Source organism: Alishewanella tabrizica (genome assembly GCF_014652375.1).
Taxonomy (GTDB): Bacteria; Pseudomonadota; Gammaproteobacteria; order Enterobacterales; family Alteromonadaceae; genus Alishewanella; species Alishewanella tabrizica.
This window is the reverse complement of sequence record NZ_BMYR01000005.1, coordinates 230687-274758: the sequence shown is the minus strand read 5'-3', so window position 1 is coordinate 274758 and position 44072 is coordinate 230687. Positions and strand designations below refer to the sequence as shown.

The 44072-nt window shown below is 46.3% G+C and carries 40 protein-coding genes (1 of these 40 cut by a window edge); 12 read left to right on the top strand and 28 right to left on the bottom strand.

Translation table 11 applies throughout. From position 1 onward, the window contains the following. Positions 1-269: 269 nt before the first annotated feature. The 3 genes from IE070_RS07930 to IE070_RS07920 all read left to right on the top strand — a co-directional run bounded on the left by IE070_RS07930 (position 270) and on the right by IE070_RS07920 (position 1912). Positions 270-1241: an integron integrase gene (locus IE070_RS07930; protein WP_189482199.1), complete on the top strand. Its 972-nt coding sequence runs from the start codon at positions 270-272 to the stop codon at positions 1239-1241. 160 nt (positions 1242-1401) lie between these two features. After that, positions 1402-1656 carry a type II toxin-antitoxin system Phd/YefM family antitoxin gene (locus tag IE070_RS07925; protein WP_189482197.1) on the top strand — a complete coding sequence of 85 codons (255 nt, stop codon included), beginning with the start codon at positions 1402-1404 and terminating at the stop codon, positions 1654-1656. Next, the gene (locus IE070_RS07920; RefSeq protein WP_189482195.1) at positions 1649-1912 is read left to right on the top strand and encodes a Txe/YoeB family addiction module toxin; all 264 of its coding nucleotides are present in this window, start codon (positions 1649-1651) and stop codon (positions 1910-1912) included. The genes IE070_RS07925 and IE070_RS07920 overlap by 8 nt, the downstream gene beginning before the upstream one ends. 139 nt (positions 1913-2051) lie before the next feature. Here the strand turns inward: IE070_RS07920 and prpF are convergent, their stop codons facing one another. The 19 genes from prpF to yceD form a co-directional block, all read right to left on the bottom strand. After that, the gene (gene prpF / locus IE070_RS07915; RefSeq protein ID WP_189482193.1) at positions 2052-3239 is read right to left on the bottom strand and encodes a 2-methylaconitate cis-trans isomerase PrpF; all 1188 of its coding nucleotides are present in this window, start codon (positions 3237-3239) and stop codon (positions 2052-2054) included. Then, positions 3239-5824: a Fe/S-dependent 2-methylisocitrate dehydratase AcnD gene (gene acnD, locus IE070_RS07910; RefSeq protein ID WP_189482191.1), complete on the bottom strand. Its 2586-nt coding sequence runs from the start codon at positions 5822-5824 to the stop codon at positions 3239-3241. The genes prpF and acnD overlap by 1 nt, the downstream gene beginning before the upstream one ends. A gap of 258 nt (positions 5825-6082) precedes the next feature. Continuing rightward, positions 6083-7210: a bifunctional 2-methylcitrate synthase/citrate synthase gene (gene prpC, locus IE070_RS07905; protein ID WP_189482189.1), complete on the bottom strand. Its 1128-nt coding sequence runs from the start codon at positions 7208-7210 to the stop codon at positions 6083-6085. A 110-nt stretch (positions 7211-7320) separates the two neighbouring features. Further along, positions 7321-8205, bottom strand: a complete 885-nt coding sequence (gene prpB, locus IE070_RS07900) for a methylisocitrate lyase (RefSeq protein WP_189431843.1) — start codon at positions 8203-8205, stop codon at positions 7321-7323. Positions 8206-8273: 68 nt separating this feature from the next. Beyond that, positions 8274-8948 (bottom strand): GntR family transcriptional regulator, encoded by a 675-nt coding sequence (locus IE070_RS07895; RefSeq protein WP_189482187.1) that lies wholly within the window; start codon positions 8946-8948, stop codon positions 8274-8276. Between the two features lie 619 nt (positions 8949-9567). Then, positions 9568-10359, bottom strand: coding sequence for a TatD family hydrolase (locus IE070_RS07890; protein ID WP_189482185.1), 792 nt, complete (start codon positions 10357-10359; stop codon positions 9568-9570). A 96-nt stretch (positions 10360-10455) separates the two neighbouring features. Beyond that, a complete protein-coding gene (locus IE070_RS07885; protein ID WP_189482183.1) occupies positions 10456-10782 on the bottom strand; it encodes a PilZ domain-containing protein in 327 nt (108 codons plus the stop codon). A 23-nt stretch (positions 10783-10805) separates the two neighbouring features. Further along, a complete protein-coding gene (gene holB, locus IE070_RS07880; RefSeq protein WP_189482181.1) occupies positions 10806-11729 on the bottom strand; it encodes a DNA polymerase III subunit delta' in 924 nt (307 codons plus the stop codon). After that, the gene (tmk, locus tag IE070_RS07875) at positions 11717-12367 is read right to left on the bottom strand and encodes a dTMP kinase (protein WP_229796980.1); all 651 of its coding nucleotides are present in this window, start codon (positions 12365-12367) and stop codon (positions 11717-11719) included. Before tmk ends, holB begins: the two co-directional genes overlap by 13 nt. After that, the gene (gene mltG, locus IE070_RS07870; RefSeq protein WP_189482179.1) at positions 12360-13406 is read right to left on the bottom strand and encodes an endolytic transglycosylase MltG; all 1047 of its coding nucleotides are present in this window, start codon (positions 13404-13406) and stop codon (positions 12360-12362) included. Before mltG ends, tmk begins: the two co-directional genes overlap by 8 nt. Then, positions 13400-14200: an aminodeoxychorismate lyase gene (gene pabC / locus IE070_RS07865; protein ID WP_189482177.1), complete on the bottom strand. Its 801-nt coding sequence runs from the start codon at positions 14198-14200 to the stop codon at positions 13400-13402. The genes mltG and pabC overlap by 7 nt, the downstream gene beginning before the upstream one ends. Before the next feature lie 1034 nt (positions 14201-15234). Beyond that, complete coding sequence (fabF, locus tag IE070_RS07860; protein ID WP_189482175.1) at positions 15235-16473, bottom strand: beta-ketoacyl-ACP synthase II; 1239 nt, start codon at positions 16471-16473, stop codon at positions 15235-15237. Between the two features lie 81 nt (positions 16474-16554). Beyond that, the gene (gene acpP, locus IE070_RS07855) at positions 16555-16791 is read right to left on the bottom strand and encodes an acyl carrier protein (protein WP_008223041.1); all 237 of its coding nucleotides are present in this window, start codon (positions 16789-16791) and stop codon (positions 16555-16557) included. Between the two features lie 127 nt (positions 16792-16918). Continuing rightward, complete coding sequence (gene fabG / locus IE070_RS07850; protein WP_229796979.1) at positions 16919-17665, bottom strand: 3-oxoacyl-ACP reductase FabG; 747 nt, start codon at positions 17663-17665, stop codon at positions 16919-16921. A gap of 9 nt (positions 17666-17674) precedes the next feature. Beyond that, positions 17675-18610 carry an ACP S-malonyltransferase gene (fabD, locus tag IE070_RS07845; protein ID WP_189482173.1) on the bottom strand — a complete coding sequence of 312 codons (936 nt, stop codon included), beginning with the start codon at positions 18608-18610 and terminating at the stop codon, positions 17675-17677. A 15-nt stretch (positions 18611-18625) separates the two neighbouring features. After that, a complete protein-coding gene (locus IE070_RS07840) occupies positions 18626-19585 on the bottom strand; it encodes a beta-ketoacyl-ACP synthase III (RefSeq protein WP_189482171.1) in 960 nt (319 codons plus the stop codon). A 6-nt stretch (positions 19586-19591) separates the two neighbouring features. Continuing rightward, positions 19592-20623, bottom strand: a complete 1032-nt coding sequence (gene plsX, locus IE070_RS07835; protein ID WP_189482169.1) for a phosphate acyltransferase PlsX — start codon at positions 20621-20623, stop codon at positions 19592-19594. Positions 20624-20655: 32 nt separating this feature from the next. Further along, positions 20656-20820 carry a 50S ribosomal protein L32 gene (gene rpmF, locus IE070_RS07830; protein WP_019675618.1) on the bottom strand — a complete coding sequence of 55 codons (165 nt, stop codon included), beginning with the start codon at positions 20818-20820 and terminating at the stop codon, positions 20656-20658. Between the two features lie 15 nt (positions 20821-20835). Next, positions 20836-21363, bottom strand: coding sequence for a 23S rRNA accumulation protein YceD (gene yceD / locus IE070_RS07825; protein WP_189482167.1), 528 nt, complete (start codon positions 21361-21363; stop codon positions 20836-20838). A 152-nt stretch (positions 21364-21515) separates the two neighbouring features. Here yceD and IE070_RS07820 point away from each other — a divergent pair, with 152 nt between their 5' ends. Further along, entirely contained in the window at positions 21516-22106 is a 591-nt protein-coding gene (locus IE070_RS07820) for a Maf family protein (protein WP_189482237.1), read from the top strand. Here the strand turns inward: IE070_RS07820 and IE070_RS07815 are convergent. Both IE070_RS07815 and rluC read right to left on the bottom strand, forming a co-directional pair. Further along, positions 22096-22761, bottom strand: coding sequence for an HAD-IA family hydrolase (locus IE070_RS07815; protein WP_189482165.1), 666 nt, complete (start codon positions 22759-22761; stop codon positions 22096-22098). The two genes, IE070_RS07820 and IE070_RS07815, sit on opposite strands and share 11 nt — an antisense overlap. 1 nt (position 22762) lies before the next feature. Continuing rightward, positions 22763-23716, bottom strand: a complete 954-nt coding sequence (gene rluC, locus IE070_RS07810; protein WP_189482163.1) for a 23S rRNA pseudouridine(955/2504/2580) synthase RluC — start codon at positions 23714-23716, stop codon at positions 22763-22765. 514 nt (positions 23717-24230) lie between these two features. Here rluC and rne point away from each other — a divergent pair. Further along, positions 24231-27737: a ribonuclease E gene (gene rne, locus IE070_RS07805; protein WP_229796978.1), complete on the top strand. Its 3507-nt coding sequence runs from the start codon at positions 24231-24233 to the stop codon at positions 27735-27737. Positions 27738-27882: 145 nt separating this feature from the next. On the opposite strand, the gene IE070_RS07800 is transcribed toward rne, so the two are convergent. After that, positions 27883-29064 (bottom strand): DcaP family trimeric outer membrane transporter, encoded by a 1182-nt coding sequence (locus IE070_RS07800; protein WP_189482161.1) that lies wholly within the window; start codon positions 29062-29064, stop codon positions 27883-27885. A gap of 251 nt (positions 29065-29315) precedes the next feature. On the opposite strand from IE070_RS07800, the gene acs reads away from it, so the two are divergent. Together acs and IE070_RS07790 are read left to right on the top strand one after the other, a co-directional pair. Further along, on the top strand, positions 29316-31271 hold the full coding sequence (gene acs, locus IE070_RS07795) for an acetate--CoA ligase (protein WP_189482159.1): 1956 nt from the start codon (positions 29316-29318) through the stop codon (positions 31269-31271). Between the two features lie 113 nt (positions 31272-31384). Continuing rightward, positions 31385-32065 carry a response regulator transcription factor gene (locus IE070_RS07790; RefSeq protein ID WP_189482157.1) on the top strand — a complete coding sequence of 227 codons (681 nt, stop codon included), beginning with the start codon at positions 31385-31387 and terminating at the stop codon, positions 32063-32065. 50 nt (positions 32066-32115) lie between these two features. Here IE070_RS07790 and IE070_RS07785 read toward each other — a convergent pair whose 3' ends face one another. Next, complete coding sequence (locus IE070_RS07785; protein ID WP_189482155.1) at positions 32116-35664, bottom strand: PAS domain-containing hybrid sensor histidine kinase/response regulator; 3549 nt, start codon at positions 35662-35664, stop codon at positions 32116-32118. A 159-nt stretch (positions 35665-35823) separates the two neighbouring features. Here IE070_RS07785 and IE070_RS07780 point away from each other — a divergent pair, with 159 nt between their 5' ends. The 5 genes from IE070_RS07780 to IE070_RS07760 all read left to right on the top strand — a co-directional run bounded on the left by IE070_RS07780 (position 35824) and on the right by IE070_RS07760 (position 40997). After that, a complete protein-coding gene (locus tag IE070_RS07780; RefSeq protein WP_189482153.1) occupies positions 35824-36084 on the top strand; it encodes a DUF4212 domain-containing protein in 261 nt (86 codons plus the stop codon). A gap of 5 nt (positions 36085-36089) precedes the next feature. Then, positions 36090-37871, top strand: coding sequence for a sodium:solute symporter family protein (locus tag IE070_RS07775; protein ID WP_189482151.1), 1782 nt, complete (start codon positions 36090-36092; stop codon positions 37869-37871). A 91-nt stretch (positions 37872-37962) separates the two neighbouring features. After that, positions 37963-38496 carry a hypothetical protein gene (locus IE070_RS07770; protein ID WP_189482149.1) on the top strand — a complete coding sequence of 178 codons (534 nt, stop codon included), beginning with the start codon at positions 37963-37965 and terminating at the stop codon, positions 38494-38496. Positions 38497-38505: 9 nt separating this feature from the next. Continuing rightward, the gene (locus IE070_RS07765) at positions 38506-40326 is read left to right on the top strand and encodes a DUF294 nucleotidyltransferase-like domain-containing protein (protein WP_189482147.1); all 1821 of its coding nucleotides are present in this window, start codon (positions 38506-38508) and stop codon (positions 40324-40326) included. Positions 40327-40337: 11 nt separating this feature from the next. Beyond that, positions 40338-40997, top strand: coding sequence for a 3'-5' exonuclease (locus IE070_RS07760; RefSeq protein ID WP_189482145.1), 660 nt, complete (start codon positions 40338-40340; stop codon positions 40995-40997). Positions 40998-41036: 39 nt separating this feature from the next. Here IE070_RS07760 and IE070_RS07755 read toward each other — a convergent pair whose 3' ends face one another. The 5 genes from IE070_RS07755 to IE070_RS07735 form a co-directional block, all read right to left on the bottom strand. Next, positions 41037-41498 (bottom strand): YehS family protein, encoded by a 462-nt coding sequence (locus tag IE070_RS07755; protein WP_189482143.1) that lies wholly within the window; start codon positions 41496-41498, stop codon positions 41037-41039. 71 nt (positions 41499-41569) lie between these two features. Then, the gene (gene efp / locus IE070_RS07750; RefSeq protein ID WP_189482233.1) at positions 41570-42127 is read right to left on the bottom strand and encodes an elongation factor P; all 558 of its coding nucleotides are present in this window, start codon (positions 42125-42127) and stop codon (positions 41570-41572) included. Between the two features lie 35 nt (positions 42128-42162). Next, positions 42163-43317: an elongation factor P maturation arginine rhamnosyltransferase EarP gene (earP, locus tag IE070_RS07745; protein WP_189482141.1), complete on the bottom strand. Its 1155-nt coding sequence runs from the start codon at positions 43315-43317 to the stop codon at positions 42163-42165. A gap of 18 nt (positions 43318-43335) precedes the next feature. Further along, entirely contained in the window at positions 43336-43689 is a 354-nt protein-coding gene (locus tag IE070_RS07740) for a hypothetical protein (RefSeq protein ID WP_189482139.1), read from the bottom strand. Next, positions 43683-44072, bottom strand: partial view of a hypothetical protein gene (locus IE070_RS07735; RefSeq protein WP_189482137.1) — the 3' portion only. 144 nt of this gene lie beyond the right edge of the window; 390 of the gene's 534 nt are visible here — the last part of the coding sequence; its start codon lies beyond the right edge, outside the window — the gene reads right to left on this strand; it ends in the stop codon at positions 43683-43685. Before IE070_RS07735 ends, IE070_RS07740 begins: the two co-directional genes overlap by 7 nt.

Genomic DNA, 44072 nt, shown 5'->3' with positions numbered 1-44072 from the left:
GGTTCGAAGTTAACGCAAATGCTAAGGCTCCGCGTAGCGGCTTAGTTCAACGCTTATTCGACGGAAAAGTCCGTATTTAAAAACGGACTTTTCCGTAATTGTAAATTTACTTGGTCATACATTAACCACAAAACTTACTACAGACAATACCTTATAAAATTAATTTTGTAACACTAGGTAACAAATACGGAAACATCCGTCTAACAAGAGCAACTTGACATTTTTCAAATAACTGTATACTTAAACAGTGTTTATTTATGAGGTGTAACATGCCAACACAATCACCCTTTTTAGACTTCGTAACTGAAGAGATGTACAAACGCCGTTATGCTAAGCGCACGGTTGAAACCTATTTACATTGGATCCGCTTTTATATTTTATTTCATAAAAAGCAGCATCCTAAGGACTTGTCTGAGCTGCATGTCGAGCAATTTTTGACTTACCTTGCCGTAAATCGGCATGTTGCGGTACAAACGCAGGCATTGGCCCTAAATGCGCTCAGTTTTTTATATAAAGAGATTTTGCAGCGGCCGTTGTCACTTAACCTTAATTTTAATCAATCCAGTAAGCCCAGAAAACTACCTGTTGTATTAACTAAAGACGAAATGAAGCGTCTGTTAGGTGAAATCGATCCTAGCTATTTGCTTCTAGCACAATTGTTATATGGCAGCGGTTTGCGGTTAATGGAGGCGGTGCGGTTACGGGTTGCGGCCATTGATTTTGATTACCTATCTATCATGGTATGGCATGGTAAAGGCGGTAAACACCGGCGAGTAACGCTAGCGCCAGAGCTGGTGCCGGCATTAAAACGCCAAATTTCCTTGGTCGAGGCTTATTATCAGCAAGATCTGGAAACTGCAGATTATGCCGGGGTTTGGTTACCTTTTGCCTTAGCACGAAAGTACCCCAGTGCGCCGAAAGAGCTCGGCTGGCACTATTTATTTCCATCCGGCAAACTCAGTATTGATCCTGATTCTAAATTGCTGCGTCGCCATCATATTGATGAGTCAGGTTTGCAAAAGGCGGTGAAAAGCGCATCCCGCAAAGCGGCTATCGACAAGCACGTTAGCTGCCACACCTTACGCCACTCGTTCGCCACGCACCTTTTGCAAGCTGGAATGGATATTCGCACCGTGCAAGAGCAGCTCGGCCATTCCGATGTAAAAACCACGCAAATTTATACCCATGTATTAAAACAAGGAGGTAACGCTGTGCAAAGCCCACTATCGCAACTCCTATAAAACAACTGAAAGCATGAAACGGGCTCGCTAGATGGAAACTAAGTAAGGTATTTTAGCAATCCATCGTAATTCAGCAACGCAAACAATATGTCCGTTAAGTTGTACAGGTTGGGGTTTGGCGCTATACTTGTTCAACAAGTTGTACAGATGGAGCCATGTTATGCGAATAGTGTCATTTACTGAGGCGCGCAATAATTTAAAATCGGTATTGGATTCCGTAGTGAATGATGCTGATACGGCGGTTATTACCCGCCGCGATGCCGAGGATGCGGTAGTAATGTCGCTGGATTATTACAATAGTTTAATGGAAACGGTCTATTTATTGCGCTCGCCAGCTAACGCTGAACATTTACAACGCTCAATTGCGCAGTTTAAAGCCGCAAATACCAGCCAGCGGGATTTGCTGGATGAGTAGTACTGTTCTGGCATGGACCGACGAAGCCTGGCAAGACTATCTGTACTGGCAAACCCAGGACAGAAAAACGTTAAAACGCATAAACCTGCTGATCAACGATACCAAACGCTCACCTTTTGCTGGTATCGGTAAGCCGGAGCCGTTAAAAGAAAACTTGTCTGGTTTTTGGTCATGCCGTATCGATGACACTAATCGTTTAGTTTATGCCGTGGCTGATCAGGCATTAACCATTATTTCCTGCCGCTATCATTACTAATGTTTTTTCCAGTTCATTCCCACTGAATCCTTTATAATTCATTGGAAAGCGCACTAATTTCTCACTGGATTACCGTTTTGTGAAAAAAAACAGAGCGCCAATAGCGCCCTGTTAAATCACTTAACGTCAAAGGTATCTTTTAGAAACAATCGCCCGGCACCCTGACAAAGCCTTCCATCAGTACCCGCGCGCTGCGGCTCATAATGGCTTTGGTTACCGTCCATTGGCCAGCCACTTCAGCGGCGGCGGCGCCAACGCGTAAGGTGCCAGACGGATGGCCAAAACGTACTGCTTCTCTTGGCTCACCACCTGCAGCTAGATTTACCAGTGTACCCGGTATTGCAGCAGCCGTACCAATGGCCACTGCTGCCGTGCCCATCATCGCATGGTGCAATTTACCCATTGATAACGCCCGTACCAGCAAATCAATCTCGCTAGCAGCAACGGTTTTACCGCTGGACGCTACATAACTTTGTGGTGGTGCGACAAAAGCAATTTTTGGCGTATGAGCACGAGCGGCCGCTTCGTTGATATCTTGTATCAAACCCATCTTTACTGCACCATAAGCGCGAATGGTTTCAAAGCGCGCTAACGCCACCGCATCGCTATTTATCGCGTCCTGCAGTTCAGTGCCGGTATAGCCAATATCTGCGGCATTAACAAAGATGGTCGGAATACCGGCATTAATCAGCGTGGCTTTAAAGGTACCAATACCAGGCACGTCTAAATCATCCACTAAATTGCCGGTCGGGAACATGGCACCGCCACCCTCGCCTTCATCGGCGGCTGGGTTTAGAAACTCAATTTGCACTTCAGCGGCCGCAAAAGTTACCCCATCGAGCTCAAAGTCACCGGTTTCTTGTACTTCGCCGCCCGTCATCGGCACATGGGCAATAATGGTTTTGCCAATATTGGCTTGCCAAATCCGCACCGTGCACAGACCATTTTGCGGGATCCGCGCAGCATCCACCAAACCATTGCTAATCGCAAAAGCGCCTACCGCCGCAGTCAGGTTACCGCAATTGCCACTCCAATCGATAAAAGGCTTATCAATCGCGACTTGGCCAAACAGATAATCAACATCATGCTCGGGCTTGCTGCTTTTAATTAAGATCACCGTTTTACTGGTGCTCGAGGTCGCGCCGCCCATGCCATCGGTATGTTTACCGTAAGGATCCGGGCTGCCAATTACTCGCAGCAGCAGGTTATCCCGCGCCTTACCCGGCTGCTGCGCAGCCGCGGGTAAGTCGGTCAGCTTAAAGAACACGCCTTTCGACGTGCCTCCTCTCATATAAGTCGCAGGGACTTTAATTTGTGGTGCAGTCATTACACCGCTCCTTGCAAAAAGTCCTGCGCAAAGCGCTGCAGCACACCACCGGCTTCATAAATCGACACTTCTTCCGCCGTATCTAAGCGGCAGGTTACCGGCACTTCTACCACTTCACCGTTAGCGCGGTTAATTACCAGTGTTAAATCGGTGCGTGGTGTACGGGCGCCTTTCACATCATAAGTTTCAGTGCCATCTAACTGCAGGGTTTTGCGGTTAGTACCCGGCTTAAACTCCAGCGGTAATACGCCCATCCCAATTAAGTTGGTACGGTGGATCCGCTCAAAGCCTTCGGCCGCAATGGCTTCTACACCCGCTAGGCGCACACCTTTGGCGGCCCAATCGCGTGATGAGCCCTGACCATAGTCAGCTCCAGCCACAATAATCAGCGGCTGTTTGCGTTCCATATAGGTTTCAATCGCTTCCCACATCCGCATCACTTTACCTTCCGGCTCTACCCGTGCCAGCGAGCCTTGTTTGACGTTGCCGTTTTCCAGCACCATTTCGTTAAACAGTTTTGGATTAGCAAAGGTGGCGCGCTGCGCAGTTAAGTGATCGCCGCGGTGCGTGGCATAAGAGTTAAAATCTTCTTCTGGCAAGCCCATTTTATGCAAGTATTCACCGGCGGCGCTGTCCAGCATAATGGCATTCGACGGTGATAAATGGTCGGTAGTAATATTATCCGGCAAAATCGCCAGAGGTCGCATGCCGCTTAAGCTGCGCTCGCCCGCCAGCGCGCCTTCCCAATACGGTGGTCGGCGAATATAGGTACTTTGTGGCCGCCAATCGTACAGTGGTGTTACTTTGTCACCATAATCCACTTCCAGCGCAAACATCGGCTCGTACACTTTACGGAACTGCTCCGGTTTTACGCTTTGCGCCACTACCGCATCAATTTCCGCATCGCTTGGCCAAATATCTTTTAAGGTAATGGCTTTACCCTCATGGTAACCCAGCACATCTTTTTCGATATCAAACCGGATGGTACCGGCAATGGCATAGGCGACAACTAGCGCCGGTGAGGCTAAAAACGCTTGTTTGGCATAAGGGTGAATACGACCATCAAAGTTACGGTTACCCGATAACACCGCTGTGGCATACAGATCGCGATCAATAATTTCTTGCTGAATTACCGGATCCAGCGCACCGCTCATACCATTACAGGTGGTACAAGCAAAGGCGACAATACCAAAGCCAAGCTGTTCGAGTTCAGACAGTAATTGGCCTTCTTCCAAATACAATTGCACGGCTTTTGAGCCAGGCGCCAGCGAGGTTTTTACCCAGGGTTTGCGGCTTAAACCGAGTTTATTGGCATTACGCGCCAGCAAACCTGCGGCAATCACGTTGCGCGGGTTCGAGGTATTGGTACAGCTGGTAATGGCGGCGATAATTACCGCGCCATCTGGCATTTTACCCTCTTCAATTTCGTACTTACCGGCAATGCCTTTAGCGGTTAAATCGCTGGTCGACAAGCGAGCATGCGGGTTAGATGGGCCAGCCATAGTGCGGCCAACACTGGATAAATCAAAGTGTAGTACCCGCTCGTATTCGGCGGTTTTTAAGCTCTCGCTCCACAGGCCAGCGGCTTTGGCATAGGTTTCTACCAATTTAACCTGCACACTCTCGCGCCCTGTCAGCGTTAAGTAATCTAGCGTTTGCTGATCAATCGAGAACATGGCCGCAGTTGCACCGTATTCTGGGGTCATGTTGGATATCGTTGCCCGATCACCTAAACTCAGGCTATCGGCACCTTCACCAAAGAATTCCAAGTAGCTTGATACCACTTTTTCTTTACGCAAAAATTCGGTTAACGCCAGCACAATATCGGTGGCCATAATACCAGGCTGCGCTTTACCGGTTAGCTCTACGCCAATAATATCCGGCAGGCGCATCCAACTGGCACGGCCAAGCATTACGCTTTCCGCTTCTAAGCCACCCACGCCAATGGCGATTACGCCTAATGCATCAACATGCGGCGTATGGCTGTCGGTACCCACTAAGGTATCCGGAAACGCCACGCCGTCTTTAGCATGGATCACCGGCGACATCCGCTCTAAGTTAATCTGGTGCATAATGCCGTTACCCGGCGGGATCACATCCACATTTTTAAAGGCTTTTTTGGTCCAGTTAATAAAGTGGAAACGATCGTCATTACGGCGGTCTTCAATAGCGCGGTTCTTGGCAAAAGCATCTTTTTCAAAACCGGCATGCTCTACTGCCAATGAGTGGTCGACAATCAACTGGGTTGGCACCACTGGGTTCACTTTGGCCGGATCACCGCCCTTTTCGGCGATAGCATCACGCAGTCCGGCTAAATCAACCAGCGCGGTTTGGCCTAAAATATCGTGGCACACTACGCGGGCCGGAAACCACGGGAAATCGATATCGCGCTTGCGGTAAATCAGCTGTTTTAGCGCATCTGGCAACAACGCCGGATCGCAGCGGCGTACTAAGTTTTCCGCATGCACGCGTGAGGTGTAAGGTAATTTGGCATAAGCGCCCGGCTCAATGGCGTCTACCGCTTCGCGGGCGTCAAAGTAGTCGAGCTGGGTACCAGGTAAATTTTTGCGGTATTGGCTATTCATGGTTGGTCTCTGTCTGCATAGCAAAGGCTGAATTAAATGTGGTCTGGCAAGGACGAGAACCGGATGATGCTAAACCAAGTCTCGAAGGCATGGATGCCTGACAAATGCGTCTGGAACGCATTTGCGCTGCAAAGCTGCCCGCAAGGGTGGACGTCATGGAAGACGTCCACAATGAAGCCTACATGGATGTATTCACGGCGGCTTGGTGTGCATCATCCGGTTCGATGTTGTTACACCGAACCTTGCTTACAACGCTTACTATCTTTGCGCAATCGGTTTTACGCTACGTGGCTCAACACCCACATAATCCGCACTTGGCCGGATAATCCGGTTATCAGCACGCTGCTCCATCACATGCGCAGCCCAGCCCGTTAAGCGGCTGCACACGAAAATCGGTGTAAACAACTTAGTTGGAATGCCCATATAGTTATAAGCCGAGGCATGGAAGAAGTCCGCGTTACAGAACAGTTTCTTCTCACGCCACATTACGGCTTCACAGCGCACAGATACATCGTACAGCTTGGTATCGCCATTGGCGTGCGCCAGCTTTTCTGACCACTCTTTGATCACAGCGTTACGCGGATCTGACTCAGAATAAATGGCATGGCCAAAGCCCATAATCTTTTCTTTGCGCTCTAACATACCCAGCAATTTTTGCTCGGCATCGTCAGCGTTATCCATTTTCTCAATCAGTTCCATCGCCGCTTCGTTCGCACCGCCGTGCAATGGGCCACGCAGTGAGCCAATAGCGCCGGTGATGCACGAGTGCATATCACTTAAGGTTGACGCGCAAACGCGAGCGGTAAAGGTTGAGGCGTTAAACTCATGCTCTGCGTATAAAATTAGCGAGGCTTGCATTACATCAATATGCAGCGCTTCAGGCTTTTTGTCGTGCAAAGTCCAAAGGAATTGCTCGGCCAGCGTATCTGCGTCAGTTTCTACGTTTACCCGCTTGCCATGGTGGCTATAGTTGTACCAGTAATTTACCAAGCCTGGGAAAATCGCCAGCATGCGATCGGTTACATCTTGCTGCTGGGCAAAGCTGTCTTCCATTTCCAAGTTACCCAGCATTGAGCAGCCGGTACGCATCACATCCATCGGATGGGCATTGGCCGGAATACGCTCTAATACGTCTTTTAGTGCCTGAGGCAGTGCCCGCAGGCTTTTGAGTTTGGCTTTATAAGCCGCCAGTTCAGCGCTATTTGGCAGCTCGCCTTTTAAAATTAAATACGCCACTTCTTCAAAGGTGCAGTTAGCGGCTAAATCTTTAACATCATAACCCCGATAGGTTAAGCCTGAACCGGTTTTACCCACGGTGGATAAGGCGGTTTTACCAGCGACTTGGCCACGTAAACCTGCGCCTGAGAGTACTTTACCTGTTGACATGGTTGTTGCTCCTGTTCTATTTAGCCTTCATCCTTACCACTGCAGCGGTGTTAGCTACAACGGCAATGATTTTGGCTAAAAGTAATAATTAAAAATGTAAAATAGTTATATTAAGATTTTTTGCTGGTAAACAGCTGATCCAGTTTTTGCTCAAAGCTGTGATAATTTAAAAAGTCATACAGCTCAGCACGGGTTTGCATGCTATCGACCACGGCTTTTTGATCGCCGTTTTCTAAAATCGACTGATAGACATTAAGTGCCGCTTTATTCATGGCGCGAAACGCACTTAACGGATACAGCACCATGGCCACACCCACACTGGCCAGCTCAGCTTTGTTATACAATGGCGTTTGCCCAAATTCAGTGATATTCGCCAGTACTGGCACCTTTAAGGCGGAGGTAAAGGCTTTGTATTGCTCTAGCGTATGCACGGCTTCAGCGAAAATGGCATCGGCACCGGCGTCCTGACAGGCAATGGCTCGCTCAATGGCGGCGTCTAAGCCTTGCTGCGCTAAGGCATCAGTACGCGCCATAATAAAGAAACTCTCGTCAGTACGGGCGTCAACACTGGCTTTTACCCGATCAACCATTTCATCGAGGCTAACAATTTCTTTATTGGGGCGATGGCCGCAACGCTTCTGCGCCACCTGATCTTCAATATGAAAGCCGGCCGCGCCAGCACGGGTCATTTCTTTTACCGTACGGGCGATATTAAAAGCCCCACCCCAACCAGTATCCGCATCCACTAATAGCGGTACTGAGGTCGCGGCAGTAATACGGCGGATATCTTCACACACATCGTTTAATGAGGTCATACCTAAGTCGGGTAAACCAAAAGAAGCATTGGCGACGCCCGCGCCAGACAGGTACAACGCCTGATGTCCGGTACGCTCGGCCATCATCGCGGTGTAAGCATTGATGGTACCCACAATTTGTAGTGGTTGATTGGCGGTAATGGCGGCGCGGAATTTCTGGCCAGCGGTTAAATTGCTCATCGTTGTTCCCCTGTTGCTCTAGTTCAGTCAGTTTGTGTGCTTAGCTTTTTGTGCCTAGCTTTGTGTGCTTAGATTTGCGTTCTTAGCTTGGTTTCAATATTGCGCCTGGAGGCAGCGATATGCCGGCGCATCAGTAAGTCGGCCAGTTCGCCATCGCGATTGGCAATGGCATTAATAATAGCCTTATGTTCGTCAAATGCTCGTGATACGCGCGGGCCGTTCATCCCCAGCTGCACCCGATACATCCGCATCAGGTGATACAGCTCGTCGGTTAGGATATTGATAAGGTACGGGTTTTTGCTGCCAAGGATAATGCGGTAATGAAAATCCAGATCGCCAGCTTCCTGATAATAACTTTCGCCTTCACGCACCCGTTGCGAACTAAGGTGCTGATCCAGTAACTCCTGCATCTCGCGAATTTCGGCATCGTTCATTTGCGTGGCGGCTAAGCGGCAAGCCAAACCTTCCAGTTCTTCACGCAGCTGATACAGCGATAATAAGTTTTCTGTCGACAATTTCACCACCCGTGAACCAGCATTGGGGGTGCGCTCTAATAAGTGACAACGCTCCAGCCTAGCTAATGCCTCACGCAGTGGCGCCCGGCTTAAATCAAAGCGTTTGGCCAGTTCTGGCTCGCTGATCTTGCTACCCGGAGCAATAACGCCATTGACGATATCCTGCAATAGCTCTTGCAGCACTCTATCGGCAGCGGTAACAACGGGTTTTAATAACGGCAAGGACATAGCAGATTGTCGACATAAAAAAACAATGTCTAAGTTTTAAGCTTAAATTATCAATTAGTCAAGTTAAAAAAGGCAGGATTGTCGACAATCAGACTAAAGTTTAGCCTACCTTAACGTAACCACAACCTAAAAACGTCGAGCGCTGATAGGTTTATTCAACTTAAACGATGCCAAATATTACTGAGGTTAAAACGTCACACAACACTTTCCAATCAGCGACTCAGTTGACTACGATAGAATTGCGGTTTTTTTAGACTGTTTTTTACTAAAAATGGTATCTGTTAGTTCTGATAGCGCTAAAGAATTTGCCCCTATTACAGGTCAAATTCAGTATTTGTGTACAATTGCTGGCATAAGCTGGGGATAACTTGGGTATAAACTTTACCCTGATGTCAATCATAGGTGATGAATTTTGCGAAATTAGGAACATGAAATATTCAAAAGCTTAGCTAAACTAACAATGTCTAATGTAACCTCTTCTCGATAGCGCACGGCTCATTCCCTATGAGCCATTCCCCTAAGCCCGGAACAATTCGGATTGGTTCCGGGCTTCTTTTATTATTTAAACCATCGTTTTTACTGACTGTATAAGCGGCATCCGATCAGTATGCATTTGCAACTACGCCGCAGCGTTTTTATGCGCAGCACCTTTAAACAATTGGTAGAAGTTGTTCGTGGTATGCCTCGCCACTTCAGCGATAGACACGCCTTTTAGCTCGGCCATTGCTGCGGCAACATCGGTAACATAAGCAGGTTGATTGGTTTTACCACGATGCGGCACAGGCGCTAAATAGGGTGCATCGGTTTCAATTAGCAAGCGATCAAGGGGTAACTTACGCACCACATCACGCAATTCTGTAGCATTTCGAAACGTCATAATGCCTGAAATCGAAATGTAAAACCCCAAGTCCAATGCCGCTTTTGCCATCTCATAGTTTTCAGTAAAGCAATGCAATACGCCACTGGCCTGCTCAGCGTTGTGCGCTTTCATCAAGGCGAGTGTATCTGCACGTGCATCGCGAGTATGAATAATCAACGGTTTGGCTAATTGACGGGCAACGCTAATATGTTTAACAAACCCATCTTGCTGGCTGAGTTTTGTATCAGGATTATAAAAGTAATCAAGTCCCGTTTCACCCACTGCGACCACATCTTGCTGTGCTGCTAATGTGGCGAGTAGCTCTGCATCCACACTATCACTTTGATGTAATGGATGCTCACCACAAGAAACTGAGACCTCGGCAAAAGGTTTCACTTTCGCAAGCATTGCTGGGAACTCGGCTAACGATACACAAACGCACAGCATATGCTCTATCTGTCTTTTTTTAGCGGCTGCCAGCACCTCGGGTAAATCCATCCCCAGCTCGTCTAGGGCTAACATATCTAAATGGCAATGCGAATCTACAAACAAAACAACCTCTTAATCAATAATTCTAAAAATTTTCTACGCATCATGGGATCACCCCGCCTCGACAGCTTGCAGCTAATCGTTAACTTAAAACGGGTATCACATGGTATAAGTAGGTTCATTACTGTTAAGCATGCCACCTAATAACTTCTCAATACGATTACATAAGCCATGTTTGTCATCAATGAAGGCGATCCCGATCCCTGCAGGATTAGAACTCTGCGCACCTAACGGGGAGATCCACGCCACTTTGCCTGATACAACAACCGATTCTAGCGTATCAGGTAAGGTAACACTCAGTGCCAACGACTGTCCCATACGATAATGCCGAGCTGAACGGATAAATAAGCCACCATTTTTAAAAAAAGGCATGTAGCAACGATACAGCTCTTTGCTATCACTAAACCCTAGTGCAAGCTCTTCCATCAATCCTCCATCGATTAACACCCTTACCGTGTGGCGGTAATTCGCTGAATCTCTAATAATAACGTACTTAACGCTAAGTTTTTATTCTGCCCTAAAATCTGTTGCTCGTCACGACACCAACGATAATAGCGCTGATAAATACGCTGCAACCGCTCCGCCGAGAGGCTTTGCGCAGACTGTAATGCATCATGAATAAAAAAACCTAAAATAGCACGATTATCATCGCGATTTTCCAGTTCCTTCACCAGTGCAGCAAGCGCCACCTGTTCTTGCATAAATGCCTGCAACATGTGCAAGAGTGTTGCAATGTGTTGGGCTTCAGAGCCTTCTAATAACGCCAACGCCTGTAATGGCGCCCCACCCGTGTAGCGGTAAAGAAACGCAGGAATAGGTTTATCGCATTGTTCAGCCAACCATGATAACAATGCTGTCTCGTTCAGAGGGGCAACACGCCACTGCTGACAGCGGCTTAACAACGTTGCTTTTAAACGCTGTGGTTGTTCACTTAACAACAGTAAGTAACAGCCTTGTGGTGGCTCTTCTAGGGTTTTGAGCAAGGCATTGGCGGCGGCTTCGCTCATGCGTTGCGCCTGTGGCAAAATAATGACGCGATTACCCTGCTGCTGTGCAGCACCATGCGTAAATTCAATTAATCTGCGGATGTCATCCACCCCAATCGTATTACTATCGGGGTTGAGTAAAAGAATATCAGGGTGATTGCCCGCCGCCAACAGCAAACAACTTTTACATTGACCACAGGCTTGCTGATTAATCGGTTGTTTACAGAGTAAAAAAGCACTGAGCGCATTGGCTAAAGGGAGTTTTCCCAAGCCCGCCATACCACTGATTAACAAGGCATGGGCCATGCGCTGTTGTGTAGCTAACAGGGTGAGCTGCGCCAGTATTGGCTGCAACCATGGATACTGTGTAGCAGCTAAATAGGACATAAATTAGCGTGCTCTAACGCCTGTTGCAACGCCATTTGTACCTGCTCAATGCTTTGCCCTGCATCAATAACCACGATATTGGGTTCGGTGGCAGCGATCGCTAAATACGTTGCCCGCGTGCGCTCAAAAAAGGCTAATTGCTCTTGCTCAATACGATCCAACTCGCCACGGCGCGCGGCACGCGCTAGGCCCAAAGCTGGGTCAATATCTAAATATAACGTAAAATCTGGCCGAGTTGTTCCAAGCACAGCGTGCCGTAACGTATTAATTAAACTGTCGCCCAATTGCCTGCCGCCGCCCTGATAGGCGCGAGATGACATATCATGTCGATCAGCAAGCACCCAGGTACCCGCCTCAAGCGCTGGTTCAATAACATTACGAAGTAATTGTACACGCGACGCGTACATCAGCAATAATTCGGTTTCAGGTGCAATATGTTCACTAGGATCAGCCTGTTTTACTAAGGAACGCAATTGCTCTGCTAACGGCGTGCCGCCAGGTTCTCGCGTACAAACTACAGGTAAACCTTTTTTAACTAGCCAGGCGTTAACAGTAGCGATAGCCGTACTTTTCCCAGCGCCTTCTAGCCCTTCAATGACGATAAATTTACCTTTTTTTGGCGTATTACTGCTAATCATTACCTTGTCCAAGAATATATTTACGAACCGCGGCATTATGCTGCTCTAACGATTGAGAAAACACATGCGAACCATCGCCACGACTCACAAAATAAAAATAATCACTTTGTGCGGGTTGCGCTGCCGCAATTAATGCCGTTCTGCTTACCAACGAAATGGGACCTGGCGGTAATCCATGATGCCGGTAAGTATTGTAACGATGGGGATCCCGCAAGTTAGCCCGCGTAATGCGTCCGGTGTAATCTGTTAATCCATAAATAACGGTTGGATCCGTTTGCAGCCGCATGTTTGTATTGATCCGATTCATAAAAACTGAGCTTACTAATCCCCTTTCGCTGTTTAAACCACTTTCTTTCTCAATAATCGAGGCCATAATCAGTAACTCATAGGGGTTTTGTAACGGCAGATCAACATGTCGTTGTTGCCAATAACGCGTCAACTCTGTTTTTAACACCTCGTGCGCACGCTGCCAAATGGCACTGGCTTTACTGTTAGCCGTGTAAAAATAAGTATCTGGATAAAACAATCCCTCTAACTCTTGCACAACCTGTCCGGTTTGCGCCAGTGCCCCCCAATCAGTTGGCCACTGAATAACGGAGGCAAGATCCTCTACCGAGCCCACATCGTGTTCTAGGTAAGGCAATGCGGCTATACGCTGCCAGCTTTGTGCTAAAGTTTCACCTTCAATTAAGGTCACACTAAATTGCGCAACTTTGCCGCTTCTAAACAGGGCTAAAGCGTCAGTTAACGTTAATGTACTAGGAACCCTATACACGCCTTGTTGTAAATTGGCTTCATGTGGGAATTGTTTTAAATGCAGTTTCAATACTAGACAATCACGTTCAGTTACCTGGTGTTGTTGCTGCCATAACCGACACAAACCGCGCACAGACGTGCCAGGTTTAAGCTCATATAATTCACTGCTAAATTGCAGCGGTTTGGCTAATGTCTGCTGGCTTAATTGTTTCCAGCCAGACCACAGCATTACAATAATCATCACCACGATAAGCGGTAGCCAGGCCAATAAACGCTTTAGCATAAAATCTCTTGTTGTATCTGTCGCACTGCTGCAATTGGTAACGCATAACCTTCTATGCTGTTAATGGGTGCAATCCCCAGTAACGCATTGGTTAAAAACATAGCCTGTACGTGTTTAATATCAGACACCTGTAGTACGCGTTCCTGACAGCCAGCGAGGTTTGCCATAACATGTTGTCGCATCACCCCTGCTACGCCGGCCAAATGCAAAGGTGGCGTAAACCATTGTCCTTGCCATTGGTAAAACACATTCGCTGCAGTCGCTTCGGTTAAGTGTTGCTGCTGATCTACCACCAGTAAATCATCAAAAGACGTTTGTGCCAATTCTTGTTTTAACAGCACCTGTTCCAAACGGTTTGTGTGTTTCAGCCCCGCTAACGCCGGCTGTATTGCTAGGCGTAATTTCGCCACACCAACTCGTAACCCATGTTGCTGCCAGTGCTGGTAATCAGGCATTGCAGCAGTATACAAGTAAACGATGGGATGATGACACTGATGTGGTGCATAACCGCGCCCCCCGATCCCCCTCGATAACAACAGTTTGATCACAGTAGGCGCCGTAAACTGAGCGGCATGTTGCGCAACAGTTTCAGTTAAAACGTGCCAGTCGGGTGCGGGCAATGCCAGTCGAGTAACCGCCAATTGCAAACGAGCAAGATGCAAAGACCACAGCTGAGGTTGTCCATTTTTTACAGCTAAGGTAGTAAACACACCATCACCGTATTGTAATGCCCTACAGCCCGCGGCAACTTGCGGTTGTGCAGAGTCATTGATCACAATAATTTCAGTGGACATAAATTTCAGCGAACATACTTAGCCTGCAATAAAAATATGGGCAAGTATGCCTTAATCTACTATTAAAACAAAGCGCTGTTAAATATGTTCAGGCGTAATCGCTTATGTACTGGACATCACAAACAAGCAAACAACACAGATGCAAGCAGACTAGCGATTCGGTGCTAACTAACTCCTAGAAGCGAACTCACCGAGCCAACTTAAGTCATGGCATCCGGCGGCGAAACGCGGCGTATCGCTTTTTAGGGGACCGCTGTAAATACGTCCCTGTACGCTTAGGTTTTTCATCCCTGAAAAACACGTCCCCTAAAAAGGATACTCTGCGTTTACCACCTCGTTATATTCTGGTGTTCATTTCCGGCTTACTGTTATTCTGCGAACTCATAAAGTATAAATCTGCAGCTAGGCAGCGAGTCGATAATGCTAAACAAAGCCTGTCCAGCATGGATGCTGGAGAAGAGCTTACATGGATGTATTCACAGCGACTTTGTGTGCATTATCGGCTGCAAGCAGACTAGCGATTCGGCTCAAACACACCAACAGAAGCAAATTACGAAATCATAAAGTACACATTTGCAGCTAGGCAGCGAGTCGATAATGCTAAACAAAGCCTGTCCAGCATGGATGCTGGACAGGAGCTTACATGGATGTATTTACAGCGTCTTTGTGTGCGTTATCGGCTGCAAGCAGCCTAGCGGTTCGATGCAAACACACCAACAGAAGCAAATTACGACCCCATAAAGTACACATTTGCAGCTAGGCAGCGAGTCGATAATGCTAAACCAGGCGTCTTTCGCAGGGATGCGAAAGTTTAAGCCTCCATGGATGGATTTACGGCGGCCTGGTGTGCGTTATCGGCTGCAAGCAGCCTAGCGGTTCGATGCAAACACACCCACAGAAGCATACTCACCGAACCAACCTACATCATATTAAATACGTCGGCACAATCCAACTTATCGCTTTATAGGAGACAGCTATAAATACCCATAAAAAAACCGCGCTCTAAGGCGCGGCTTTTCAAATCAACGGTGCTATTACACTTTTTTAAATAAAATAGAACCGTTAGTACCACCAAACCCAAACGAATTACATAACGCATACTCAAGCTTAGCCTGACGAGCCTCATGCGGTACATAATCTAAATCACAACCATCGCTTGGATTTTCTAAATTAATCGTCGGCGTAACAAGCTGATCTTGCAATGACAACACCGTAATGATCGACTCCACCGATCCCGCAGCACCTAAAAGGTGACCGATCATCGATTTGGAAGAACTAACCATTAACGAGTCTAATGAGCCAGCAAACACAGTTTTAATCGCCATCGTTTCTGCAATATCACCGGCGGGTGTTGAAGTACCGTGGGCATTAATATACTGCACTTGATCTGCCGTAATCGCAGCATCATTTAAGGCATTTTGCATAGCCCGAGCAGCGCCAGCACCGTTCTCTGGTGGTGATGTCATATGATACGCATCACCACTCATACCAAAACCCACTAATTCAGCATAAATCTTAGCGCCGCGAGCTTTCGCATGTTCGTATTCTTCCAACACCATAACGCCCGCGCCATCACCCAGCACAAAACCATCACGATCTTTATCCCATGGCCGGCTGGCTTGTTGCGGTGCATCATTGCGGGTAGACAAGGCACGTGCCGCACCAAAACCGCCCATGCCTAATTCAGTAGAGGCCTTTTCCGCGCCGCCGGCAACCATAACATCGGCATCACCGTAAACAATCATTCGCGCGGCTTGCCCTATATTATGCACGCCCGTAGTACAGGCGGTAACAATACTGATGTTTGGACCTTGTAAGCCCAACATAATAGATAACTGCCCAGCAATCATATTGATGATGGTTGAGGGTACAAAAAAAGGTGAAAGGCGTTTTGGGCCGCTGTTCAGTAATTTTGCATGATTTTCTTCAATCAGACCAAGACCACCAATGCCCGAGCCAATGGCTGCCCCAATACGATGAGCATTTTCTTCGGTTACTTCCAGGCCGGAGTCACGAAATGCCTGAATAGCCGCGGCAACACCATACTGGATAAATAAATCCATTTTCTTGGCGTCTTTCGCCGCAAAATAAGGCTCAACATCAAAATTTTTGACTAAGCCGGCAAATTTAGTTGTATAAGCGCTGGTATCAAAATGCTCAATTAAGCTAATGCCGCTCTTTGCTTGCTGCAAACCCTGCCAGCTGCTTGCGACATCATTGCCTAATGGCGTCAGCATACCTAAACCTGTTACCACTACACGACGTTTTGCCACCGTGCCCTCCGTTAATACCTGTTTTTCTGATTCTTAAAACGAAAACGGGTAGCTGCGCTACCCGTTTTGCAAGCTTTCAGCTTATTCAGCGTGGGCTTTGATGTAATCGATTGCTGATTGTACAGTGGTGATTTTCTCAGCTTCTTCGTCAGGAATTTCAGTGTCGAATTCTTCTTCTAACGCCATTACTAACTCAACAGTGTCCAGCGAGTCTGCACCTAAGTCGTCAACGAAAGACGCTTCGTTTTTCACTTCGTCTTCTTTAACGCCCAGCTGTTCAATGATAATTTTTTTAACGCGTTCTTCGATGTTGCTCATCTTTTCTTCCTTTTTCTCATATAAATCGCAACAATTCGTGCAATTTGGTGTGGCGCTAGTTTATGCGTAAGCACAGGTCGTTGCAAGCAATGCGCTAAGCATTTTTTGCTGGTCTAACCTGATTTGCTTACACCATATACATCCCGCCGTTAACGTGAACTGTTTCGCCGGTAATATAGGCAGCGTGCGTCGAAGCTAAAAACGCTACGGTTGCCGCAATTTCTTCTGGCTGCCCTAAACGATTGGCAGGCACTTGCGAAAAAATAGCGGTTTTTTGCTCGTCAGACAACTCTTTCGTCATATCGGTATCAATAAATCCTGGTGCAACCGCGTTAACCGTTATACCGCGCGACGCCACTTCTTTTGCCAACGATTTAGTGAAACCAAGCACGCCCGCTTTCGCAGCAGCATAATTCGTTTGACCCGCATTGCCCATTGAACCCACTACAGAACCAATGGTAATGATGCGACCAAAGCGCTTTTTCATCATGCTACGCAGTACCGCTTTACTTAACCGGAATACCGACGTTAAATTGGTTTGCATGATATCAAACCATTCCTCATCTTTCATCCGCATTAGTAAATTATCGCGAGTAATGCCGGCATTATTAACCAGAATGTCGATATCACCAAACTGATTTTTAATTTGCTCTAAACATTGTTCAACTGAGCTGGTATCCGTTACGTTCAGAACCATCCCCGCACCCTGCTCGCCCAAATAATCACTAATGGCTTGCGCACCTTTTTCGGTAGTGGCTGTACCCACTACTTTTGCACCTAACGCGGCCAATTGCTCAGCGATAGCCCGACCGATCCCCCGGCTTGCACCGGTTACCAAGGCTACTTTACCTTCTAAACTCATAAAATTATTCATGTTAAAACCTTATTCTGTTGCCAAGGCAGCGCTTAGCGATGCAGCATCATTAATAGAAGCAGTAGCAAGCTCTTTGTTAATTCGTTTTATTAAGCCGCTTAATACCTTACCAGCGCCAAGTTCCAAGACGTCAGTAACACCTTGGGCAGCAAAAAACTCTATAGTTTCAGTCCAGCGAACAGGACTGTATAATTGCCGTACTAATGCCTCTTTTACTGCAGTTGCATCAGCAGCACGTTGCACATCAACGTTGTTAATCACTGGAATAGCGGGATCATTAAACTGAAGCGCAGCTAAATCAATCGCAAGCTGTTCGGCGGCAGGAAGCATCAACGCGCAATGCGAAGGTACACTTACCGGTAATGGCAGCGCACGCTTAGCACCCGCAGCTTTACAAGCTTCACCGGCACGCTCAACCGCAGCTTTATGGCCAGCAATAACCACCTGACCTGGAGAATTGTAATTCACCGGTGCAACGACTTCACCTTGGGCGGCCTCTTCACAGGCTTTTGCAATCGCCGCGTCATCTAAACCGATAATAGCCGACATAGCGCCAACGCCCGCAGGCACCGCTTGCTGCATATACTGGCCACGTTTTTCTACCAGTTTTACCGCATCAGCCAGCGATAACACCCCAGCACAAACTAAGGCAGAATACTCACCCAAAGAGTGCCCCGCTAAATACGCAGGTACAGCACCATTTTGTTGCTGCCATAAGCGCCACACCGCTACCGATGCTGTCAATAATGCCGGCTGCGTGCGATGTGTTTCATTTAAATCTGACTCTGGGCCATTTGCAACTAGGGCCCATAAATCATAGCCCAGCGCCGCAGAGGCTTCGCTAAAGGTGGCTTGTACAATTGGAAACTGTTGATAAAGCTCAGCGAGCATACCAACGCTTTGTGAACCCTGACCGGGAAAGACGATTGCAAGTTTGTTAGTCATAATTGTCCTGCAAGATTAGTAACGAATTAACGCTGATGCCCAGGCAAAACCGCCGCCAAAAGCTTCTAATAATAAGGTTTGGCCGCGCTTAATACGGCCATCACGGATGGCTTCGTCTAACGCGGTGGGAACGGTTGCCGCCGACGTATTGCCGTAACGATCCAAGTTAATCACCACCTGATCCATCGACATATCCAGCTTTCGGGCTACCGCAGAAATAATGCGTAAGTTTGCCTGATGAGGAACCAGCCAATCAATTTGTGATTTATCCATGTTATTCGCGGCTAAGGTCTGCTCAACCACTTCAGATAACTTGGTTACAGCAACTTTAAACACATCATTGCCTTTCATACTGCCCCAAGAATTATGCACTGAGGCTTCATCGCCGCGAATGGGATTATCCACGTACAATAATTCTGAATACTTGCCCTCGGCGTGAATATGGGTAGATAAAATACCTGGCTCAGTGGAGGCTTCCAATAATACCGCCCCTGCGGCATCGCCAAATAAAATCACCATGGAGCGATCTTCTGGGCTAATCAATTGCGATAAACAATCCGATCCAATAACCAGAATACGTTTTGCCATACCGCTTTTGATATATTGATCTGCCACACTTAAACCATAACAGAAGCCTGCACACGCGGCAGCAAGATCAAAGGCGGGAATGGCTGGGATGTCTAATTCGCGCTGGATCTCACAGGCGGCGCTGGGCAGGGCTCGCGCCGCACTGGTGGTGGCACAGATAATTAAATCAATCGTATTTTTATCAATACCTGCTGCTTCGATTGCCTTGCGGGCAGCAGCAGCACCCATCGTTGCTACCGATTCATCCTTGCCAATAATACGCCGCTCTTTGATGCCGGTACGTTCAATGATCCATTCGTCTGTGGTTTCTACCATAGACTCTAGGTCCGCATTGGTGCGAACCGTTGCCGGGAAATAACTCCCAGTACCAATAATTTTTGAGTACATGCTACCCTATGCTTTATCAATAAGAACCTGTTCCAACCGATCTTTTATTTTGGCAGGCACTTGGCGTTCAACCTCACGCACCGCTTGTCGGATGGCACTCAGAAACGCGTCTTTTGTCGCATTTCCATGACTTTTCACCACAATACCGCGCAATCCTATCAGACTTGCCCCGTTATAGTGGTCGGGGTTCATTCCTTGATAAAGACTTTTTATCACAGGTTTGCATAACCAGCTTAATAATGCAGCAATAGGACGCTGCTGAATATTTTGTTTAGCCCGCTTTAACATTAGCTTGGCTACACCTTCACAGGTTTTTAATGCAACATTACCGACAAAACCGTCGCAGACAATCACATCGGCCTTTCCCGAGAAAATATCATTGCCTTCGATATAGCCAATGTAATTAAGTTCATGACAGTCAGAAAGTAACTGTGAAGCGCGCTTAATCTGATCCGATCCTTTAATTTCCTCTTCGCCCATGTTAAGTAAGGCTACACGAGGGGCAGAGATCCCCATGACTTCTTCCGCCATCACCGCGCCCATCATGGCAAATTGAAATAAAGTGTCGGCATCACAATTAACCGTCGCGCCTAAATCTAACATATAGACGGGCCGGCCATCACAACTGGGTAAGGCACTAACTAATGCAGGCCGTTCTACGCCATTTAACATTTTTAACACGTAATGTGCTATGGCAATTAGAGCACCGGTATTGCCTGCAGACACGCATGCTTGCACTTCGCCTGTTTCTACCAACTCTAGAGCATGACGCATAGAGGAATCACGCTTGCTGCGCAAAGCCACTGCAGGCTTATCAGACATCGTTACATCATCGTGACTTGGAAGAATACGCAGGCGTGAATGTGCAGCAACGCCAAGCGCAGCTAAATGCTGTTCAAGTACACGTTGATCACCGCAACAAATCAGATGTAAATCAGGAAATTCTTGAAGCGCTGCTAAAGCAGCAGGCAGGGTAGATTGGGGGCCATGGTCGCCCCCCATCATATCTAAAGCTAGGGATAGCTTTAGTGGTTGCACTGGCTTACCGGTTAAGATAAGTGCAGCCGATATTACTTAACTTTACGGCCTTTGTAGAAACCATCGGCAGTAATGTGGTGACGACGATGCGTTTCACCAGTTGTTGAGTCAACTGACAGCGTAGGGCCAGTTAACGCATCGTGTGAACGGCGCATGTCACGACGTGCACGAGATTTTTTGTTTTGCTGAACAGCCATTGTATTTCTCCTAAATCACTTTTTTTTCAATTCTTGCAGTATGGCAAAAGGGTTGGGCTTTTCTGGCTCAGGTCCGATATCCCCAAAACTCATTTCAGTTGGATCAACTTTGCAGTCGGCAACGTCGTGCATTGGAAACAGAGGTAAAGTCAGAATAAGTTCATCTTCTATCAACTGCCGTAAATTAATTTCGCCGTGTTCGTCTCGCTCGATCACGTCGTAGCGCTCAGGAATCAACTCCAAAGCCGCATCATCATCTCCCTTAACAGGAGTGTATGCAAAACTACAGTTCAATGTTAGCGGCATAGGTTCACCACAACGCTCACACTTAACACTTAACTCACAAGATGCATTCCCGTTTAATACAGTCAGGCCTTGTTGGTCAGTTCCGCATTCAAGATTAACCGTTACATTTTCTTCGTACGCCATTAACCCTTCGAGCAAACGGGTTAAGGTATTCAGTGGCACGATGCCGGCATAGTTAGACCGTTTTTGTGCCGCTTTTACCGGATCAAGCGTAACAGGTATTTTCAATTTTTGCATAAGGCGCGCATCATATAGAAGCAGTCCTTTGCTGTCAAAGGGATCTGCAGGGTTTTTAACATTTTTCTCGCACTTTAGGCAAGGTACTTAGTAACAGGGTATTATAGTTTGCCTGCTCAGCAGAATTAAAGGAGTTTTTTGTGTTTGCCGCTATTCAACCGCCACTGTATTTGGCATCAACGTCAGTATATCGACAGCAATTATTACAAAAACTTACGTCGAATTTTACTGCCGTTGCGCCGCATATCGATGAAACAGCTTATCCTGGTGAAACTGCCCCGGCGCTGGTGCAGCGCTTAGCCGAAGCAAAAGCCCAAGCCGTTGCTGCGCAATTAGCCACAGGATTGGTGATTGGCTCTGATCAAGTTGCCGTGTTTGGCGAGCAGATACTTGGTAAACCCCATACCCCGGAAAACGCCTATGCACAATTAACATCGTTTAGTGGCCAAGCTATTACGTTTCTAACAGGTTTGTGTCTCATCAATGCAGCAACGGGACAAACTCAAACCGTGGTGGAGCCATTTACCGTGCATTTTCGAGAGCTTACTCACGCTGAAATTTTGGCGTATATTGCAAAAGAGCAACCTTTTGACTGTGCAGGCAGTTTCAAAAGTGAGGGCTTGGGCATCAGCTTATTTCGTAAACTCGAAGGGGACGATCCTAACAGCCTTGTGGGTCTGCCCCTTATACAGTTACTCACGCTATTGCGCCATGAAGGGATTAACCTACTGCTTAGCCCCTAATACCCTCTTTAAAAATCACTGCGGGTAAATCGGCTAAATAATCAATAATGGCTAAAGGCTGATAGTGCTGTAAAACCGCTACATCGTGGGCGCCATGGCTTACCCCTACCCTTGGCATGGCAATGGCCTGAGCCATTTTTAAATCATGGCTCGTATCGCCCACCATCACAGCTTCGGCGCTGTTTACGCCAAGCTCTTGGATAATTTGCTGTAACATATCAGGATGCGGTTTCGATTGCGCCTCGTCTGCACAGCGGCTAGTAGCAAAATACTGGGCTAACCCAGTTTCATTAAAGATACGATCTAATCCTTTTCGGGCTTTACCCGTGGCAACCGCTAACAGCACGTTTTGCTCTGCTAACTGTTTAAATAGTGCTTCTGCCCCATCAAACAACGGCGTGGGCGTAGTATCGTGCAAGACATACTGATCGCGATAATGCACAAATAACGCCTCGCGCTGCGCGCTATCGGCATCAGGAAACAGTTTAGCTAACGCAGGATCAATACTTAAACCGATAATATGCTTGACTTCCTCTACGCTGGGGACAGCGACACCCACATAACTTGCCGCCGCACGCATAGAAGACACAATACGACCAACGGAGTCCATTACCGTACCGTCCCAATCGAAAATAACCAACTTAACATCTGACATCTTATTTTCTCGTTAATTTACGCATAGCAAGATTGAGCTGCTCATCTAAAGGCGCTTCAAATCGCATCGTGGTTTCCGTGCCTGGGTGTAAAAAACTCAAACTAAAGGCATGCAAGAATAAGCGGTTTAAGCCAAGCGTATTCATCTGATTACTAAAGGTGTTATCACCGTATTTATCATCACAAGCAATGGGATGCCCCTTACATGCCGTATGCACCCGTATTTGATGGGTACGGCCCGTTACAGGAAAAGCTTCGACTAAGGTGCCTTCTTGATAACGTTGTAAAATACGAAAACGCGTTTCAGACGGTTTGCCTTCAACAGCATCCACTTTAACGACTCGCTCACCAGATTGCAGGGTGTTTTTCTTCAGTGGCTCAGTGACTTTTCGGATACGATTATCCCAATCGCCTGCCACTAATGCCCAGTATTTTTTCTCAACCACTTTATCGCGCAATTGTGCATGCAGATGGGTTAACACTGAGCGCTTTTTAGCGATCATTAAACAGCCCGATGTATCACGGTCTAATCGGTGTACTAATTCTAAATGTTTCGCCTGTGGCCGCAGCGCTCGTAACGCTTCGATTACACCAAATTGCAAACCGCTGCCACCATGCACAGCCATACCTGAGGGTTTGTTTAGAACAATGAGATCGTTATCTTCAAATAAAATATGTTGTTCAAGATCTTTTACTAAACTTAATTTAACGGAAATAGCTTCAGGTTCTGCAGAAACGGTAATCGGGGGGACTCGAACCACATCATCTGCTTGCAATTTATATTCTGGTTTAATGCGTTTTTTATTAACCCGCACCTCTCCTTTTCGTAAAACCCGATAAATAACACTTTTTGGTACGCCACGAAGCCTTGCAATCAAAAAGTTATCTATGCGCTGACCAATAAAATCGCTTTCGATTTCAATCATTTGTATGGGCAATTTTATATCATCAGTCATGGCGTTAAAATACTCTGCTAAAATTACAATTAAGTTGCTATCCAATGCACAATAGTGGGATAATCATTCCGCTAATTATGCCTGAAAACGGCAATTAGGGCGCTCAAAGTGACATAAGAGAATTTGTGCGGCACCGTTAGGGGATGTGATCATACCGAAATCGTGGTGAAAACCAATGTTTTTTATACCCCTAGCGTTTAATCACTGCCATTTGCCTGAGGTAATGTTGCGTAATCTGTTACCAATAGCGGCAAAACACAGAGTCCGGTCACCGAGCAAAGATTAAGATTAGCCAGAACGCAGCGCTAAATGGCGATGTGTGTCAGATTTAACAACGAACATTATCGATATGCCCTTTCTACATATTAGAATGCTGCGCGTGCGGTAATAGAGTAAAAAATTAGGTTCCCTCAAGCACCCAGTCGTGAGACTGCACCAGAACGTGTTTGATAACGTCTGAACACTCAGGTGCCCGGAAGGTTGTGTTGTGGCTGCAGAAATGAGTCACCCAACAATGAAAAGAATGTTAATAAATGCCACGCAGGAAGAAGAAATCCGCGTAGCTTTGGTCGATGGCCAAAAACTGTATGATTTGGATATTGAAAGCCCAGGTCACGAACAAAAAAAAGCCAATATTTACAAAGGTAAAATTACCCGCGTTGAGCCTAGCCTAGAGGCGGCCTTCGTGGACTATGGTGCAGAGCGCCATGGCTTTTTACCGCTTAAAGAAATTTCCCGCGAATATTTCCCTTCTGGTTATAGCTTTGATGGCCGTCCGAATATCAAGGAAGTGGTCAAAGAAGGTCAAGAAGTTATTATCCAAATTGATAAAGAAGAACGTGGCCAAAAGGGTGCTGCCCTTACTACATTTATCAGTTTAGCTGGCTCTTATCTGGTATTGATGCCCAACAATCCACGTGCTGGTGGTATTTCTCGCCGTATTGAAGGTGACGAACGCCAAGAGCTAAAAGATTCATTGGGGCAATTAGACATGCCAGACGGCATGGGGTTAATTGTGCGTACTGCCGGCGTAGGTAAATCTTACGAAGAGCTGGATTACGACTTAAAAGCGTTATTAAAACACTGGTCAGCTATCACACAAGAATCTCAAAAACGCCCTGCTCCGTTTCTAATTCACCAAGAAAGCAATGTGGTATTTCGCGCCATCCGCGATTATCTGCGCCGTGATGTCGGCGAGATCTTGATTGATAATCAAAAGATCTTTGAAGAAGCCAAAGTGTATATCCAACAGTTCCGCCCCGACTTTGCCCACCGGGTAAAAATGTATCAGGGCGAAGTACCGCTGTTTATGCACTATCAAATTGAAAACCAAATTGAAACGGCTTTCCGCCGCGAAGTGCGTTTACCTTCTGGTGGTTCTATCGTTATTGATAGCACAGAAGCTTTAACCGCTATCGATATCAACTCATCAAAAGCCACCAAAGGCGGCGATATTGAAGAAACCGCTTTCAATACAAACCTAGAAGCTGCAGACGAAATTGCTCGCCAATTACGCTTACGCGATTTAGGTGGTTTAATTGTTATCGACTTTATCGATATGACGCCCGTTCGTCACCAACGAGAAGTTGAAAATCGTCTAAAAGACGCTGTAAAACAAGACCGTGCCCGTGTACAAATTGGCCGTATTTCACGGTTTGGCTTGTTAGAAATGTCACGCCAACGTTTACGTCCGTCGTTAGGTGAATCGGCTGGGCATGTCTGTCCACGCTGTCATGGCCGTGGCACTATCCGTAGTATCGAATCTTCCGCGTTGTCTATTCTGCGCTTAATTGAAGAAGAAGCGATTAAAGATAACACTAGCCAAATTCATGCTCAGGTCCCAGTTTCTGTAGCCACTTACCTGATGAATGAAAAGCGTGAAGGTGTTCGTCGCATTGAACAACGTAATGGCATTCGCGTGTTTATTATTCCAAACGAGCATTTAGAAACGCCAAATTACGACGTTACGCGTGTTCGTATTGATGAAGAAATTGAAGATGCCAGTTACACGCTGCCGAAAGTGCCAGAACATACAGATAAACTGTATCACCCGGCTAGCGAAACAGTAAAAGAAAAACCGGCTATTTCTGCTATTAATATGGCACAAACCAGTGCACCAGCCCCAACAGCCCCTGTAGCAGCCCCGGCACCAGTCAAAGCGGTTACGGCACCGATTGTGGCACAACCTAGTTTAGTAACACGGGTTGTAGGTTGGATAAGCAGTTTATTCGGCAGTAACAACCCAGTTGATGAACAAACAGCCGCAACGCAGACCGCTAATAAACCTGCGGGCAATTCAAATAAAGAGCAGCGTAACGATTCACGTGGTGATCGTGGCGATAACAATCGTCGTCGCAACAATAATCGCCGTCGTCGCCCTGATCAGCAGGATAAAGTTGCTGATAAAGTAGTTGAAAAAACGACCGATAAAGGACTTGATAAAGCTCAGGCCTCAGAGGAGAAAGTGTCTCGTCCTGATCGCCAGGAACGACCAGAGCGTCAAGAACGCCAAGAGCGACAAAAGCCGGCCGCTGATAAAACGCCGCGTACGCAAGACAATCGCAAAGCAGCGTCAGAACCTCGCTTAGAGCCTCGCGTAGAAAAGCCCAATGAAGAGATGGCAGATGAGCCAAACAGCCGCACCGCTGCAGCTGAGCGTCGTCAACGTCGTAATATGCAACGTTCTGTTCGTATTGCTAAAGAACAGGACGCAGCAGAAACGACCGCAATCTCTGCAATACCCACTGTGGCTATCGCAACACCTGCCGCGGTAGAAACACCAATCGCAGCAGCAACGGTAACGACTAACGCGATGGCGGCATTGCCGCTTGTTGATACGCCTGCGGACACTACAACACCTGTGGTCACTGCTCAAGCGCCATCAACACTTGCAACTGAGGTCGCACCTACGCAACCAGCAGAGGTAACAGCAACGCCTACAGATGACAGTACCTCGATTGTTGCGATGGAAGCTAACGCAGTATCTGCTGAACCGCAAGACAGCGTAACCAGTGAGTCTGAACTGCCCGAAACGGACAGCAATGAACCCCGTAGTCGGAGTCGTCGTTCACCTCGCCACTTACGTGCGGCTGGACAAAAGCGCCGTAAAGAACAAGCAGAGCTTGCGGAACCGGTAACGACTAGTGACGTGCAAACGCAAGATGCCTTACCTGCTGCTGACGTTGCATCTTCAGATACATCAACAGAAACGCTGTCGTCCGACACAACAGCTCAAGTAGAAGCCGCAGCAATTGTTGCCAATGACGTTGTGACAGAAAATACCCCCCCTGTGGTATCTGCAGCAGACGAAACGGTAACGACTCAGATCGTCGTTGCAAGCGAAGACAACACGGCCGATGTTCAGGCAGACAAACCGGCTAAAAGCAGAAGTCGTCGCCGTCCAGCCAAAGTTGATGAGCCAGTGAGCAGTGATGCGATTGCAGCAAAAACGACGGATGAACGTGTTGATGCAGTTAAGGTATCGGAAACAAGCGATGTGGAAGCGCCTTCGGCCCCAGTTATAAATGCCACGGCCAAGGCAGTAAGCGTTGCGGCTTCTGCATCACCCGACGACGACGCACAAGCAAATGAGCCTGTCGTTGCAACCGTTAGTGCAGGTGCTGAAACAAAGCTAAACGCTGATGTGCAAGCTGAAGTGGACGTGCAAGCTCACGAAAATGTGCAACCCAAAGCCGCTGTAAAAGAAGATACGGCCATTACCATAGCAGCAGCGACCGTTAATCCGGTGCAGCAAAGTCTAGAACTAGCGCAACCTGAAGCAGTGGCACCGGTTAACACACCTGCTCCAGCACGTAGCCGCTTTGGTAATATGGTTGTTGCGCAAATGGCAAAACCTGAAAGCGTTGCCGACAATGCCGTAGATAACGCGCCAGCCAAAGTGATTGCAGCAACGCCGACGGAACAACGTCCTGTTGTTGCCTCGTCAAATCGCCCTGCAGGTTCAGCCTTTGCGCGTCAAGTGGTGACAGCGCCCATGACTAAGCCTGAGAAAGCGGAGTAACTGTTACGAACCCTACGTCACGATCTGGTGGCGTAGGCTCTCTCCTAGCATAACTGGCTTTACTGCAAACAAAAACCGACTTTATGTCGGTTTTTTTTAACAAAAAAACCCGGTTTCCCGGGTTTTAGTGATAGCGCATAGCGTATTAGAAGTCGTACTTAGCGCTAAATTGAATACGATGCATATCGCCATCCAAGCCGCTTTCTACTTCACGGTTAGCGAATTTATATTCAATACCCATCATAAATTTAGGATTAAATTGATACAGGGCGTTTGCACTGTAGCTGTGTGTCGCTTTGGTCGCATTAACGCCGCTAAACTGCACTTGGTTATCTGCACTTAACATAGAATATAAGAAGGTTGAACGCCATTTATCGTTCCATAAATGACGATAGGCTAATGAGAACGCAGTAACATCAATGGCCTCTAGCTCAGCAGCATTGGTTGTACCGGTTAACACTGCACCATTAATGGTGTTTAAGCCAACATAACGGCCTAAGCCCTTACCGTGGTTTAACGTAAAGCGAATGTCATTTTTGTTTGATAAGTTAAATTTACCGCTAAACGACACGCCATAAGACGTGACGGTATCATCAAAAATAGCTTCATCAATCGAAATTTGTCGTAACAAGCCACCTAAACGGAACGTTGCATTTTCCGTTTTAAAATTATAACCAATGGTTAAATCAGGTGTCGCGTTATCGTCTGTGGTAATACGGGCACTGGTACCAAACTGAGATACAGTACTTTCAGGATTTTCCAACGCAATAGAGAAATTACCAGAGGTATAACGAACTTGCGCTTGGCGGATAAACACCGCAGCATCTGCATTACCTACGAAATCTAACGTATCTGGTAAAGATTGCAGATCCATAAAGTTTGACCAGGTTTGGCCTACCGTCCAGTTTTTGTAAGTCACAAAAGCATGACGAATAACCGGGCTATAACCGTTGGTTGTACGTTCGTCATTGCCGTTAACACTGGTCATCATATCAAACTCTAACCGACCAACCATCTTTTCCCCATTACCAAGATCGGTTGAGGTGCCGAAGAAAAAGCGAGATTGTCTGGCGTGGGCATCGAAGCGCGAGGCACTTTTGCCTGTTGCTGATACTGGCGTTAGTGATGGCACGTAAAAGTCACGTCCCAGAAAATTGGTTATTTCACCGTCAGATGTTTCGGTGTACATCATATCTAACTTAATAAAACCACCGTAAGTAACTTCAGTGTCACCTACTTTGAAACCATTATTGGCTTGGGCAGCGCCAGCAGTTAATGCAAGGGCAACGGCTGCTGCCAAGGTATTGAGTGTCTTACTTTGTCTCATCTGGAGTTCTCCATTTATAATATATTTTTATTTATAGTAGTAATACGATTTAAGTTAAGTACTGACATCGCGGTTATTCTACTCGAAACTGTGGTCGACAGTCTGCATTCTCGCAATTAGCCTTTAGTCGCAATTCGCGACTTGCGCATCCATCGTCTAGACTATGGTCTAATTCCTTTTAAAGGCCTAGTCCTTTAGAAATACAGGATGATTTTAATAAGCTTCATTTATCAAGCGTCGCAGAGGATGTTATGACACAAGCCACACTTTATCCGGTACCTGACAATATCAAAAATCAGTGCCATGTTACAGACGAGCAATATCAGGCGCTTTACCAACAATCGATTTCGCAACCCGATCAATTCTGGGGTGAGCATGCAAAGCGTTTAACCTGGAGCAAACCCTTTAGCCAAGTTAAAGACACCAGTTTCGAACTGGGCAATGTGCACATTAATTGGTTTGCCGATGGCGAATTAAATGCCAGTGTTAACTGTTTAGATCGGCATTTAGCCACGCGTGCAGATCAAGTAGCCTTTTACTGGGAAGGCGATGAGCCTGGCGTACAAAAAGAAGTCACCTACCAAGCACTTTATGAAGAAGTTTGTCAGCTAGCGAATGGCATGCGCGCACTGGGTGTGGGTAAAGGCGATCGTGTCACGATTTACTTGCCTATGATCCCGCAAGCCGCCGTTGCACTCTTAGCATGTGCTCGCATTGGTGCGGTGCATTCGGTGGTATTCGCTGGTTTCTCACCCGATGCCTTAGGTAGCCGAATAGTTGATTGCGATTCAAAATTAGTGATCACCACTGACCAAGCGTTACGTGGCAGCCGTGCAACCAACTTGAAAGACAACACCGATATCGCGCTAGCGCATTTAGGCGAAAACAATCCGGTTAAAAACGTTATTGTTATTAAGCATGTTGGCAAAAGTATTGATTTTCATCAAGGCCGTGATGTCTGGTATCACGATTTGTTGGCACAACATTCTACAACCTGTGCACCCGAGCCAATGAACGCGGAAGATCCACTGTTTATTTTATACACCTCAGGCTCTACTGGAAAACCCAAAGGCGTTTTACATACAACAGGGGGTTACTTAGTTTATGCTTCAATGACACACCAGTACGTTTTTGATTATCAAGAAGGCGATATTTATTGGTGTGCCGCTGATGTAGGTTGGGTTACTGGCCATAGCTATATTGTTTATGGCCCCCTTGCCAATGGCGCCAGTAGCGTGATGTTTGAAGGTGTTCCAACCTATCCCAGTGTTAAACGTATCGCGCAGATTGTCGACAAATACCAAGTTAATATTTTATATACAGCACCAACCGCTATCCGTGCGTTAATGGCACATGGCGAAGCTCCCGTTGAAGGCGCAGATCTTAGCTCATTACGTATTTTGGGCAGCGTAGGTGAACCCATTAATCCAGAAGCATGGTATTGGTATCACGAAAAAATTGGTAAAGGTAACTGCCCTATTGTTGATACATGGTGGCAAACTGAAACAGGTGGGATCTTAATTACGCCATTACCTGGTGCCACAGCATTAAAACCGGGCTCAGCGACACGGCCATTTTTTGGGGTGAAACCGGCGCTGGTTGACAATGAAGGTCAAGTTGTAACGGGTAAAGGTGAAGGCAATTTGGTCATAACGGATAGCTGGCCAGGGCAAATGCGTACCCTGTATGGCGATCACGAACGCTTTGAACAAACCTATTTTAGCACCTATGCTGGCGTATATTTTACGGGCGATGGTGCCCGCCGTGACGAAGATGGCTATTACTGGCTGACCGGACGCGTTGATGATGTATTAAACATCTCAGGCCACCGTTTAGGCACTGCAGAAATTGAAAGTTGCTTAGTCGCCCATGAAGCTATTGCAGAAGCTGCGGTTGTAGGCTATCCGCATGACATTAAAGGTCAGGGTATTTACGTGTATGTTACGCCGCGTGTTGGCGTTGAACCCAGTGATGATCTTACAAAAGCAATTAGAGCATGGGTTCGTGAAGAAATTTCACCCATCGCTACGCCAGATCTGGTACAGTGGGCTCCAGCAGGCCTGCCGAAGACCCGCTCAGGTAAAATCATGCGCCGTATTCTGCGGAAAATTGCCGCAAACGAGCATGATCAGCTAGGTGACATTTCTACACTTGCCGATCCATCAGTGGTTGAAATGCTGGTAAATAACCGGTTAAATCGCAAGTAGGACGCCTATCTGCTTACTCTGAGCTTGCGTGTCTCCATTCGCAGCAAAACAGGCCGCAATATAGCGGCCTTTTTTATAATTAAAATTACAGGCGAACACCGCTGGAGGGTAGAATGGCAAAATTGATCGTGGCGGATGATCATCCACTATTTAGAAATGCGCTAATAAATGCCATAAGCAGTACTTTTGCCACTAAGGCAACGGTTGAAACAGATAGCTTTGAAAGTACCTGCCAAGCATTAGAGCAACATCCTGATGCTGATTTACTTTTGCTAGATTTGCATATGCCCGGAAACTGTGGTTTTTTAGGCTTGATTCAACTTCGAAAAAATTACCCTAGCTTACCGATTGTTGTGATTTCGGCCAGCGAAGATCTCGATGTGATCCGTCGGGTCATGGCATTTGGTGCCTCGGCTTATGTGCCAAAATCAGCAAATCCAATTGATATCAGTACTGCATTAAATGCCGTGCTTGATGGCGAACTGTGGGTACCGAAAAACATTCAAAAGCAAGTTTTAAATCAACATGACACAGAACAAGATTTAGATCTTGCCGCAAAAGTTGCACAACTCACCCAGCAACAATACAAGGTACTTTATTACTTAACTGAGGGCTGGTTAAATAAACAAATTGCCTACGATTTGCACATCTCAGAGGCTACAGTAAAAGCGCATATTACCGCCATTTTTCGCAAACTAGGTTGTACTAATCGGACGCAAGTAGTCATTCAAGCACAGCGGTTAACCCTAGAGCCGCCCGTTGATCGGGCAATGGCGCAACAACACTCATCATAATAACCAGGCATGCAGAGCAAATAACCTTGCCCTGCACTCCTTAACGCAATTTAATTGCCCGCGCGCTTTAACATTTTAAAGTGATTTAACGTTGCACGTAACGCACCGGGTTTTATTGGCTTAGCTAAAAACATCAGTCCTTCTGCTTTTGCTAAAGCAGCCAAATCGGCTTGTGGCGACGCAGAGACCAAAATGCCATTTACATCCCCCCAACGCTGCCGGATCTGTCGGTATAGCGTTAAGCCATCCACTTGTTGACCGAGTTGATAATCGAGCAAAATCACATCAGGCGGAGGGTGTGCAGACACATACTGCATCAAGGCCTGATCATCATAAAAACACTGCACATCACTTACTTGCCACTGCTCTAGGAGCACTTTTAACGCAGCTAAATTTGCAGCATCATCATCGACACAAATCACTGACAAACCGGGTAATGGCCGTTGTTGTAAAGGGGCACTCAACGGGATCTCTTGCCGCCGTTTACCGCTGATCACGGGTAAGGCGATGCTAAATACTGTGCCTTTCCCAGGCCAAGATCGCACCGTTAAGGGATGCCCTAGCAATTTGGCCATTCTGTGCACGACACCTAAGCCTAAACCAACACCTTGTTGACCTTTGGCTGTCGCATCTATTCGATAAAAATCTTCAAAAATGCGTTGTAAATCAGGCTCATTAATCCCAGGCCCTGTATCCCACACTTGGAGTAACACCTGATCGCCGCGTTTGCGGCATCCCAACAAAATACGCCCTTTACTGGTGTATTTAATCGCATTTGACAGCATATTTTGTAAGATACGCCGTAAATATGTGCTATCGGTTTGTACGTGAAATAAGCTGCTCTGAACTGTCAGTTTTAAGCCTTTCTGACTGGCAACGAGGCTATATTCATCTGATAATTGTAATAACAGTTCTTTTAACGATACCGGTTGCACATTAGGCTGCAGTTTTCCATCGTCTAACTTAGCTATTTCCAATAAGGTTGAAATCAACTCTTCTGACGCTTTTAGCGAATTATCCAGTTGCGTCAAGATCGCCGATTGTTGTTGCTGTTCACGGATCCCGGCAAGGGCAGCAGTAAACAAACGTGCTGCATTTAAGGGTTGTAAAATATCATGGCTTGCTAAGGCTAAAAAACGTGTTTTTGACGCATTTGCGGCTTCAGCTTCGGCTTTTGCTTGTAATAATTGCTGCTCCGTTTGTCGGCGTCGCCCTACTTCAGCTAATAATTCCTGATTCATCTCAGAAATGGTTTGCGTACGTTCTTGCACCCGATCTTCTAAATGTTGTTTCGCTTCAGCTAAGCCCTGCACCGCATTAACATGATCAGAAATATCCGTAAAACTTGTGACAAAACCGCCACCAGGTATGGGGTTCCCGCGCATTTCAATTACGCGGCCATCGGGTCGTACTCGCTGAAAAACGTGAGCCGTGCCGTTTTGCATATGCGATGTACGCTTTTCTACATGCTCATCGGGATCGCCGGGACCACAAAGCCCACGTTCAGCATTAAGCCTAACAATATCAGCAACCGGCCGCCCGACTCGGATCATGCCTTCTGGGTAATTAAACATCTCTAAATAGGCTTTATTCCACGCCACTAAATTCAAATCCCGATCAACAACACTAACCCCTTGGCTTAAATGTTCTAGGGTAGAAAACAAAATTTTTCGCGAGAATTGAATGGCTTGGGTGGTATCGTCAAATAAGGTTACCACATCTTCAAACGCCAATTGTCGGCCTTCTAATACTGCATTCACCATGGCAGAGGCAGAAGACGCGCCAATAACCCCGGCTAATTCACGCTCGACATGTTCAACCAAGCCTACACTGGGTAAATCATCTAATTGCAAGGCCAGTTGTTGTTTACGACCAAATTCGGCTAAACATTCTGCTGCCCGCGGTGTACCAACAAACCGCTCTAATAATATTTTTAAATCGCTGTTATGAATACGGATCCGTCGCGCGGGGGTATCTTGATGCTTTATGGGCAAATTAGGTTTTACAAAGGCTACAGCTTGTAATCGATCTTGCAAATTCACCGTAGTAAGCAATGAACCAAGGATATAGCATAAGATATTAAAACCTAACGAAAGAATGACACCGTGACTTAACGAGTCTAGATGGATCCCAAACATCCCCGTGGGCTGTAACCAGCTTATACCCCATAAACCTTGCTGCATGATGTCGCTGTTTAATACACCGGCATTGACTAATTGCGGCAGCATTAGTGTATAAAACCATAAGATCAGGCCCACCGTTAATCCGGCATATACGCCATAAGCATTCCCCCGGCGCCAATATAAGCCGCCAACAACAGCAGGAACTAATTGGATGGTTAAAGCAAAGGCCAATAACCCCGTTTCAGCTAACTCGTAATTTCGGGCAAAAATACTGTAGTACAAATACGATAGCAGCATCACCAAAACAATCATGGTTCGTCTGACCAGTAAAATCAGCAGGCTGTAATCATGCGACATGCCTTTTTGCTTAGCCGATTTTAATAATCCTGGCATCACCACATCATTACTGATCATGGTGGCAAGCGCCAAAGTTGCAATAATAATCATTGAGGTAGCGGCTGAAAACCCGCCAATAAATACGATAACACTTAAACTGTTCCACTCCATACTGGAAGGGATCAGCAGCACAAAGCTGTCGGCTTTTGACAGTATCGCTGGAAATAATTGCATCCCCGCCACAGCAATAGGGATCACCACTAAGGTTACTAGAACCAAATAGCCTGAAAACCAGCGCCGCGCATGTCGCAAATGATGATGAGACACATTTTCTACAAAAGCGACATGAAATTGCCGAGGCAGCATAAATACCGCTACCATTGCTAGAATTGTCTTGGTGGTAAACTCCACCCACCCGGGCGTAGATAATTTGGCTTGCTGTACACCTGAATGCGCAGCAAATGCCTGTAAAACAGATTGATCGGTATCTAACAAAAAGACATAAACCGCAATTGCCAGAGTGAGCAAGGCAAATAATTTGATCACAGATTCGAAAGCGATCGCTACCATAACACCACGATTTTGTTCGGTAAGATGCAATTTACGCGTACCAAATAAAATGGCAAAAAAAGTCATGGCAATTGCACTTAGCAAAGCACTGTCTTGATACCAGACTACTGGGCTATCATCAAAAGTGCCCCCTAACAGCACTTGATAAGATCCCGCTACCGCCTTTAACTGCAATGAAATGTAAGGTACAACAACAATCAAACAAATAATGGCTGCAAGGGTCGCGATATTTCGACGTTTACCATAACGTGCAGAAATAAAGTCGGCAATTGAGGTGACATTTTGCTTTTTGGACACATAAAGCAGTTTAAATAAAAATGGCTGAGCAAACACGAATAACAGAATAGGCCCCAAATAAATCGCCATATAATCCCAGCCACGGGTCACAGCGGTACCCACTGCACCATAATAGGTCCATGACGTACAGTAAACCGCTAAGGCTAAGCTATAAATTAATCCCCCATACTTTCGTATAAGACGATCATCAGCATGGCGCTCACCCCAGTTCGCAATCCAGAATAATCCACCTACATATAAAAGTGCCAACAGGGCGACGGTCCACGCAGTCACAGGGTTCTCCATCCTTTATTTTACGTTAACTGTGGTTGTACAAGGCGGTTATGTCAATCATCGACTTATGACCTTCGACTAAAGTCGGGCTAGCGCCTTGGCTGGCGACTGCTAGATTAGGATTGCTCGATAATAAAATAAATTAAAGGAGACACAACTATGGCAGATCATAACATGAATGCCGCCGCATATTGGAGCGCCAACCTGCGCTACATAACAATAAGCCTGATCGTCTGGGCATTAGTATCGTATGGCTTTGCAATATTACTGCGACCTTGGCTGGCAGGCATTAATGTTGGTGGTACGGATCTTGGTTTCTGGTTCGCACAGCAAGGTTCGATAATTACCTTTATCGCTATCATCTTCATTTATGCATGGAAGATGAATAAGTTAGATAAGAAATTTGGTGTAGAGGAGTAATTGGCATGAGTCAATTTGCAATAAACTTGCTGTTTGTTGGTGCATCATTTGCACTCTACATCGGTATTGCTATATGGGCCCGTGCGGGCTCTACTAAAGAATTCTACGTTGCAGGTGGTGGGGTTAACCCAATCACTAACGGTATGGCAACTGCAGCTGATTGGATGTCGGCCGCTTCATTTATTTCAATGGCGGGCTTAATTGCGGCAGGGGGTTATGCCAATTCAACATTTTTAATGGGTTGGACAGGTGGTTACGTATTACTCGCTATGTTACTAGCGCCCTACTTACGTAAATTTGGTAAGTTTACTGTACCTGATTTTATCGGTGATCGTTTCTACAGCCGCGGCGCGCGGATCACAGCGGTTGTCTGCTTAATTATTATGTCGGTAACTTACGTAATCGGGCAAATGACGGGTGCCGGCGTTGCATTCTCACGTTTCTTAGAGGTGAGTTCTGCAGCGGGTATTTGGATAGCTGCAGGCGTTGTGTTTATTTATGCCGTATTTGGCGGTATGAAGGGCATCACGTACACCCAAGTTGCGCAATATGTTGTGTTAATTATCGCTTACACTATCCCTGCCGTGTTTATTTCGCTGCAATTAACAAACAATCCTATTCCGATGTTTGGTATGTTCAGCACCCATACTGAATCAGGCGTGCCACTGTTAGTTAAACTTAATGAAATCGTTCGTGAATTGGGTTTCCAAGATTACACAGCAGACGTTGATAACAAACTTAACATGGTATTGTTTACCTTATCATTAATGATTGGTACCGCCGGTTTACCCCACGTTATTATTCGTTTCTTCACGGTGCCTAAAGTGGCTGATGCCCGTTGGTCAGCAGGCTGGACCTTAGTGTTTATTGCCCTGTTATATTTAACTGCTCCAGCCGTAGCCTCTATGGCACGTTTAAATTTATTAACCACCATTTATCCAGATGGCCCTACTGCCGCTGCATTAGATTATGCTGAACGTCCAGATTGGATTAAAAACTGGGAACAAACTGGGTTAATTAGCTGGACTGACAAAAATAACGACGGCCGTATTCAGTTATACAACGAATCACCAAACTTCGCGGCTACCGCTGAAGCGCGGGGTTGGGCGGGTAACGAGTTGACCGTAAACAACGATATTTTAGTGTTAGCGAACCCAGAAATTGCTAACTTACCAGGCTGGGTTGTCGGCTTAATTGCCGCAGGTGGTATCGCTGCCGCGTTATCAACCGCCGCAGGGTTGTTATTAGCGATATCATCAGCGATAAGTCACGACTTAATTAAGAAAACCATTAATCCACAAATCTCTGAAAAGGGTGAAATGCTTGCCGCACGGATCTCCATGGCAGGTGCCATTTTGTTAGCGACGTATCTGGGGCTAAATCCGCCCGGGTTTGCCGCACAGGTGGTTGCCTTAGCCTTTGGTATCGCTGCAGCAACGCTATTCCCTGCACTGATGATGGGTATCTTCTCTAAGCGCGTAAATAGCACAGGCGCGATCGCGGGTATGATTGTGGGTTTAGTTGTGACCCTAGTCTACATCTTTACTTACTTGGGTTGGTTCTTTGTTCCTGGCACAAATATGTTACCAAACACACCAGAAAACTGGTTATTTGGTTCAACTGGCTATGGTATTTCACCACTGTCATTTGGTGCTGTGGGTGCCATCATTAACTTTATCGTTGCGTTTGCTGTGTCGTCTGTCACCGCGCCGCCACCAAAAGAGATCCAAGAGTTAGTAGAAAGTGTTCGTTATCCTAAAGGTGCTGGCGCTGCGGTTGATCATTAATCAATCCTAAGCAACAGAACGTGAGATAATGTTGTCGAACTGAAGTACTCTCGGGCTTTCATCTGAAAGCCCGAATTTTTAGGAATACATTATGTTTTGGGAATTAATTGGGACATTTTCTGCGGGATTAGGGGCTGCCGGTATCGCGCTCGTGTTGCGTGCACTGACCCTAAAAAAACTGCCTAAATGGCTGATTCCAGTTTTCGCTGGCGCAGGCATGCTCGGTTTTCAAATTTATATGGAATACAACTGGTATCCACATCAAAGCAGTCGCTTACCTGAAGGGGTTGCCGTTGTTCGGGCCGTTGAAGAACAAGCTGCTTGGCGTCCATGGAGTTATATTTTTCCGCAAACGATGCGTTTTATTGCCGCCGACATTAAAAATGCCGCAATGAATCAACGTAATCCAGAGTTAGTATTAGTCAATTTGTATTTTTTTGAACGGCGTATGGGTACCCGCCAAATTACCCAAGTCATCCATTGTGGGGCACCTGCCAGAGCAGATTTTACCGAGCAACTGGTTATCCCAGCACCTGGTAGCCAACCAGACGCCAGCTGGCACCCGTTAGCTGCAGACGACGAATTATACCGCTTAATCTGCATAGAACAGCCAGGGAAAGAGTAAGGATATTATATGGAAGTCGCTGAAGTCAGTAAGTTTTTGGCACAAACTATCCCGTTTGACCAATTAAGTAGTGCACAACAAGCTGACACGGCCCTACAGCTGAGCGTCTACTATTGCCAGGAAGGCGAAGCAGTAGATATCAGCAAAGAACAATTATTAATTGTTCGAACAGGGATCTATGCCCTTTACAGCGATAAACAGCAATTACTGACTAAGTTGGAAGAAGGCGATTTTTATGGCTATCAACTCTTATTAACCGGATTAGCAGATGCGGATCAGCTTATCTGTGAAGAAGATGGTCTACTTTATTGGTTACCCGCAGCAGAATTTCATCAATTACGTTATCAATACAAGAATATTGATATCTTTTTTCAGCGCTTATTTGGCCGACGCTTACATCAATATAAAGAACAACAAGGCTCACGCTTTACGCTTAAAGTATCGGATGTCGTGCAAGCGCGTAAAGTTGCCATCAGTGGCGAACATACTGTGCAACAAGCCGCACAGTTAATGACGGAGAAACGCGTCTCATCACTCTTGGTTGAGCAAGAGGGGCGCTTAACGGGGATAGTCACTGATCGTGATTTGCGGACCCGCGTGTTGGCCATCGATTTGCCGGCTGCAACGCCGGTACAACAGATCATGACACCTAAACCGCATACTATCGATAAGCATGCATACATATTTGAAGCGGTACAATTAATGAGCCGCTTTAATGTCCATCACCTGCCGGTAATGGATAATGACAGCAGTTTTGGCATGATCACTGCAACCGATATTATTCGCTCGCAGCAAGATCACCCAGTGTATTTAATTGGCGAAATTCATCGGCAAACGACTGTCGATGGCCTAGAGCAATGCAGCTTACAGATTGCCAATTTAGCTCAGGTATTAGGTAAACAACAGGTACCTGCGCATGAGGCAGGACACATTATTACCACTATCACCGATGCGCTCACCCAGCGTTTGATTAAACTGGCACAAGTTGAATTAGGGCCAGCCCCCTGTGTATTTACCTGGTTGTGCTTTGGCTCGCAAGCTCGGATGGATCAAAGTATTAATGCCGATCAAGACAATGCGTTATTGCTGGAACGCGAACCTACCGCACATATTGCTGATTATTTTAGCGCTTTAGCTGATTTTGTTTGCCAAGGTTTAGCGCGCTGCGGCATTACGCTGTGTCCTGGCAATATCATGGCATCTAATCCCGAGCTTCGTTTAAGCTTAAAAGGTTGGTCAGGTAAGTTTGCAAAATGGATCGCCTCCCCCACACCCGAAGCCATTTTAAAAGCCAGTATTTTTTTTGATATGCGTGCCGTTGAAGGCTCAAAAGGCTTATTCAACGCCTTACAACACGATATCTTAGCCCGCACCAACAATGCATTATTTCTATTTCATCTCGCGCAAAGCACGCTACAACGCACCGCGCCTTTGAGTTTTTTACGCAACTTTATTTTAGAACACGATGGAAAACAGAAAAAAGGTATTGATTTAAAAAAACGTGGCATCAGTTTAATAACGGATATTGTGCGAATTTATGCGCTGGCCCAAGGGATCTCCGAGGTCAATACGCGGCAACGCTTACAACAGTTAGCCTTGCTAGGCGCGATTGACAGCAAAGAAACGCAAAATTTATCAGATGCCTTTGATGTATTAGCGCAGCTACGATGGGATAAACATATTCACGATCTCAATCAGGGGCATGACGCCAGTAATTTATTAGATCCGAATATTCTCTCTGGCCTGCAACGACACCAGCTAAAAGATAGCTTTGCGGTTATTAATAATGCGCAATCTTCCATTAAACACCGTTTTTGCAAAGAAGTATAAGGTAAGTACCCATGTTTGCCTGGCTTAAAAAAAAACCCGCTCTGTATGATGACGTTAAGCGTTTTAATGCGATTACGGCACCGGCGTTATCCACGCCGGCGCGAACCTGCCGCTATCTCGCCATCGATTTAGAAACAACCGGCTTACATGCCAGACAGGATCATATCGTTAGCATTGGATGGGTACCGATTGTCGATCAGCAGATTCTATTACCGCAGGCACAACACTTTTTAATTAAGCCCCCGGTCAGTGTCGGTCAAAGCGCTATTTATCATGGTGTACACGACAAAGATTTAAAAGATGCCAGTGAGCTGAGTGAAGTATTGCAACTCTTGCTACAAGAGTTTAGTGGACATTATTTTATTGCACACCATTGCCGCTTAGATCGCGCGTTTTTAGAACTCGCCTTTCAGCGCTATTTTGGCAAAGTCCCAAAAATGCATTTTATTGATACCTTAAATATTGAATGGTATCGAATGCAAAAACAGGGCATCGTGATGAAAAAAGATGCTTTACGACTTCCCAATTGTTTAGCACGCTATAAACTGCCGGTAAGTGCACAACATCATGCGTTAGAAGACGCCTACAGCTGTGCCCTGCTCTATTTGGCACAACTGAAAAAAAGTCATGCCGAGATCACCATTGCGGATTTACTAGTACAGAGCCGCTAAGCAACAAGGATAGCTAACGACACGGGTTAAACAATGTATTTACGGTTGTAGCTTTAATTGCAGCCCTTTTAGTACATTACGCAAAACCTGCGCCTGACACGCACGATAATGCGGATGATCAGGTTTACGAAAGAATGCGCTAAGTTCGGCTTTGCCCAATCGAAAACCTGCCAACTGGAGGAGATCGATAAAATCGTCATCGCGTAAAGTAAAGGCAATTTTAAGCTTACGTAAGATAATATTATTATTCAGCCGCGTCTCAACAATAGGCGCTTCAGCCTGATCTTTTACGCCACGCTTATTGATAATCAAACCATTTAAGAATTGTGCAAACTCGCTATCCGTTAATGCTAAAAATGCTACATCTTCTTCTTTGCTCAACCACGCTATCACTTGCTCACGGCTAACCTCTAGCCCACCTAAGGCAAAGGTTGCGGCCATTTGGCTGTTAGTAAAGTCTACAATGTAGCGTAAGCGGCGTAACATATCGTTGTTGGTCATGCAGGGTTCCACAAGGTGTAACAAAATTAAGTAAAAAAGGCGCTTGCGCGCCTTTTTCAATGAGCATGCGCTTATTTTGCGCGGCTACGGTACTCGTCAGTACGCGTATCGATTTCAATACGGTCACCTTCTTCAACAAAAGCCGGTACCATTAACTCATAACCAGTTTCAATTTTGGCTGGTTTCATTACTTTACCTGAAGTATCGCCACGGGCAGCAGGTTCAGTATAGGTCACCGTACGCACAACAATAGTCGGTAAATCAACAGAAATTGGACGATCGTTGTAGAACACTACCGAACATTCCATGCCATCGACTAAGTATTTTAACGCTTCGCCCATTGATTCAGCTTCAATTTCAAACTGATTGTATTCTGCATCCATGAACACATACATTGGATCAGCAAAATAAGAATAGGTGACTTCTTTGGTTTCAAGCATAACTTGCTCAAATTTGTCATCCGCACGGTATACCGTTTCCATGCCTTGACCATTTAGCAGGTTTTTCATTTTCATTTTTACTACGGCGGCATTACGACCCGATTTATTGAACTCGGCTTTTAACACGACCATGGCCTCACTACCAACCATGATAACTTGGCCGGCGCGAACTTCTTGAGCTGTCTTCATCATTTTAGAATATCTTCTTGTTAGGAAAAATTGCGCTATATTATAATTTTTTTTTCAACAAAACGCACGAGGTTGCTAGCAAGATCTCCATGGCTTTCTAACTTATTACGCCATAATAGATTTTTTTTAGTTACCTCAGGTAAATTGTGCTCGAACCGCTGCCAAAATGCCGTTAACGATTGCTCAGTATTCCAGGCATGATGAAAATTCATCATGGTATGCCGCAGTTCATCCTCCCAATCAGCAGTGTAACGTGCCAAAAACGCATCAAGTTTCACCAGATGTGCTTGCTCGGCCTGCCGGTAAATTTGCCACACAAAAGGTTTAGCAGCCCATTGGGCACGAATAATCGAATCCTCCCCACGGACAAAATTAATATCGCAGGCACTGAGTAACAAATCGTAATCAGGTTGCGGCACAAAGGGTAAAAGCGCCAAAGTAAGCTGACCCTCCTGAACCACAGAATGCACCGTTAACTCGGGATAACGCTGTTGCACCTGTTTGGCGAGATCCCCCAGCGGGATAATACAGAGCGTTGTTGTGCTGGCTTGCTGCCAGCAGGCAAATAAACTGGCTAATTGCGCATGGGAATAAGCAAATAACGAAATCCGACGCTGAAAATCGAGTGCTTGGGGTAATCCAATACGTTGCCAGAATTGCTGCTGTGCTGGTTTATCGTGTTGAAAAGCTTTTAATCTAGGCAATAGCGCTTGTTCGCGCAATAAGGCACCACTTTGCTCGGTAAATCCCGGAAAGAAAAAATATTTTGTTAACGGCAATTGAGGATGCGGCGATGCTAAGCCATGACACCCCTCGATCCATGCCTCAGCAGATAAATATTCTAGATTAATCCACACAGGCGCTCTGTTCGCCTTAGCCATTTGTACTTGAAACGCTTCTGGAATAGTGCACGCCAAGGCTTCGATGACCACATGCCCCGGCGTAATAGTCGGCCACGGTATAGCACTGTGCCATAAGACAATATCCACACCCGCAATCTGTTGGGTGGCTAACATCGGATCGATCTCATTGCACAAGCGCTGAAAACTCGCGAGATCGTCTACCCACAGTCTAACCCGGATCCCATGCTCGGCAACAAGCTGACGGCTTAACCGCCAACAAATACCGATATCGCCGAAATTATCGACCACTGCACAAAAAATATCATAATGTATCGGGGAGGTTGCCATACACAGCACGTTTACTTATCAGAAAAAAAGATGACGTATTATACCGGATAACATTTTTAGAAACAGAAAAGACCATACCAACAAGATCGCTGTAAGCAAAATGGCTAAACATTTTTGCCAAATCGCATACAGCATCCCTTTAATCCGACCAAGCTTTGACCGGTTGTCTTGATGTAGCAGGCTAACAACTAGCCATAGCCAGACGCACAATGTGAAGAGCACCAATAAGGGTAACAACCATTGCTCACTGATTGCACTTGTCGCATTAAATAACATCCAAACAAAAGTTATGGCAATAACGGCGGCAACCATACCAAGATAATGCTTATAGGGGAGCCCCCAACGCGCTAGCCGACGATAAAAATTCAACATGATGCCGCTTCTGCCTCTCTTAAGGCTGTGGGATAAAGCGGTAAAATACCTGATATACCCTGCATATCGCCAACTACCCAAATTTGTTCAAAAGGGTGTTGTGCTGGAATATGTAATTTATGACAGTAGGTCAGCATATCTGAACGTCGCCACAATGGATTGGCATTTCTGATCACCAACCAAACCCGTTCGCTATCATAGTATTTTTCGGCTTTGTTTGTGATGATCCGATTTAACGCTGCCAGCATGCGCTGTTCGCTCGGCACCCGCAGTAAAGATAATAATTCCGTATGCGTCTGCTGAGAGAGCGCCCGCCCTAAGATATGCATCGCTTCGGCTTCACTGCCATACAGATGTGCAATTTCAAGATCTAATTTTTGATT

Excerpts from the sequence above, each read along its gene's own strand:
- IE070_RS07930 (WP_189482199.1), top strand. The coding sequence starts at position 270 with ATGCCAACACAATCACCCTTTTTAGACTTCGTAACTGAAGAGATGTAC.
- IE070_RS07925 (WP_189482197.1), top strand. The coding sequence starts at position 1,402 with ATGCGAATAGTGTCATTTACTGAGGCGCGCAATAATTTAAAATCGGTA.
- IE070_RS07920 (WP_189482195.1), top strand. The coding sequence starts at position 1,649 with ATGAGTAGTACTGTTCTGGCATGGACCGACGAAGCCTGGCAAGACTAT.
- prpF (WP_189482193.1), bottom strand. The coding sequence starts at position 3,239 with ATGACTGCACCACAAATTAAAGTCCCTGCGACTTATATGAGAGGAGGC.
- acnD (WP_189482191.1), bottom strand. The coding sequence starts at position 5,824 with ATGAATAGCCAATACCGCAAAAATTTACCTGGTACCCAGCTCGACTAC.
- prpC (WP_189482189.1), bottom strand. The coding sequence starts at position 7,210 with ATGTCAACAGGTAAAGTACTCTCAGGCGCAGGTTTACGTGGCCAAGTC.
- prpB (WP_189431843.1), bottom strand. The coding sequence starts at position 8,205 with ATGAGCAATTTAACCGCTGGCCAGAAATTCCGCGCCGCCATTACCGCC.
- IE070_RS07895 (WP_189482187.1), bottom strand. The coding sequence starts at position 8,948 with ATGTCCTTGCCGTTATTAAAACCCGTTGTTACCGCTGCCGATAGAGTG.
- IE070_RS07885 (WP_189482183.1), bottom strand. The coding sequence starts at position 10,782 with ATGGAAGAGCTTGCACTAGGGTTTAGTGATAGCAAAGAGCTGTATCGT.
- holB (WP_189482181.1), bottom strand. The coding sequence starts at position 11,729 with ATGTCCTATTTAGCTGCTACACAGTATCCATGGTTGCAGCCAATACTG.
- tmk (WP_229796980.1), bottom strand. The coding sequence starts at position 12,367 with ATGATTAGCAGTAATACGCCAAAAAAAGGTAAATTTATCGTCATTGAA.
- mltG (WP_189482179.1), bottom strand. The coding sequence starts at position 13,406 with ATGCTAAAGCGTTTATTGGCCTGGCTACCGCTTATCGTGGTGATGATT.
- pabC (WP_189482177.1), bottom strand. The coding sequence starts at position 14,200 with ATGTCCACTGAAATTATTGTGATCAATGACTCTGCACAACCGCAAGTT.
- acpP (WP_008223041.1), bottom strand. The coding sequence starts at position 16,791 with ATGAGCAACATCGAAGAACGCGTTAAAAAAATTATCATTGAACAGCTG.
- fabG (WP_229796979.1), bottom strand. The coding sequence starts at position 17,665 with ATGAATAATTTTATGAGTTTAGAAGGTAAAGTAGCCTTGGTAACCGGT.
- fabD (WP_189482173.1), bottom strand. The coding sequence starts at position 18,610 with ATGACTAACAAACTTGCAATCGTCTTTCCCGGTCAGGGTTCACAAAGC.
- IE070_RS07840 (WP_189482171.1), bottom strand. The coding sequence starts at position 19,585 with ATGTACTCAAAAATTATTGGTACTGGGAGTTATTTCCCGGCAACGGTT.
- rpmF (WP_019675618.1), bottom strand. The coding sequence starts at position 20,820 with ATGGCTGTTCAGCAAAACAAAAAATCTCGTGCACGTCGTGACATGCGC.
- yceD (WP_189482167.1), bottom strand. The coding sequence starts at position 21,363 with ATGCAAAAATTGAAAATACCTGTTACGCTTGATCCGGTAAAAGCGGCA.
- IE070_RS07815 (WP_189482165.1), bottom strand. The coding sequence starts at position 22,761 with ATGTCAGATGTTAAGTTGGTTATTTTCGATTGGGACGGTACGGTAATG.
- rluC (WP_189482163.1), bottom strand. The coding sequence starts at position 23,716 with ATGACTGATGATATAAAATTGCCCATACAAATGATTGAAATCGAAAGC.
- rne (WP_229796978.1), top strand. The coding sequence starts at position 24,231 with ATGAAAAGAATGTTAATAAATGCCACGCAGGAAGAAGAAATCCGCGTA.
- IE070_RS07800 (WP_189482161.1), bottom strand. The coding sequence starts at position 29,064 with ATGAGACAAAGTAAGACACTCAATACCTTGGCAGCAGCCGTTGCCCTT.
- acs (WP_189482159.1), top strand. The coding sequence starts at position 29,316 with ATGACACAAGCCACACTTTATCCGGTACCTGACAATATCAAAAATCAG.
- IE070_RS07790 (WP_189482157.1), top strand. The coding sequence starts at position 31,385 with ATGGCAAAATTGATCGTGGCGGATGATCATCCACTATTTAGAAATGCG.
- IE070_RS07780 (WP_189482153.1), top strand. The coding sequence starts at position 35,824 with ATGGCAGATCATAACATGAATGCCGCCGCATATTGGAGCGCCAACCTG.
- IE070_RS07775 (WP_189482151.1), top strand. The coding sequence starts at position 36,090 with ATGAGTCAATTTGCAATAAACTTGCTGTTTGTTGGTGCATCATTTGCA.
- IE070_RS07770 (WP_189482149.1), top strand. The coding sequence starts at position 37,963 with ATGTTTTGGGAATTAATTGGGACATTTTCTGCGGGATTAGGGGCTGCC.
- IE070_RS07765 (WP_189482147.1), top strand. The coding sequence starts at position 38,506 with ATGGAAGTCGCTGAAGTCAGTAAGTTTTTGGCACAAACTATCCCGTTT.
- IE070_RS07760 (WP_189482145.1), top strand. The coding sequence starts at position 40,338 with ATGTTTGCCTGGCTTAAAAAAAAACCCGCTCTGTATGATGACGTTAAG.
- IE070_RS07755 (WP_189482143.1), bottom strand. The coding sequence starts at position 41,498 with ATGACCAACAACGATATGTTACGCCGCTTACGCTACATTGTAGACTTT.
- efp (WP_189482233.1), bottom strand. The coding sequence starts at position 42,127 with ATGAAGACAGCTCAAGAAGTTCGCGCCGGCCAAGTTATCATGGTTGGT.
- earP (WP_189482141.1), bottom strand. The coding sequence starts at position 43,317 with ATGGCAACCTCCCCGATACATTATGATATTTTTTGTGCAGTGGTCGAT.
- IE070_RS07740 (WP_189482139.1), bottom strand. The coding sequence starts at position 43,689 with ATGTTGAATTTTTATCGTCGGCTAGCGCGTTGGGGGCTCCCCTATAAG.